The organism is bacterium (assembly GCA_026708055.1).
Lineage (GTDB): Bacteria > Actinomycetota > Acidimicrobiia > Acidimicrobiales > CATQHL01 > VXNF01.
The window spans coordinates 1-57,671 of record JAPOVS010000055.1 but is presented as its reverse complement, the minus strand read 5'-3'; the positions used below and the strand labels follow the sequence as shown (position 1 = coordinate 57,671).

Here is a 57,671-nt window from a genome sequence, read left to right as displayed (position 1 = left end):
GAGTCTAGTGAGGCGCCCCGGGAGGTCCCGTGCCCGGAGTCCCTCTCCGGCGACGGGATCAGCTGGATGTGACCGCATTCTCCCAGGAGTGCGCCGAGCGATCAGCGGGAAACGCGGACTAGGCCGCTGAACAGTGGGTTCCGGCCTCCGCCGGAACGACGAATCAAGCCTGCCGCAGCATCATTCGGGGTTCTCGTAGGCTCGAATGTCCACGGAAGGATCGACGCAATGCTCGGAGAATCCCCCTCCCGCAGCGGCCAGGCCTCGGCCGGCCCTTGGCGATCATCCGAGCGGGGGCGGCCGTCTCCCAACGCCCCGCCGCTGGCGGGCGTGCGAGTCCTCGACCTGGCGACGGCACTGGCCGCGCCGCTGGCGGCGGGCATCCTCGCCGAGCAGGGGGCGGACGTCATCAAGATCGAGCCGCCCGGCGGCGGGGACATCCTCCGTCACGTCGGGCCGGCCGTCGGGGGGATCTCCGGCATCTACCAGATGACCAACCGCGCCAAGCGGGCCGCCACGGTGGACATCACCACCGCCGAAGGCCGGGTCATCGCGCTCGAACTCGCCGCCGGTGCCGACATCGTCTTCTGCAACTTCCGGCCCGGCGTCGCCGAGCGCCTCGGCGTGTCCTACGAGCACCTGCGCGCGGTCAACTCCGACGTGATCGTGGTGGCGGTGACCGGTTTCGGGCCGACCGGGCCGTATGCCGACCGTCCCGCCTACGACGGGATCATCCAGGCGGCATCGGGAATCGCAGCCCTCGAGGCGGACGTCGAGACGGGCGAGCCGCACAGCCTGCGGCACACCGTCTCGGACAAGCTCACCGCCCTGCACGCGGTGCAGGCGGCGACCGCGGCGCTGCTGGCGCGGGACCGGGGCGCCGGTGGCCAGCTGGTGGAGGTCGCCATGCTGGAGGTGTCGGCCGCCTTCCTGTGGATCGACGCCGCGGGCCGGGAGACCTTGCTCGACTACGACGGCCCGCAGCGCTCCGACCCGGCCGCGCACGTCAAGCCGCTGGCCTGCGCCGACGGGTGGATGTACATCGTGGCGCTGAGCGACGACCAGTACGCCGGACTCTGCGGGGCGCTCGACGTGGCGGTGGACCAGCGGTTGGCGACGATGGCCGGGCGCCATCAGAACCGGGGCCTGGCACGTGACGTCTGGCGGGAGATCCGCGCCCGCCTGGCGGCCCTGCCCACCGCGGAGGCGTGTGCCCGCCTGGAGGCCCACGACGTGCCGCACAGTCCCGCCGTCGAGGTCCGCGACCTGCCCGAGCACCCGCAGCTGTCCCACCGGGAGTTCTTCTGCGACAGCGTCCACCCGGCGGCGGGGCGGCTGCGCCAGACGAGGCCGCCGGTGCGATTCTCCGGTACGCCGCCCGAGTGGGAGCCCCACGGCCCCGAACCCGGTCGTGACACCGACGAGATCATCGCCGGGCTGCGCGGCCCGGACGCCGTTGCGGCGCTGCGCGCCGCCGGTGTGATCTCCTGAGGCTCGCCGCCCCGGCGGTTTCGCCGCGGGCAGGCGCGGACGGTACTGTCACGCCGGTGCAGCGCGTGACGGTGGTGGGTGCCGGCTCGTGGGGAACCACGATGGCCTCACTCGTCTCGGCCAATGCACCGGTTCGGCTCTGGTGCAGGCGCCGCGAGCTGGCCACCGAGATCAACGCCCGGCACACCAACGAGCAGTACCTGCCGGGCTTCGCTCTGGAGCCGTCGCTGGAGGCCGACTGTGATCTGGGCGCAGCGCTGGCCGGCGCCGCGATGGTGGCGATGGCCGTGCCCTCGCACGTGTTCCGCAGTGTGCTGGCGGAGGTCGTGCCGCACCTGGGGCCCGGCGTGCCGGTCATCAGCCTGAGCAAGGGGCTGGAGCAGGGCTCGCACCGCCGCATGTCGGAGATCGTCGAGGAACTGGCGCCGGGGCACCCGGTGGGTGTCCTGACCGGTCCCAATCTGGCTCGGGAGGTTCTGGCCGGCTCGCCGGCTGCCGCCGTGCTGGCGATGGGTGACGTGGCCGCCGCGGAGCGGCTCGTCCCGAGCTTCGCCCGCGAGCACTTCCGGGTGTACGTGGGCCACGACGTGGTGGGCTGCGAACTGGGGGGTGCGTTGAAGAACGTGGTGGCGCTGGCCGTGGGCATGGCCGAGGGGCTTGGACTGGCGGACAACAGCCGGGCTGCTCTCATCACCCGCGGTCTCGCCGAACTCACCCGCCTGGGTGTCGCCATGGGTGGCGAACCGGCCACGTTCGCCGGCCTCGCCGGGCTGGGGGACCTGCTGGCGACGTGCCTCAGCCCCCAGAGCCGCAATCACTACGTGGGCGTGGAACTGGGGCGGGGAAGGACGTTGCGCGAGATAACCGACGCCATGCAGCAGGTGGCGGAGGGCCCGAAGACGGCTCGGGTGGTCCTGGAGCTGGCCGCCGAGCACCGCCTGGAGATGCCGATCACCGCCGAGTTGTGCGCGGTGCTCGACGGCGGCCGGGACCCTCAGGTGGCCTACCGGAACCTGCTGGGACGGAGTCTGCGTCCCGAGCCCGAACGCGCCGGGTAGGAGCCGGGGTGCGCCGCCGGAGCGGCGAGCTCGGGAGCGCCTGGACGGTGCTGGCTGCCGCCGGGTCTCCGGGGGCTCTGGCGGTCGATGGCGCCGGCCGGCTCGCCACCGGCCGGGTCGGCTGGTCGCTCGACTGGGAGGTACACGCCGGCGAGCAACGCTGCACCCCTCGTGGCGCCGCGAGCTGCCGCCAGCGCGCCGCCGGCGCCGAGGGCGCCGCGCCGGTGGCTCTGGAGACCGTGGTGCGAGCGGGCGACGGCGATGTCTCCCAGTTGGCCTACGTGGCGGTGGCGGCGGATGCGACCGCCGGCGCGCTCGGCGTGCTGGAGGTGCGCAACCGCACCTCCGCCCCGGTGGCTGTGACGCTCGTTTTGCGGCCCGGTGATCACTGGCGCCCCGACGGGCTCTGGTGCGTGGAGATCGACGCTGCCGGTGTGCTCGCGAACGGCGCGAGGGCCCTGTGGTGGGAGCGTCCGCCGGCCGCGGCGCGGCTGCTCGAGGACGTGACGGCCCCCACCGGGCCGCGGGGCTCACCGCCGGTGGTCGGCGGAAGCAACGGCCTCCTCCAGCGGGTGCGCAGCCGTCGCGGGCAAGCCGCCGCCGAACTCACCTGGTCGGTCACGCACGGCGGCACGCTGCGGGTCGTGCTGCCGCTGCAAGCCGCCGACACCGTGGCGCCCGAGCCGGCGGTGGTGCCGACACTCGCCCAGGTGGGGCGGGGCTGGGACCTGCACACCGCGGGGGGATTGCGGGTCGCCGGGCTGCGGGACGGGCGCATCGAGACGCTGGTGACGACCGCCATCCGCCGGCTGCTCGCCATCGATGTCGGGGCGGATGCCGGTGACGGCCCCGACGGGCGGCTCTCGCCGGCGGAGCGTGCGCTGGTGGGCACCGCGCTGGCGGTGGCAGGATTCCCGCAGCGCGCCGCGGAGGTCGTCCCGGTGCGGGCGGGCCGGAACCCCTCCGGGGTCTCCCGGATGGCCCGCCGGGAAGCGGCGCGGGTCACCGCTCCGTTCGGCGCCATGCCCGAAGCCGCCGAGGCGATGGCGGCCGACGCCGGTCCCGGCGGCGGTTGGGTCGGCGACCGGGGTGGGGACGACCCCGCGTTGCGGGCCGCCTTCCTGCTCGCCGTGCGGGACACGCTCGTCTCCGAGCAGGGCGGCCGCCTTGACCTCTTGGCAGGCGCCGGTGCCGACCTCGCCGGCTCGCGGCCGCCTATCGAGGTGCATCGGCTCGCGACCGGCTGCGGGGTCCTGTCGTTCGCGGTGCGCTGGCACGACGAGTCGCCTGCGCTGCTCTGGGAGTTGGTGCCGCCGGACAGCCGGCTCGAGTCCTGGGCGGCCGTCCTCGCCGGCGACGGCGAGACGGGACTGGCCGCGCCGGTGCCGTTGCGGATCACCGCGTCCGCTCTGGCGGCTGGTTGGTGCACGCGCGAGCTTGCCGGCGAGGCGCTGCTGCGCCGCTGAGCCGGCCCGCCTGCGAGGCATCGGACGCCGCCTCCCGCCGCGGCACAGCGCGGGCGATGATGTGCCGCCCTTCGGTCCGGCGCGGTCATCACCTCGGAGCGGGAATGCCGAGCGACTCGCTGGAGTTCCGCTGGATGGCGGGTTCCGGCCCCGGATCGAGTCCGGGGCAGGCTCTGCGCCGGAACGACGAGCCGGGTGAGCCGCGGCAATGGCCGGCCGTCTCCCCGGCACGCGGGGTGACCGAATCGAGTCCCGCACGCGCCTACAGTCGCCCCGTGAGTGGAACCCTGCCGGTCGTTTCCGGTCGGCCCGTCCTCGCGGGAGCCGGCTGAGACCGATGCGCCCGCAGGCGCCCGCCGGCGCCGCCTCCTCGGAGACCGCACACGCCGTGCCGCGGCGGCCCGATCTCGCACGCGAGCGGGAGCTGTGGGAGGCCGGTGCAGAGGTCGTGGCGGGGCTCGACGAGGTCGGCCGGGGCGCTTGGGCGGGTCCGCTCGTTGTCGCCGCGGCGGCGCTGCGTGCCGACGATGGGCACGGGGGCGCTCTCGGGGAGGTCCGGGACTCCAAGCAGTTGAGTCCGGCGCGTCGCCGGGAACTGTTCGAATCGGTGGCGGCGGCGTGTGTCGGCTGGGCGGTGGGATCCGCCAGCGCCGCCGAATGCGACGAGCTGGGAATGTCGGCGGCCCAGCGGCTGGCAGCAAGGCGCGCCCTGGCCGGACTGGAGATCCATCCGGACGCCCTGCTGCTGGACGGGCGGTGGGACTTCGTCTCAGAACCAACCGGCGCCCCGAACGGCGACGGAGGATTCGAGGGACCGGTGCGCACCGTCGTGGGTGGCGACGCCCGCTGCGTCTCGCTGGCGGCGGCATCGATCCTCGCCAAGGTCTGGCGCGACGGCCTGATGGTGCAGCAGGCGGCGCGCTACCCGGCCTACGACTTCGATCGGAACAAGGGCTATCCGTGCCCGCGGCACCGCGCCGCGCTGGCCGCCTGGGGGCCCTCGGCCATCCATCGACGATCGTGGGCGTTCATGGAACACCTCCCTTGCGGTGCGCCGGCGGGCGAGGGTGCGGCGACCCAACCCCGTCTGTTGGAGCACCGCTAGCATCCTTTGCCGTGGGACAGCCCGTCACCGTCGTCGAGCGACCGTCGTCGCGCCCCGGCGTGGTGCGCTTCGAGATCAACCGCTCACTCACGGGAATGGGTCACGAGTACTACGACGGGCCCCCGCCGGCGACGCGCACCCGGCCCCCCGACGAGTTGGCCCGGCGCCTGTTCGCCAGCGGACGCATCGACGGCATCCACATCAACTCCAACGTCATCACCCTCGACATGAGCAAGGGTGCCGACACCGCAGGGTTGCGACAGGTCATCGAGGATCTCTTCATCCACTACCGCCCCGGCGTGGCGGTGCCCACCGCCGCGGACCTGACAGGCGCCTAGCCGACCTTCGGGCCCCCGGGCCCTCGCCACGACCCGACGACTCCCTCGGCAGTTCGTGCCGCGACAGTCCGTCCAGTTAGGCGAGCGCCGAACTCTTAGAGCATTTCGGCCACTTATCTTGCGATATGGCCGGAATAGTCCCAACCGCGGCCACATCGTGCCGACGCGTCGCCGAGGACCGTGCCCCGCCCCACGACACCTCGCCCCTTCGAACGCCCCGACTGGTGGGGGAGCGGCTCGTCGTTTGAGGTGACGTTCGGTGGCGTGGCGGACAACCTGGCAATACTGATGTTATGATGTAGCGTCATGCGTACACAGATTGCGCTCGACGCAGAACAGCACGCGCTCGTCAGGCACAAGGCCGCCGAGTTGGGCATCAGCATGGCCGAGTACATCCGCCGTCTCGTCGAGCGCGACCTGAAACAGGCAGGCCCTCGGGCCGAGATCTCAGACATCTTCGGCATCGGGGACTCTGGGGGCAGCGACATCGCCGTCGACCGCAAGGGGGCGACGGCCGAGGCGATCGCCGCCCGAGCTGCGAGGCCGTGAGCGTCTTCGTCGACACGTCAGCTTGGTACGCGGCAGCCGACGTGAGCGACGTCCATCACCGTCGGGCCGTCGAGCGGCTCAGCGAGTTCTCCGGCGACCTGCTGACGAGCGACCATGTGCTCGTCGAGACGTGGTTCCTGGCCACCAACCGGCTCGGTGCCGGGGTCGCCGAGACGCTGCTCAACGCGATCCGCGCCGGGCGGGCCCGCGTCGAAGTCGCCGGGGTCGCCGACTTGGAGGTGGCCGCGCAGATTCACGATGCGTTCGCGGACCAGGAGTTCTCGATCGTGGATCGTACGAGTTGGTCGATCATGCAGCGCCTCGGCGTGCACGAGGCGATCTCGTTCGACCGGGACTACCTGATCTACCGGTTCGGCCGCGACCGCCGCCAAGCCTTCACCGTTCACACATAGCGCATCGAATCGCCGCTGATGTCGCCGATCGCTGGCCGGGAGTGAGCCGCTGTGGCCCAACGGCTCCGCTGGGTCGATCTCTTCAGGCGGCGTGATCGGCGCGCTGATGACGTTGCCCTCGTGTCGCTGGCTATGATTGCACTGCAATCATCCCCACGCTCTCAGGCTGGGCCGGGAAGACAGGACGCGGCGATGGCGAGCATCACGATCCGCAATCTCGATGACGACGTGAAGGCTCGCCTGCGGGTGCGTGCCGCCGGTCGTGGACACTCGATGGAGGAGGAGGCGCGCCGGATCCTGCGTGAGGCCGTCGAGTCCGATGGCGGCCCCACGAATCTCGTGACCGCGGTTCGCGATCGCTTCGCGCCCCTCGGCGGAGTCGAGTTGGAGATTCCGGCGAGGCAGCCGATGAGAGACCCGCCTCGCCTCGACTGAGCCGGCCGGTGATCCTTCTCGATACGAACGTCGTCTCCGAGTTGATGCGCCCGGCACCGTCGCCGGCTGTGGTGTCCTGGGTCACTCGGCGCGACGCTACGACCCTCTTCTTCTCGGCGGTGGCCGAGGCCGAGTTGCGTCTCGGTGTGGCGATCATGCACCCCGGCAGGAGACGGGACGAGATCGAAGCGGCCACCGAGGCAATGCTGCGCGAGGACTTCGCCGGCCGCATCCTGCCGTTCGACAGCGCCGCGGCCCACGCCTACGCGGCGATCGCCGCCGCTCGCCGCGCCGCGGGCCGACCCGTCGCAACAGCGGACATGCAGATCGCCGCGATCGCCCGCTCGCAGGACATGGCGGTGGCGACGCGGAACACCAGGGACTTCACCGGTACAGGTGTAGATCTCACCAACCCGTGGACTGACGACTGAGCCAACCGAGGCAACACCGAGACCGCTCCCTCGCGGCTCAGATCCGAAGAACCCACTTGCGGAGGGATGCCGCATGATGCGGTGGTTCCTCCGACTCCGCGTCGGATGACGCTCGGCGGCCGTCGCTCAAGTCGGCGAACTCGGTGGAGCGGACGCCAGTCTGCCTCCTCCGCTGCCGCCGCTCCCGATACCGCTCCAACCGGTGCTGCCTTGGACGGCGCGCAACATTGCGTCACCCCGAAACGGCTCATCCAGCGACTCGTTGACATGGCCGCGGACGGTCACGAGCGTTACACGCCGCGGCGGCAGGGTCGCCCGATCGGTGTGTTGTACTTCGATCCCCCGGAGGCCGCCGCCCAATGCCCGGATTTGCTCGGACACATCGTGTTGGCAGGCAACGTGCGCTCGGGGTGGAGCAGGCCGAAGGCGAAACGATCGCGCATCGGCTCGAAGTGGCGCAGATTGTTGGTGACAACGGGCAACTGGTGCACGAGCGCAGTCGCGGCGATCCACATGTCGCACTCATCGACCTGCTCCCTGAAGGCGGCCTTGATGTCGCCGTAGGCGCGGGCGACGGCGTAGGTTCCCGGGATCACGGTGTAGCGCTTCAGGATGGTCTCCAAGCTTCGGATCTTCTGGTCGCCCCAGCCCGCCTTCACCGCACCGAAGTACAACTCCCCGACGGTCGCGAACGAGACTGCCAGCAGCCTGTCTCGGAGGATGGGGATGAAGGCCGTCCCCTTCGGCCGTTGCCACGCGACGTAGGAGGACACATCGGTGTCCACGAGCAGTCCCTCGGAGTTCACAGTTCACAGGCCCAGCGCCCTGATGAACGCCGCGGCCTCCTCGTCGCTGATTGATTCGTCTTGGAGCGCCGCAACGTCGTGGACGACGTCGACGCCTTGTTCTTCAGCCAACTCGGCAAGCGACCGTGTGGTCCAGAAGTCGCTGATCTCCGGGCCGAGCGCGAGCCGCTGAGGCTGAATGACTTCGATCGACTCGACCGAGACGAGAGCCGCCGTCTCGTCGGTACAGGAGATCTGGCCTCCGAGGCGCGAGTTCTCCCGAAGCGCCTCCTTGATCTCTGCTGCCTGCTCGTGATCGAAGCGCAGGCGCACGGCGTCGCCGACCGCTGTTCGCAGATGACCTGTGCACTTCTCGAAGTCGGCCTCGTATAGGACTCCGGTCAGGTCGCCGGCCCTGTCGCCTGTTGAGCGCTGCTGCGCCGCGGCCGCGAGCCGCGTTCGCGCGGGCGCGTCGAGAACAGCCGCCGCTGTTGGGTCTGATGGGAGCGCGCACGCGAGCTCGTCGTAACGTTCGCCGATGCTCAGTTCCTCGGCCAATCGACTCCACGCAGCGGTTGTCTCGGGAAACTTGGCCTCCGAGCCCGCAAGAACGGCGAGGGCCGTGCGGACCGCGGACTCCCCGAGCGGCGCATCGGCCAACTCAAGCTGGGGCTCGTCGGCCGGCGCGTCGGGGACTTCGACCTCGACGACCAGACTTCCCTCAGAAACGGAACTCAGTCTCAGCTTCGTCGCCTCAGCGATTGACCGCGGGAGCGGCCCCGCCTTGCCGGGTGCCCGACCGGCTAGCTGAGACGCGGTACGGCCTACGACTCGATCCACGCCGTTGAGCAGGCGCGCGACGTCCGAGACATACACGTTGCCCCACTGTGCATTGTCTCCGCAGAGCCGAAGAACGAGTCGAGTACCCATGGCGGCGTCCTCTCGCGTGACAGCGGACCTGTCGTCAGTCGGGCATTCCAGGCGGCCTAAGCGTATTGCGCCAGTTCACCCCCAGGGCGCGACACTCAGGCCGGGGGTTTGCGCTGGTCCGGAGTCGGTTGGGGGAGGTCGGCGGCGGAGATCAGGGGGTTGGCGAGGATCTCGTCGAGGAGGGCGGCGGCCCCGGCGGTGACCTCGACGGTGTGTTCGAGGATGGCGAGGAGGCGGAGGAGCTCGTCGGTCTCCCTCCAGCGGGTGGGGCGGATTTCGTCGAGGGGGCTGGACTTTCGGCCCTTGCGGGTCTTCATGCGGTAGCCGAGCCAAGAGCTGACGACCTTCAGGCCGGAGACCTCGAAGTTCCAGATCTCGGGGCTGACGGGTCCGAAGGTGCCGGTGCCGACCGTGAGGGTCTCGGTGTCGGGGTCGTAGCCGAACTTCTCCGGCATGCCTCCGACGGGGGTGGTCTGCTGGGCTCGCCCGGGCGGGAGACGGGTCTGGCCGGGTGGGGCGAAGCGCTCACCCCAGGTGTGCCACCAGAGAAGGTCGCGGCCCAGTTCCACCGCGCGCTGGAACAGGTTCGGTTCGGCGGTGATCGGCAGGTGGATCGGGCCGGCCGCCTCGGACAACTCGTCCTCGAATCGCTCGGTGAAGGCGGCAGTGCCGGCGAGGGCGTACACGTAGGCGAGAAGATCCTCAGGTGAGACCTCGGCGCCCAGGCGGTCACCGACGGCGGCGAGCAGGCCCTCGGCGATGTTCGGTGCCCGCCCGCTGCGGTCGCGGTAGAGCGGCATGATGTCCTTCGCTCCGTAGGAGCCCCGGAAGCAGTGGAGGTCGGGAACGTAGGGCGTGACGGTCAGCGCCGGGCCTCGCCCGATCTTGGTGGACGTCAGGCTCGTGAGGAAGACCTGCCTCGGACCCCGTGCCGCCCAAAGGCCAGGACCTGGACGATCAGCCACCCGGTGATCGGCAATGATCCAGTGGCGATCGAAGCTTCTGTATCCGTACCGGTCGAATCCTTCGGGAGCATCACCGATATCGAGTTCCTGGATCGGTCGGAGACTGTCCTCGGATGGCAGCAGAGGCTTGGGGGCGTCGTGCATCTTCTTGCCGGTGTTGGTCTCGACGAACAGCTCACACCGACTGCGCGGCACCGCCCTGACGAGGCGTTCCCAACGGCTCGCAAGGAGGGCACGACTCTCTGCAATCGGCCAAGTACGACCCAGCTTGCAGCCCGAGCGGATCCAAGGGAACAGGTCGGTGACCTGGGGCCAGTCGTAGTACGCAGTGTCGCTTCGGGGCGTGAGCCCGTCGAGGCCCGTGCCTGGGACCTCCTCGGACAGGTCGTCGAGTCCGATTCCGCCCAGCCTCGCGAGTTTGTCGGCTCGGGAGCCCGTGATCCGCAGGTAGCGGACGGTGCAATCGCCAACCGTTCCCTCGTCGCGAGCGTTGTCGTTGGCCGCCGGGCTGGCGTCCGCGTTCGACGTTCCCCCTCGACCGCCGGTAGCCGCGCCGGCGGTCTGAGCACGGGCCGCGGAGCCAGCGGCCGGGGCGGGCGAGTCCGGTGGGCCGCCGGAGGTGCTGCGGTCGGACTCGCGGGTCGCTGCTTCGTCCCTGCCGATGCGGGCGTCATGAAGCTCATCGGTAGGGCCGGTGCCGTTGCGTACGCCGATGGCGACGGCCACTGGCGTGCGGATGTCGAAGACGTTCTCCTCGGTCTGCGCGCCGCGGCCCTCGCCTCCGAGGTCGACGATCCACAGTTCGTCGAAAGCGACCCGCAGCAGGGCGCGCACACCTCCCATAGAGACGCCGTCGAGGTACGACGAGGCGGTGATGAAGGCGACCACGCCGGGGGCCGGGGGCAGTTCGGTGGCCTGCCAGACGGCCCATCGCCAGAAGTAGACGTAGTCGTTGTAGACGTTCTTCAGGTGGTGGCCCACGCCGGCGGCGCGCATCGGCTCAGTGATGTCGTCGAGCAGTGCTGGCAGCGGGGCGCCACGCCGGGGAGCACGGGTCGTCGAGACGCCGGGTGAGCGGCCGAGGCCACGCGGCGCGACGCCCGGAGCCCCGTAGCGGACCACGCCGCCCTTGCGCCTCCCGGTGTCGCCGACGTCGCGCTGCTCGCGGTCATAGGGCGGGTTGCCGATTACGACGGTGAAGCGCTCGGACTCCTTCAGTTCGGCGGCTCGTTCGCCCTCGGCGGCTATCGGGTCGGCCATGGCGGCGAACTGCTGCTGGGTGGCGCGGTGGTCGAGGGTGTCGGTCAGGAGTATCTGCGCGGGCGCGTCGCTGGCGTCTGCGCTGTGGAACTCGAGAGCCACCTTCAGATGGGCGATGGCGTAAGGGGCCAGCATGTTCTCGAAGGCATGCATCGACGGCAGCACATGGTCGCGCAGATGGTTCGGCCAGTCGCTGCCCAGCGAAGCCTCGGCAGAACCGGCACGCCTCGAACCAGGAGCGAGCGCAGGCGGGGCGGTGCTGGTCGCCGGCGCCGTCGCTGGTGAGTCCTCAGCGCGTGCCGAAATGGGACTGGTCGCAGGGCTGCCTTGCGCGCCGGTGGCGTCAGCGCCGTCGCCGAAGCTTGCTTGGGCGCGGTGCAGCCATTCGACGAGGAAGGTGCCGGTGCCGGTGGCGGGGTCGATCATCGAGACGAACGGCTTGTCGGGGTCGACGCCTTCGGGCACCGCGAAGCCGTTGCGGCCGGCCACCTCCGCCCAGGTGGCGGCGTCCGCGATGCCCAGCGGCAGGCCGAAACGTGTGCGCAGGACCTCGTCGACCAGGCGGACCATGAACTCCACGACCGGCTGGGGGGTGTAGAAGGCGCCGGCGTCGGCGCGCATCTTGGCGTCGTAGCGTTTCAGGAACTCCTCGTAGAAGTGGATGACGGGGTCGCCGCCCTTGGCGGTGGCGCCGAACTGGTCCAAGATGGCCTCCACGTTCGTCTCCCGCAGGTCGGCCACGAGTTGCGGGAGGCCGCTGCCGGGTATGTCGAGCGCGACGGCCTGGTCGTGGATCTGCTCGAAGAACGCCTCCAGGAACGGGTTCGCCAGCGGCACCGACGAGAAGACCGGCGACGAACCGAAGCCCTCCGGGTCGGTCACCCGGCTGCTGAGCACGCCGTAGGTGAGCGTCTGGGCGCACATGTCGGCGAAACGAGCGCTGTCGACGTCGCTGACGAGTTGGGTGCGGACCTCACCCAGCAACGTCGAGAACGGCCCCTCGCCCGCCTCGGCGTCGAGTGCCTCGGCGATCTGGCTCCGCAGGTCACTGGCAGTGGACGCCATGCGTTCGGCCAGCCGGGCTGCGTCGCGGATCGCCTGGCCTGCCGGCAGCTTGAACGCTTGGCGCCAGCCAGCGCGCCACGACTCCACGTCGCGGTCGTCGTCGGGCCAGTCAAGCCACGGCAGCAGATCCTCCGCGAGGCGGCGTAGATGGCCGGGTGGCGAGTCGGGCCGCCACGTCAGCGGCCGGAATTCCGCGGTGGCCGGGCTGTCGCCTTCGAAGGCGATGAAGTGGAGCTCCACCGTGCCCGCCGGGCCCGTCATGACGATGAACAGCAGGTCGGCCAGATCCCACGATGGCCGGCCCCTGCCGTCGGCGGATCGCTTCTTGGTGACCAGCGCGCGCAGGATGTGTCGCACCTGGGTTATCGGCAGCCTCGTCCCCGTGAATTCCAGGAAGAACACGCCCCACGGCTGGTCCGCGGTGACGGGCCGCATCTGGCGCAGCTGCCTGAGGTTGCCGAGCGCCTCGACCGGAATGCCCAACTCTTGCGGATCCCAGTCGTAGGTCAGTGACTCGAGGTCCTCCACTTCGAGGGCGTCGGCCCCCAGTGGCCAACCCCGCTCGTCCATCAAGTACCAGAGCACCTGTTTGAACATGCGGATCCGGCGAAGCGTCTCGACCCTGTCGGGGCGTTCTGTGCTCACTGGTTAAGCTCCATCCAGCACAGCAGTTTGGGCTCTGGCGCGTCCATGGGCGCGTTGACCATTTTCAGGTAGGTGTTGCGAATGTGGCCGAGGACCATGTCGCGAACCTCCTTGAGGGTCGCGGCGCTCATCGTGCACCGCCGCGGCGTGTTCGGCTTGGAGCGGATGCCGGCGACGATGCCGGCGGCGTCTGCGGGCGACTCCATGACGGTGTCGTTGTCGAGGTCGTAGAGGTACCAGCGGGTCGGTCCGGCCTCGAGGGTGAAGGCGCCGCGGTCGGCGTCGAGGGCGGGCAGGGAGTAGCAGAAGAACACGCCGCGGGCACCGGCGGCGGGGCGGCGGCGGCCGGAGAACACCGCCCCGGGCAAGCCGTCGAGGCGCGCCGCCAGCTCCGGGTCGGCTCTCAGCAGCGCCTGATACTCCAGGTGCATCTCCTCGATCGAGGTCTTCGCGCCCTCGTAGGTGGCGTTGAACTCCCGCAGCGGGTCGTAGTCGTCGTCGGGGCGCAGCAGCTTGCGGCCCTCGATGCCGAGCGTGCGGGAGATCAGAAGCGTCTTGCCGGCGACTCGCTCGTAGAGCTTCAGGATGTCCTCGAGGTCGTCGGGGGGGAGGAAGTTCCAGTAGCGGGTCGTGCCGCGGTCGCCGGCGACTTCGGGATGGTCGGCGGTGAGGCGCTGCTCGACGGCAGCGTTGAGGCGGCGGTCGACGCGTCCGATGCGCTGCATCAACCGCACCGGGTTCCAGTGCAGGTCGTAGTTGATGAGCCGGGTGGCGTCCTGCAGGTTGAGGCCCTCCGAGAGAACGTCGGTCGAGATCAGCACCCGGATCTCGGTGTCGCCGCGCGCCGCCAGGTCAGCCGAACTGCTGCCGTTGTAGTAGGGAGAGAACCGCCGGATCACCTCGGCCCGGTTCACGGTCGAACCGCCGTCGATGCGGGCGACGCCGTCGATGCCGGCGTCGCGCAGATGCGATTCGACGTAGCGGGCGGTGTCGGCGAACTCGGTGAAGACCAGCACCTTGCGGGCGGCCAGATCCTTGGTGCGCAGGAGGCGAACCAGCTTGCGGAGCTTGTCGTCCCGGGCGGGCTCGAGCCGGCGGACCACGTCGATGAACCGCACGATTCCGTCGAGGTCGGCGAAGGTCTTCTCGAGGATCGCCGGCACGTCGTAGTCGCCGCGGGGGAGGTGTGCGACCGCCTCCAGCAGCTCGGGGGGCACGACGTCCTCCTCGGCGTCCTCGTCGGCGTCGCCCTGGGCGGGCTCGTCGAGGATCTCCCCCAGCGGCAGCTGCTGCTCGGGCCGGTAGCCGACCAACTCGGCGTTGGCCCGCAGCCAAGCCTCGAAGCGGCCCCGCTCGGCGTCGGTCTCGCTGTGGGCCTTCGCGAACGCCAGCAGCTTGCGCAGCAGCAGGTCGAGCGACGCCTGGAAGGCGTAGGCGGAACTCTCGAACCGCTTCAGGAACAGGGTTCGGATGAGGCCCACCACTTGGCGCTGGCGGTTCTCCTCGATTGGATTGATGCTGCCGTCGGGGCCGGTGTAGTGCGCCAGCGGGTAGTAGACGGCGAGGGAGAACAGCGGGTCCTTCTTCTCGAAAGCCTCCCTGAACATGTCCAGCAGCTCACCGTAGGAGGCCCGGATGGAGTACTCGGCCACCTGCGGCGGCCTACGCTCGGGGAACGCCGTGTCCGCGCCCCCCTCGGCGGTCTGGCTGGCGCGGGCGTAGGCGCGGCTGCGCTGCACCACGAGCGACGAGAACACCTCGTCTGCGGCCAGCGCCTCGGCCGCCTCGGTGGTGAGCCCCTCGTCCAGCGACTCCGACAGGCGGCGCTCCATGTTGTTGAAGTGCGCCGTCAGGTTGTTGACGCCCAGGCGGCGGGCGAAATAGGCCTCGTCGCCGCGGGTGAACAGCTCGGCCATGTGCCGGAAGTCGGCCAAGCGATTGTTCACGGGCGTGGCCGTCAGCAGGAAGACCAACTTGGGGCGCGTCTCGCTGGCGAGCAGGTCGAACAGGCGCCAGTAGCGCGAGCGTCGGTCCCGCTCGTCGTCGCCGCGGCCGCCGGGGCCTTCGCCGCTTGCAGCGAGACCGGCCGGGCCTCCGGGGCCGGGGGCGTCACCGCGGCTGCCGCGGTTGCGGAAGTGATGCGCCTCGTCGACGATGACGGCGTCGGCCAACTCGGCGATCCGCGCGAACCGCTCGGGGAAGGCGCCGCCGCGGTGCAGGTCGGTGTGACTGAGGACGGTGAGGTTGGAGAAGTCGGCGCTGCCGCCCACACCGCCGATGTGACCCAGCCAGTCCCGCAGGTGCGGCTCCCAGACGCCCTCCCGCGCCGCCTTCGGGGCGAACAGCACCACCCGGCGGTTCTCGTGCAGCACCAGACGCTCGATCAGCATCAGCCCCACGAACGTCTTCCCGAGCCCCACGCCGTCGCACAGGAACGCCCCGCCGTGGCTCTGGGCGATCTTCATCAACGACCAGTACGCCTCCTTCTGGTACCGGTCGAGCTGGCCGAACATCCGCGACCGCGACTCGTCCCACTCCCCGGCGGTGAGTTCCCGGCCACCGAAGTACTCGTGCAGAGCCTTGGCGTACACGTCGAACGGCGAGTACGCCGCGGTGTGGCGGGCGATGGTGCGCAACACGTCGTCGCTGACGTCGGTGGCCTCCGCCCAATGCGCATCGAACCAGTCCTGAAGCTGTGACACCTCCCGGCCGCTGCGGATCTGGATGTTCAACTCCACGTTCCGGGTCAGTCCCGCCGGGGTGAGGTTGCTGGAACCGACCAACGCCTGCGCCCCGATCACGTCGAAGCGCGCATGCGTGATGTAGGCCTTGGCGTGGAACTTGTCCCGGCGGTAGACCCGGCACTCGATCCGCCCCTCGGCGATCGCCTCGATGATCGCCTCGACACCCTCCAGCAGCGGGTTCGGACCCTTCTCGTCCTCCAGGCTGTCGTCCAGCCGGCCGACCCGGCGCCGCAGCGCATCCTTGAACGCGTCACGCGTGCGCAGCGACACCTCGTCGCCCATCAGGATCCGCACCTTGTCGAGCTGCTGCCACTTCCCGTCCAACGCCAGCAGCGCCCCGATCTCGAAGAACCCAGTGGCGATGTCGAACGACCGCGCCACGTCGGTCCATTGGCGCAGATACTCCAGCGCCGTCCAGCCGGAGATGCTGTTGTCGACGATGAACAGATCGCCGCCGCCCGGACCGCTCACACCACGAACCGTACTGTCGCGCTGAGACACCGCAGGTGAGGCCGTAGGCTGTGGGGGAGCGCCGGGACGATCGAGGAGGCCTCACGATGCCCGAACGCCTCACCGAGCCGCTGATCCGCGACCGCGGCGGTGACCTGCGGCCCGCGAGCTGGTCGGAGGCTCTCGCCTGTGCCGCCGAGGGCCTGCAGCGGTCGGTCGGCCGCCACGGTGCGCAGAGCTTCGGCGCGTTCAGCTGCTCCAAGGCCACGAACGAGCTGAACTACGCCCTGCAGCGCTTCGCCCGGACGGTCATCGGCTCGAACAACATCGACAGCTGCAACCGCACTTGACATGCCCCCAGCGTCGTCGGTCTGACGACGGTCTTCGGAGTCGGGGGAGGGACGAGCTCGTATGAGGAACTCGAGCACACCGACCTGATCCTGCTCTGGGGCTCCAATGCCCGCGCTGCCCACCCGATCATGTTCCACCGCATGCTGGCCGGCCGGAACAACGGCGCCAAGCTGGTGGTCGTAGACCCGCGGCGCAGCGCCTCGGCGAGCTTCGCCGACCTGTGGCTGGGCGTGAACGTGGGGTCCGACATCGCCCTGGCGAACGCCATGGCCGCCGAGATCATCGCCGCCGGGCTGCACAACGAGTACTTCATCGGCCATGCCACGACCGGCTTCGAGGACTACGCCGCCACCGTGGCCCCCTACACCCCCGAGCGGGCCGCGTCGATCACGGGCCTGCCCGCCGAGGCGATCGTCGAGCTGGCCCACCTCTACGCCACGGCCGAGCGCGCCCAGCTCTGCTGGACACTCGGCATCACCGAGCACCACAACGCCGCCGACAACGTGTTCGCGCTCATTGATCTGGCGCTGCTGTGCGGCCACGTGGGGCGCTACGGCTCCGGCCTGGCGCCGCTGCGGGGCCAGAACAACGTCCAGGGCGGCGGCGACATGGGTGCGCTGCCGAACCGCCTGCCCGGCTTCTGTGACCTCAGCGACGAGGCCGGGCGGCGCCGCTTCGAGGAGGCCTGGGGCGCCCCGGTGCCGCCGCAGCCCGGCTGGCACCTCTCGGAGATGTTCGAGGCCATGGCGGACCGGCGATTGCGCTCGCTGTACGTGGTCGGCGAGAACCCCGCCGACTCCGAGGCCGACGTGGCGCACGCCCGGCGCGTGCTCGCCGACCTGGAGTTCCTCGTGGTGCAGGACATCTTCCTGACCGCCACGGCGCAGCTGGCCGACGTGGTGCTGCCCGCCGCGGCCAGCTTCGCCGAGACCACCGGCACCGTGACCTCCAGCGAGCGGCGCGTGCAGCTCGTGCGGGCCGCCGTGGCGCCCCCCGGCGAGGCGCGCGACGACCTGGCGATCACCTTCGCCCTGGCCCGCGAGCTGGGCCACGACTGGGGCGAGCCCGACGCGGAGGCGGTCTGGGACGAGCTGCGCTCGCTCTCGAGCTACCACGCCGGGATGACCTACCGGCGGCTCGAGGCGCTGGGCGGCATTCGCTGGCCGTGCCCCGACGAGGAGCACCCGGGGTCGCAGTTCCTGCACGGGCGGCTCTGGGCCGATCCCCTCGAAGGGCCGCGGGTGCCGTTCGTGCCGGTGCAGTGGGAGGCGCCGCTGGACACCCTCGACGAGGCGTTCCCCATCCGGCTGACGACGGGGCGGCGCCTGGACTCGTTCAACACGGGGGTCCAGTCGGGATCGTTCGCCTCGCCGCTGCGCCGCCGGGAGGAGCTGGACCTCTGCGCCGCCGACGCCCGCCGCCTGGGGATCGCCGAGGGCGAGGTGGTGCGGGTGGTGTCCCGGCGCGGCGCCGTGGAGGCCCCGGTGCGCTTCGACCCCGATCTGGTCGAGGGCCTGGCGTTCCTGACCTTCCACTTCCCCGACCAAGTAGACACGAACCTGCTCGTGCCCGACGACTGGGATCCTCTCTCGGGGACCGCGGGCTTCAAGGCCACGGCGGTGCGCGTCGAGCCTCTCGCCGGCTGACGGCCCGTCCCCGGGCGGCCGTCACTCCTCGGCGGGGGCGGCCTCCGCCGGATCCTCCGCTGCGGCCTCCGTCCGTTGCGCGGGCAGCGAGATGGTCATCTCGGTGTACTCGCCGGGGGCGGTGTCCACGCCGATGCTGCCCCCGTGCTCGCGGACGATGTCGTTGGTGATCGCCAGGCCCAGGCCCGTCCCCTGATCGGTGGGCTTCGTGGTGAAGAACGGGTTGAAGATCTTGTCCACCACGTCGGCGGGGATGCCGTCGCCGTTGTCGCGGATCCTGATCTCGACGCCGTCGGGGGTCCGGCGGCTGCTGGTGCGGACCGTGGGCATGTAGGAGGAACCCTCGCCCGCCTCCACCAGCCTCTTGCGCTTCTGGTCGGTGGCGTGGCAGCTGTTGCCCACCATGTTGATGAACACCCTGCCGAGGTCCTGGGGCAGCACCTCGAGCTCGCCCACCTCGGGATCCAGGTCGAACTCCAGGTTCAGCTGGAAGTCCGGATCGACGGCGCGGGCGCTGTGGAAGGCCAGCCTGGCGTGCTCCTCGATGAGCCCGTTGATGTCGGCGCGCCGCCACTCGCCGGTCTCACGGCTCATCATCAGCATGTCGTGCACGATGGTGTTGGCGCGGGCGCCGTGCGAGCCGATGCGCTCGAGGTTCTCGGTGATGTCGGCGGCGATGTCAGCGATGAGTTCCCGCTGCTCGTCGGTGAGGGTGTCCCCGGCCTCCTCCAGCACCTCCTGGAGCTCCTCGACCAGTTCGGCGGAGACCTCGGAGAAGTTCTTCACGAAGTTGAGGGGATTGCGGATCTCATGGGCCACCCCGGCGGTCACCTCGCCCAGCGCGGCCAGCTTCTCCCGCATGACGATCTGATCCTGGGCCCTGTGCAGCTCCTCCAGGACCTGCTCCAGCTCGCTGTTCTTCTCGCCGAGCTCCTCGGCCAGCTTCTCGACCAGGTTGAGGCGCTGGACCTCCAGGGCGTGGCGGCGGAAGATCTCCAAGGCGTGGGCCATCTCCGACACCTCGTCGCGGCCGCTGATGACGACCTCGTCCTCGAGGTCCCCGTCGGCCATGCGGCGCATGCGGTTCGAGAGCTGGTTGAGCCGTCGCAGCAGCAGGCGGCTGACGAATCCCAGGATGATCGCGAGCCCCACGACCACGCTGACGCCGGCGATCACCAGCAGCAGGACGCGCGAGGTCCCGATGGCGTCGGCGGAGGCCGTGGTGGCGTCGTCGGCGTCGCTGCGGGCGTTGCTGATCAACTCCTGCACCCCGGTCGCCAACTCGGCGGCCTGGACGCGGTTCTGGGCCAGCAGCTCGCGCTGGCGCTCGCCGAGCTCCAGCTGCGCCGTGATCAGGGCGAAGCCGCTGTCGGCGCCGACGCCCAACGCGAACAGGTCGGTCAGGACCGACACCAGGTAGCCGCGCTGGGCGATCAGACCGATGGCGGTTGCGCTGATCTCGATGCGGTCGGTCACCGACTCGAAGCTCTCCTGCAGGGGCTCGATGAGGGCCGCGTTGGAGACGCTGAAAGCGCTGGAGAGCAGCTGGGTGGCGATGGCCGTGTCGGTCTGCAGGGCCAGCAGGTGGCGGTAGCGGATGACCTCCGCCTCGGTGAAGTGCCGCTCGCGCGGCGCGGGGGGCTCGCCGATCTGCCGGTAGCCGGTCATCTGGTAGAAGAGCTGCTCGTCGAGTGCCGGCAGCAGGATGTCGTCCAGCTTCCGGCTGATCTCGGCCAATTGCACGCGCAGGGCCTCGATCTCGACGGCGAGCGCGAACGACGTCGGCATCTCGGCCTCGATCTGGGCGATGTTGGACTCGAGCTGCCGGGCGCGCGAGCGAATCGCCACGAACAGCGCCGCATCGATGTCCTGCTGCTCGAGGAGCTCCAACTCCCTGCGGAACTCCTCCTGGGTCTCCACGATCTCCGCCGAGACCGCGCCGAGCTCCTCGGGTGTGGCCGCCACGGTCAGGCGCGGGGCTGCGGCGACCAGCCGGCCGCTCAGCTCGGTGACCCGGAAGGCGGTGACGATCCGCGGCAGGCTCTCGGTGTTGACGCGGTCCTGGGTGCCCTCGATGCTGTTGAACGACAGCCAACTCACGGCGATGGCGGCGACGGTCAGGGAGACGAGGACGCCGATCGCCACGTACATCTGCGTCGAGATCCGCAGGGCGAAGTCCACCAGGACGCGCAGCCGGTCTCTCAGCATGCGTGGACCTCCCCGGAGGCCGGGACCGCCCGCTGCTCGGGGGCGCTCACGTCACCGACCGTCCTCACATCGAGCCGGTGGCGACGTAGCGGCCGTCGCGGATCATGGTGAGGAACACGGCGTCGGAGCCCTGGTTGTCGTTGCCGCCGAAAACGAGCTCGAAACCGTCGATGTCCACCGGCTCGCCCCGCAGGATCTCCTTGAGGAAGCAGGTCCGGCTCAGGTCGCGCCCGCAGCGCTCGAGTCCGACGATCGCCATGCGGCCCGCCAAGTAGCCCTCCAGCGAGACGAACCCCGGCGCGGCGTCGGGATCGTGCGCCTCCAGGGCGGCGCGGTAGGCGGCCACGACCGGCAGCGAGTCGTCATCGGGGAAGGGCACGACCTGGGTCACGAACACGCCGTCGCCGAAGGGGCCCAGCTCCTCGGCCAGGGCGTTGGCGCCCACGAAGGAGATCGTGACGAACGTCCAGTCCTCGCCGAGGTAGCGCGCCCAGGCGATCAGCGCGGCGACTGGCTCGTAGGCGCCCACTAGGACGACAGCGTCGGGATCGCCCAACTGGAGGTCCAACAGGGCGGTGCGCACCGCCGTCGTGTTGCGGGGGTACAGACCGATGGCGACCGGTTCCATGTCCCGCCGGTCGAGGGCCTGCAGCACGCCGCGGTAGCCGGCGCGGCCGAAGGAGTCGTCCTGGAACATGACCGCGATGCGGTCGACGCCTTGGTCGGCGATCAGCCTGGCGACGATCTCCTCGGTCTCCTGGTAGTAGGAGGCGCGCAGGTTGATGATGTTGCGCCAGTCGTCGTCGCGCAGGAACTCCGCCCCCGTGAACGGGGCGATGAACGGGACCTGCGCGGCGGCGGCGACCGGGGTGGCCGAACGTGACGTGGGTGTGCCGACCTCGCCGATCAGCGCGAACACGCCGTCGGACTCGATGAGCTGCTGCGTGTTGGTGACCGCCGCCTCCGGCTCGTAGGCGTCGTCCAGGGAGGCGAGATCCAGGCGCCTGCCATGGACCCCGCCGTTCCGGTTGGCCTCGGCGAAGGCGGCCTCGATGCCGAGGCGCATGTTCAGACCGAGCTCCTGGGCGGGACCGCTGAAAGCGGCCGACTGGCCGAAGAGGACCGAGTCCTCAAAGATGCCCTGGGAAGCCGCCGTCGCGGCCGGGCCGGCCGGGGGCCCGTCGAGCGGCGCAGGCTGCGTCGAGCCGGTGGTGGGCTGATCCGGTTCGCTGCCGGTGGTGCAGGCTGCGGCCACCAGCGCCGACAGCGCGAGAACCCCCAGAGCCGAGGGGAACCTCCGCCGCAGCGGTTCGATCATTCCGTCTGCCGCGTGACCAGGGTCAGGTGGTTCCGCTCCCCGTCCCGGCGGTAGCTCAGGTCGTCGGTCAGCGTGCGAACCAGATGGATCCCCAGCCCGCCGACGGCACGGTCCTCGAGGGCCGCGTTCACGTCGGGTTGGGGGGCGTCGTTCAGCGGGTCGAAGGCGACGCCGTCGTCGGAGATCTCCACGGTGACCGCCTCGGCCTCGGTGGTGATGGTGATCTGCACGCTCTCGGCGCCGCCGTAGGTCATGGCGTTCAGGGCCAGTTCCTCGATGATGAGATGCAGCTTGAAGGCCAGATCGTCACCGCAGCGCTCGAGGCGGCCGAACTCATCCAGTGACGCCTCGATGTGCCGGAGGGCGTCATCGACGGACTCGTGCTGCGCGGCGCCGACCTCCAGCCGGAATTGCGCGCTCAACTCCCCGGCTCGCTTCGGTGCAGCGTCAGGCAGGTGATGTCGTCGGACTGCGGAGTCTCGCCGGCGAAGCCGTGGACCGCCTTGAAGACGGTCATCGTCGTCTCCTCCGCGTCGTTCGGCGGGGTCTCGGCGAAAATCGCCGCCAGCCGCTCCATCCCGAACTCCTCCGCCTCGACGTTCATGGCCTCGCTGACACCGTCGGTGTACAGGAACAGGGTGTCGCCCGGCCCGACGTTGACGGTGTTGTGGGCGAACTCCACGCCGGCCATCACCCCGAGGATGATCCCGCCGGTGCGCGGGAGCAACGACGAGCTTCCATCGGGTCGGATCAGGAGCGGCTCGTTGTGCCCGCCGTTGGCGTAGGTGAAGTCCCCGGTGGCGGGGTTGTAGATCCCGTAGAGCAGCGTGACGAACATCTCGGTGTCGTTCGTCTCGCGCAGCAGTTCGTTGACCTCCTGCAGTACGTCGCCGGGGTTGTCACAGCCGATGGAGGCGCCCTTCAGCAGGGTGCGGCTGGACATCATGAACAGGGCCGCGGGCACCCCCTTGTCGGAGACGTCGGCGATGCAGAGCCCGATGCGGCCCCCCTCGAGGTTGATGACGTCGTAGAAATCGCCTCCGACATTGCGCGCCGGCTCCATGTGGGCGAAGACTTCGTAGTCACCCTCGCGCGGGAATCGCGTCGGGAGGATCGACTTCTGCATCCTGTTGGCGACGTCGAGTTCCTTCTGCAGCGACACGAGCTGGTCGCGGGAGGCCAGGGCGGCGCGCCATTCGGTGAGGTGGGCGAGGGTCCGCTCAATGGTGATGCGCAGGTCGGCGAAGTCCAGGGGTTTGGTGACGAAGTCGAAGGCGCCGCGGTTCATGGCCGTGCGGATGTTCTTCATGTCCCCGTAGGCCGAGATGATGACCGACTTGATGTTGGGGTCGACGCTGGGGATCTGTTCCAGGAGCGTGAGCCCGTCCATCTGGGGCATGTTGATGTCGGAGAGCACCATGTCGATGTCGTCGTCGGTGTTCAGCTTCTCGAGGGCCTCGATGCCGTTGTGGGCGAAGACGAAGCTGTAGCGACCGGAGCGGATGTCGCGCCGCATCCGCTGGAGCATGAGCGGTTCCAAGTCGACCTCGTCGTCCACGACGAGGATCTTGTATGTCGCTTTGGCCATCGCTTCCGGTCCCTCCGGCGCGCTCGCTCGGGGTCGCTCCGTGGTTCGTCCGCGCAGAGTCGCTGGGGCGCTGCTCCGTCAGCCCTCCTGCGCGGCGAGGGCGGTCTCGGGAGAGCTGTGGATAGCGATGATCTGGTCGAAACCGCTGATGATGAAGAGTTCGTGCACCGAGGAGGACAGCGAGCAGATGGAGAAGCCGACTTTACGCTGGCGGAGGTTCTTGGCGGTGAGCAGGATGATGCGCAGTCCGGCGCTGCTGATGTAGTCCAACTCGGCGAGGTTCAGGATGACGGCGCTGTCCTCCGCGCCGATGTTGGCCTCCAAGGCGTCCTGGAAATCGCTGGCGTTCGATCCGTCGACCCGGCCGGCGGTGTTGATGATCACCGTCGAACCCCGCCGCTCGGAAGTCACTTCCATCATCTCTGCTCCTTACCTGCCATCTGGTGATTCCCCGCTGCGCCGCACCCGTCCCGGGCGCTCCGACAATCTAGCCGTGCCGGGAGACCATGGGGGCGCCCCCGCGGGCCCGCAGCAGAACGATAGTCCCGTTCGCCGCGGTCCCGGCAATCCGGCCCGTCCTCCCGACACTAGCGGCGCCGCAATCCTGTGGGCCTCACGATCGCCGTTGCTCCTGCCGGCCGCCGGTCGCGACGGGTCATAGCCCCGCTCGCCGGCGCGGTCGCAGCAACGGCGGAGCGTCGGCGGTGGCGCCACCCCGATTGTGCGGCGCTCCGGTGACGACCATAATTCCCGTTGTGTCCGCGTCACCGATGCCAGGGTCGCAGTGCCGGAAGGGAGGCGCCGCATGACCGTCCTGACGAGGGAACTGCGCGACTCGTTCGCCGCGTCGGTCGGGGCGGTCGACGAGGCATGCCTGCTCCCCCCCGTCATCTACACGTCCCCGGAGTTCTACGAGTTCGAGCGGCGGGCGGTGTTCCAGCGAGAGTGGCTCTGTGTCGGGCGGGCCGACCAGGTTCCCGAGCCGGGCGACTTCCGTTGCATCACACTCGCGGGGGAGCCGCTGATCATGCTGCGCGACGGCGACGGCGAGATCGGGGTCGTCTCCGCCGTCTGCCAGCACCGCGGCATGGTGCTGGCGGAAGGGTCCGGCAACACACGCCGCTTCACCTGCCCCTACCACCACTGGTCCTACGGTCTGGACGGGGCACTGCTGGGCGCGCCGGCGATGGAGCGCGCCGTCGGGTTCGACAAGGCCGACCATGGCCTGCCGCGCCTTCGCACCGAACTTTGGCAGGGGTTCGTGTTCTGCAATTTCGACGCCGACGCTCAGCCACTGGGGCCCACCCTGGGGAAGATCGACGACATCCTGGAGAACTTCGGTCTGTCGGACACGGTGACCCGCGAGGGCAAGACGCTGCCGAACCTGCCGTGGAACTGGAAGGTCATGATGGAGAACTTCAATGACCCCTACCACGCCAGCCGGCTGCACGGCCCGCTCCAGACGTTCGCCCCGAGCCACCTCAACGACTACCTGCGGTGGGACGACGACGACGGGGCCATCGGCCGCGTCCAGCACTTCACCGACATCGACGGGTCGTTCAACCCCACGAAGAAGTGCATCCTGCCCACCTTCGCCAACCTCACCGAGGCGCAGCGGCGGCGCGGGTCGTTCGTGCTCATCCCGCCCACCCTGTCCCTGGCGATCGTGCCCGACGAGGTCGCCTACTTCATCATCAGCCCCGACGGCCCGGGGGAGATCACGATCCACATCGGCTATTGCTTCGAGCCCTCGGCGCTCGCCGATCCCATGTTCGAGTACCTCTTCGAGCAGGCCGAGCAGGGGGTTGATAACTTCAACGTGCAGGATGTCTACGCCGACCGCATGGTGCAGAAGGGCTTGAACTCGGTGTTCGCGCCCCGCGGTCGCTATTCCTGGCAGGAGGAGACCCTGGCGCAGTTCAACCGCTGGCTGGTGAGACGCTACGAGCGGTGCTGGCCGTCGAGTTCCGGACAGCGGATCGGTCGGCGGGAGCCTGCGGCAGGGGGGATAGGAGCGACAAGGTGAAACCCGCAAGATTCGACTACGTCGCCGTGACGTCGGTCGCCGAGGCCGCTGAGGCGCTCGCCGGCGCCGACGACGCCCGGATACTGGCGGGGGGGCAGAGCCTCGTACCGCTGATGAACCTCCGCCTGGCGCGTCCGAGCCTGCTCGTGGACGTGAACGGCGTGGCGTCGCTGGCCGGCTTCGAGGCCGGCAACGGCACGTTGCGCTTCGGCGCCATGTGCCGCCATCGCTTCCTGGAGACGGATCCGCTGGTGCGCGAGAAGGCTCCGATCTTCGCCGAGACGGCGGGTCTCATCGGCCACGTCGGGATCCGCAACCGGGGGACGCTCGGCGGCAGCCTCGCCCACGCCGATCCCGTGGCGGAGCTGCCGGCACTGCTCGTCGCGCTGGGTGGGCAGGTGATCGCCAGCAGCGCCGCGGGTGAGCGGACCATTCCCGCCGCCGAGCTCTTCGAGGGGCCCTTCACGACCAGCCTCGAGCCCGCCGAACTGCTGAGTGCAGTGGAGGTCCCCGCTCACCGCGAGGGCGACGGCGGCGCGTTCTCGGAGTTCGTCCTCCGCCACGGCGACTTCGCCACGGCGGGTGTGGTCGTGATCCTGCACCGTGACGAGGATGGTGCGTGTGACGGGCTGCGGGTCGCCGGCTGCGGTCTCGGCCCCGCCCCGGTGGACCTGAGCGCGGCGGGGGAGTTCCTGCTGGGCGAGTCCGCCCTGACCGGCGGCGGAGCGGACGAACTGGGCAGACGGGTGGCGGCGGCGTCGGATCCGTCCGGCGACGTGCACGGCTCGGCGGAATACCGCCGTGAGCTCGCCGCCGTGCTGGCCACCGATGCCGTGCGAAGAGCCTGGGGACGGGCGGGATCGCCCGGCCGCGGCTGAGCGCGAGCCGATCACGACAAGGAGGAACCCATGAGGAGTCGAACGTCATGACGGATGTCAGGTTCTCGCTCAACGGTGAGGCCGCGGAGGTCGACGTCGAGCCGCGCGAGTTGCTGCTCGACACGCTTCGGGACCGCCTCTCCATGACGGGGGCTCACGCAGCATGCGAGCAGGGTGCCTGCGGTGCCTGCACGATCCTCGTCGACGGCGCCAGCGTGCGCTCCTGCTTGATGTTCACCGTCCAGGCCACCGGTGCTGAGGTACGGACCATCGAGGGCGTCGGATCGCCGGGAGCGCTGCACCCGATCCAGCAGGCGCTGTCGACCCACCACGGCCTGCAGTGCGGCTACTGCACGCCGGGCATGGTCCTCACGGCGCTGGAGATGTTCGAGACCGACCCGCACCCCAGCCGGGACGAGATCGTGGAATGGATGGCGGGCAATCTCTGCCGCTGCACCGGCTACATCAACATCGTCAGCGCGCTGGAGGCGCTCGCCGGTACCGCCGAGGCGCAGTCATGACCGCCGTCGCGCCCCCGGTGGCGCCGCCGGAGACCACCACGGGAACCTTCCGGCGCGAGGACACCCGGCTGCTCTGTGGCCAGGGTGAGTATCTGGGTGACGTGCAGCGCCCCGACCTGAAGCACATCGCCATCCTGCGCAGCCCGCTGGCCCATGGGTGGATCCGCGGCATCGACGTCTCGGGCGCCCTCACGCTGCCCGGAGTGATCGGGGCGTTCACCGGGCCCGAGCTGGCCGCCGACACCGGCACGTTCAACCACCACCTGGAGGCGATCCCGACGCTGCGCCAACTCAATTGGTCGGTGCTCGCGGTCGACAAGGTGCGTTTCGTGGGCGAGCCGGTCGCCGCGGTGGTCGCCGACAGCCGCTACATCGCTGAGGACGCCCTCGAGCTCATCGAGGTCGACTACGAGGAGTTGCCCGCGGTCAGCGACGTGGAGGCGGGGCTGGAGGCCGACGCACCGCAGCTGTACGAGGATTGGGGCGACAACGTCTTCCTGTACATCCCGGGCCCCCACGGCGACACCGAGACGGCGTTCGCTGACGCCGACGGCGTCCTGCAGGAGAAGTTCACGCACCACCGCATCATCGGCCTGCCGCTGGACGGCCACGGTGCGCTCGGCGAGTTCGACCCCGCCACGGGGCGTCTGGTGCTGCACGCCTCGACCCAGATCCCGCACTTCCTGCGCACCGTGCTCGCCGAGATCACCGGACTGAGCGAGGCCAAGATCCGGGTCGTGGCGCCCGACATGGGGGGCGGCTTCGGCAACAAGGTCCACATGGTTCGCGAGGAGGCGCTGGTGGCGGTGCTGGCGATGCGGGTCCGCCACCCGGTCGTCTGGAAGCAGGACCGCACCGAGAGCCTCACCGCCAGCGTGCACTCGCGCCAGCAGGTCCACAACGTGGAGGCGGCGTACCGCAACGACGGGCGGATCCTGGGGCTGCGCGCCGAGATCATCGCGGACGTCGGATCGCCGGAGCTCTACATCCTGGGCGCCGGTCCGGCGATCGTCACCACGGCGATCGTGCCGAACTGCTACGACCTGCAGGACTACGCCTTCGAACTGCGCTGCGTGGCGACCAACAAGGCGCCGATGGGCGCCTACCGCGGCTACGGCCAGGGACAGGCCGTGTTCCTGATCGAGCGGGTCATGGACCTGGTGGGGGAGAAGCTCGGCATCGATCCCGTGGAGATGCGCCGGGTCAACATGATCCCCGACGAGCAACGGCCCTACGTGACGGCCACGGGTGCCGTGCTGGACTGCGGCAGCTTCCATGATCAACTCTCGGACCTGCTGGAGGCGGCGGACTACGACGGTGCCTGCCGGGAGCGCGACGCGGCGCGGGCGGAGGACCGTCTGGTCGGCGTGGGGATCGGGCAGATGGTGGAGGCCACCGCACCCAACATCCACGGTCTGGCCGGTCAGTTCGGCGTCTACGAGATGGCGATGCTGGCCGTGCAGCCCGACGGCAAGGTGAACGTCGTGGTCGGCACCAAGTCGCAGGGCCAGGGCCACGAGACCATATTCGCCAAGGCGGCGGCGGACGAACTGGGCATCAGCCCCGACGACGTCACCGTCAGCGACGGCGACACCGGGGTGCTGCCCTACGGCAGCGGGACCTGGGGAAGCCGTTCGGTGGTCATGGGTGGCGGAGCGGTGATCAAGGCCGCGCGGCAGGTTCGCGACAAGATGGTCGCCATCGCCGCCGGACTGCTGGACGCGCCCGCCGATCGGATCGAGGTTTCCGAGGGCTTCTTCCGCCTGGGCGAGGCGGCCATCCCGTTCGCCCAGATCGCTTCGGCTGCGTACCTCCACACCTTCCTGCTGCCACCGGGCATGGACCCGGGCCTGTCGGTCATCGTGGGTTACGACTCGTTCAACACGAGCCCCTTCCCCGACGAGCGCGGCAAGATGAACGTGGCCGCCACCTATGCCACGGCCGCTGCGGCCGCGGTCGTGGAGGTCGATCCCGCCACCGGGGTGGTGAGCGTGGGTGACCTCACGATCGTGCACGACTGCGGGACCGTGATGAACCAGGTGATACTCGACGGGCAGATCCACGGCGCGGTCATGCAGGCGGTCGGGCAGACGTTCCTCGAGGAACTCCACTACGACGAGAACGGGCAGCCGCTCACGACGACGCTGCTGGACTACGCGATCCCGACGTTCGCGGACGTCGTAGAGCCGAAGATCGTCCACCGCGAGACCCCCTCGGATCTGATCGGCGGCTATCGCGGTGCCGGCGAGGGGGCGCTCATCGTGACGCCGGTGGCGCTCGCCGCGGCGGTGCATGATGCGCTGAGGCCGCTGGGCGTGCCGATCACGCAGGCCAACCTGAGCCCGCCGCGCCTACGCGAGTTGCTGCGAGGGCATTCGGCCGGCTGAGGAGCGTTCCCGCCGGGCGCCCTCGGGTGACCCTGCGGCTCCGGCACGCGCTCGTAGGCTGAGACGATGGAGTCGAGACGGTCGGCCGCCGCGCCGACCGCGGCAGAGACGCGTGTGCTCGACGAGGCCGTCGGGCGTCGCCACGACCCTGTCGACAGCCGGGTGATCCGGCGCGGCCCCGATCGCCGGCACCTGCTATTGCCGTCGTTGCACGCCCTGCAGGACGGCGTCGGCTGGATCAGCCCGGAAGCGCTGGCCGAACTCTGCGCGCGGATCGAGGTGCCCCGCGCCGAGGCTTTCGGAGTCGCCACGTTCTACGCCCTGCTGCGCACCGAGACGGGTCCCCGCACGGTCGTCCACGTCTGTGACGACGTCGCCTGCCGCGTCCACCCCGCGTACCGCGATCCCGCGGCGTACACCGGTCACGACGGTGACGAGCCGGTCGGCGTGCACCCCAGCCCGTGCCTCGGCCGGTGTGACCGGGCCCCTGCCCTGTTCGTGCAGCGCGCCGGGGACGACGCGGCCCGCTGGACGGCCACGGGATCAGTGGCCGAGGCGCTCGCCGGCGAGGGTGCGCCGGAGGCGCCGCCTCGGGTGGTCGCCGCCGGAGAGGCCTGGCTGACGGGCCGCGTCGGCGTCGTGGATCCGACCAGCCTGGAGGAGTACCGGGCGCACGGCGGGTACCGGGCGCTGCGGACCGCGCTGACCATGGGCCCGGAGGCGGTGCTGCGTGAGATCGCCGACTCGGGGCTGCGCGGCAGGGGAGGAGCCGCTTTCCCGACCGGCGTGAAGTGGCGGGCCGTGGCGGCCTCGGCGCAGCGGGAGCGCTACGTGGTGTGCAACGCGGACGAGTCCGAGCCGGGCACCTTCAAGGATCGCGTGCTGATGGAGGGAGATCCCTTCGCCCTGGTCGAATCCATGACGATCGCCGGGGTGACCGTCGGCGCCGGACGGGGCTACGTCTACATCAGGGGCGAGTATCCGACCGCCGAGGAGCGGATCGTCGGCGCGATCGACCAGGCGCGCCGGCGCGGCCTGCTGGGGCGCGACGTGGCCGGCAGCGGCCTGAGCTTCGACCTCGAGGTCCGCCGCGGCGCCGGCGCCTACATCTGCGGTGAGGAGACGGCGCTCTTCAACTCGCTGGAGGGGTACCGGGGCGAGCCCCGGTCGAAGCCGCCGTTCCCCACCGAGGTCGGTCTGTTCGGCCGGCCCACCGTCGTCAACAACGTCGAGACGCTCCACAATGTGCCGGTGATCCTCAGCTCCGGCGCGGCGGGGTTCCGCGCCGTGGGCACCGCCGAGAGTCCCGGCACGAAACTGTTCTCGGTGGCCGGCGACGTGGGCGGTCCGGGTGTCTACGAGGTGCCGTTCGGCACGCTTCTCGGCGAGCTTCTGGCACTCGCCGGCGCCCCGGCCTCGCCCGGGGCCGTGCTGCTGGGCGGGGCCGCCGGAGTCTTCGTGCCCCCCGGGGCGAGCGACGTGCCCTTGACCTTCGAGGACGTTCGAGCGGCCGACCTCACGCTGGGTTCGGGGGCGGTCACCGTCTTCGGCGCCGCCGCGGACATCGGGGACGTCGTGGAGCGGATCACCTCCTTCTTCCGTGACGAGTCCTGCGGGCAGTGCGTGCCGTGCCGGGTGGGCACCGTCCGCCAGAACGAGGCGATCGTGCGCCTGCGCTCCGGCGCGGCGCAACCGGGCGACGCCGGCCTTCTCGACGACCTGGACACGGTGATGAGCGACGCCTCGATCTGCGGGCTGGGACACACGGCGGCCTCGGCGGTGGGCTCCGCCCGGCGTCTGGGACTGCTCGAAGGCGCCGGAGCGGGGCGATGAGCACTCCGGTGCCGATCCCGCGCCGCAAGGTCACGGTACACATCGACGGCGCCGAGCGGTCCGCCGCCGAGGGCAGCACGATCCTGGACGTCTGCCGCGACGCCGGGGTGGAGGTGCCGACGATCTGCTGGGCCCCGACGATCACACCCGTCAACGCATGCCGGGTCTGCGTCGTGGAGTTGGAGGGCTCGCGCACGCTGGTCCCGGCCTGCTCACGCCGCGTGACCGAAGGCATGGAGATCCGCACCGGCGGCGACCGCGTGCGGGCCTCGCGCCGCATGGTTCTGGAGTTGCTCGCCTCCTCGGTGGATCTCTCCCGCGCCGAGGTGGACATCCTGCGCTGGCTCAAGGAGTACGGAACCGACCCCGAACGCCATGGACCCGACCGGGCACGGGTCAGCGAGCCGGTGCGGCGCCACGACGAGCTGTACGTCCGGGACTACGACCGTTGCGTGCTCTGCTACAAGTGCGTGGACGCCTGCGGCACCGAGGCCCAGTACACGTTCGCGATCGCCGTGGCGGGTCGGGGGTTCGATGCCCGCATATCCACCGAGTACGACGTGGAACTGCCCGAGTCGGCGTGCGTGTACTGCGGAAACTGCATCGGGGTGTGCCCGACGGGAGCGCTCATCTTCACCCGGGAATTCGACCTCCGCGAATCGGGCCGGTTCGACCCCGAGATCCAGACGATGACCACGACGGTCTGCCCCTACTGCGGCGTCGGCTGCAACCTGGAACTGCACACCCAGGACGACGAGATCTTCCGGGTCACGTCGCCGGACGATCACGAGGTCACCTCCGGGCACCTCTGCATCAAGGGTCGCTTCGGCTTCGAGTACGCGGGCGGCGGGCGGCGTGAGCGGCCGGGGGTGGACCCCGCAGCCGGTCGGGACACGAGTCCGCCCGCGTGAAGGGGGCCGGCGGCCAGGCAGATCGCCCACCTTGGGTTCTGGCCGTCGTGGGCCTGTTCGCCGGCTTCATCGCGGGGCTGTTCGGCGTCGGCGGGGGAATCTTCATCGCTCCCGGGCTGATGCTGCTGGGGGGTTTCCCGCACCGGGTGGCGCACGGCACCTCGCTCGCCACGTCCGCACTCTTCGCCGCCGCCGGGGTCGTGGCGTACGCGCTCAACTCGGCGGTGGACGTCGTCGCCGCGATGCTGATATTCGGCGGCTCCAGCCTCGGGGTCCTGGTGGGTGCCGACCTGCTCGACCGGGTGCGCATCCGCACGTTGCAGGTGGCCTTCGTGGTGTTGCTGGCCGTCACCGCGGGGCGCCTGCTGGCGGGGACCAGCGAGAGTGACAGCGACCTCTCGTTGACCGTGGCCGTGGCGTTCGCCCTGGTGGGGTTGGGTCTGGCCGTCGGCCTGGTGGCCGGTCTGATGGGTGTCGGAGGGGGCGTGATCGTGGTTCCCGCGCTCGTCCTGCTCTTCGAGGTGGGCAACGTGACCGCCAAGGGCACGTCGCTGCTGGTGGTGCTCCCGACCGCGCTCATCGGCACCCTGCGCAACCTGCGCAACGGCAACGTGGATCTACGGGGCGCGCTCGTGGCCGGAGCGGGGGGAGTGCTCTCGGCCTTCGGCGGCGGGCTCCTGGCGGGCGTGATCGCACCGGACGTCGCGACCGGACTCTTCGCCGGCCTGCTGATCGCCATCGCCCTGGGGATGGCCCGCGACGCGCTGCGGGGGCCCGATCGTCCAGCCGGCCGATCCGGCGGGCCCGAGAGTCCCGACGACGGGCCGCCGCCCGCCGGCGACGGCAGCGGTAGGCTCGCCCAGGTGCGCGCTGTCGTTCTGGCCGGTTACGGCGGACCCGAGGTCCTGCGGCCGGTGGAGATCCCCTCGCCGGTCCCCGGGCCCGACGAGGTACTCGTGGACGTCGTCTCGACGGCCCTCAACCGGGCCGATCTGCTGCAGCGCATGGGCCGGTATCCGGGGCCGGAGACCACCGTCGAGATCCTGGGGCTCGAGTACGCGGGCCGAGTCGCCGCGGTCGGCGCGCGGGTGGCGGGTCTCTCCGTCGGGGATCCCGTCATGGGACTCGTCAACGGCGGTGCCTACGCCGAGCAGCTCGTCACCCACGAGCGCATGGCCCTGCGGCCGCCCGCCGGTCTGCCGCTGGCCGACGCGGCGGCGATTCCCGAGGTCTGGATCACGGCCTGGGATGCACTCGTCTGCCAGGGCGGGCTCACATCGGGGCGCGTCGCGCTGGTGCACGGCGGTGGCTCGGGCGTGGGGACCGCCGCAATCCAGCTTGCCAAGGCGCTGGGAGCCACTGTCGTAACCACCGCCTCGGCGGCAAAGCTGGCTGGATGCCGCGAACTCGGCGCGGACCTGGCGGTCGACTACCGCAGCGAGGACTTCGTCGAGGCGACCCGCGAACACACAGGCGGGCGCGGCGCCGATGTGGTGGTCGACATCGTCGGCGGTGACAACCTGGCTCGCAACCTGTCGGCGTTGGCGACGTGCGGCTCGATCGTGCAGGTGGGGCTGCTCGGAGCCGGCGAGGCGACCGTCCCGCTACGGCGCCTCATGTCCAAACGGGCCCGTCTCGCGGGTACCGTGCTGCGGGCACGTCCGCTGGAGGAGAAGATCGCTCTCAGCAGGCGTTTCGCCACCGAAATCCTGCCGCTGTTCGAGTCGGGACGGCTCCGGACCGTGATCGACCGGCGCTATGGCCTCAACGAGGCCGTCGACGCGCACATCTACATGCAATCCAATGAAAATTTCGGTAAGATCCTGCTCGACGTTGTGACGCCGGAAGAGGTCGACGCCGCCCCCTGAGCCGGCCCGAAGCGATTGCCGCCCTCGGTTCCAGGACATCAACTAACATCATGTCGTTGGTTTCGTTTCCGGGGCGGCGGGCAGCTTGTCACAAGGTGCTACGACCGTTTGTCTCCGTTGTGCAGCACCAATGCACTAGGGGGATGGGAACGATACGAGGTTGCGAGGATCACGGACATGGTAGAGGACATGGTAGAGTCGGATATCGATTGGCTCAGCACTGAGGACACGGCAAGGCGTCTCGGCCTAACGACCCGGACGATTTACAGGTTTGTGGATATCGGGCAGCTTCCGGCGTATCGCTTCGGGCGGGTCTTCCGGTTCAAGGCGAGCGATGTCGACGCGTTCATCGAGCAGTCACGCGTCGAGCCCGGCACCCTGAAGCATCTGTATCCGGATCCGATTCCCGCGCAGGCCTCCGGCGCAGGCGAGGAAGAGTCGTCACCGGAGAGCTAGTCGCTTGCCGGACCTCCTCACGGGCGGCGCGCTGACCGGCGCCCACTCCGAACTGCAAGCGGGAATCCGGCCGCACCGACCAGGTTGCTTTGTCCTCGGTGACTGAGCAACCCGTGAGCCACTGCCGGGTCACGATCCCCGGCAATCACCTGCTGCCTGCCCTGCTCGGGCCGGCTGATCGCCATCTGCGGCTGCTGGAGGCGGCGTTCCCGCAGACCGGTATCCACGTGCGCGGCAACGAGGTGACCGTCAGCGGTCCGGACGCGCCGAGCGTGGCGCGGGTCCTCGAGGAGTTGATCACCCTCGTGCGCCAGGGACAGCCGGTCGACTCCCGGTCCGTGGTGCACGTCATCGACCTGGTGGCTGCCGACGAGAGCCCCAGCGAGGTCCTGAACGACGAGGTGCTCCGTCATGCCCGCGGGTCGGCGGTGCGGCCCCGCTCGCGGGGTCAGAAGATGTACGTCGATGCCATTCGCTCTGCCACCGTGACCTTCGCCATCGGTCCCGCCGGGACGGGCAAGAGCTGGCTGGCGGTCGCCGCAGGGATCGCCGCGCTGCAGGCGCGCGAGGTGGAGCGGATCATCCTCACCAGGCCCGCAGTCGAGGCCGGCGAGCGGCTCGGGTTCCTGCCCGGTGACGTCGCCGCCAAGGTGGATCCGTACCTGCGACCGCTCTACGACGCGCTGTACGACATGCTGGACCTGCAGGGGGTCCAGCGGCTCCTGGAACAGGAGGTTGTGGAGGTGGCGCCGCTGGCGTTCATGCGCGGGCGCACGCTGAACAGGAGTTTCATCATCCTCGACGAGGCCCAGAACACGACGCCCGAACAGATGAAGATGTTCCTCACCCGCATCGGGTTCGGCTCGCGGGCCGTGGTCACCGGTGACGTGACCCAGGTGGACGTCGCCGGGGGCCGCAGCGGCCTCGACAACCTGGAGGCGCTGCTGGCCGGCATCGAGGGCGTTCGTTTCGTGCATCTGAGCAGCCGGGACGTCGTCCGGCACCCCATCGTGACCGACATCGTGAACGCCTACGACAAGGCCAGCAGCGAGGCGGGCAATGGGCCCGTGCGGGGCCGGTCGGGGTGAGTGAGGACGGGCCTGCGGACTCTCCGGGTGACCGGAGCCGACCTCCCGCCGGGCACCGGGACGAGAACCCACAGCGCCGCCGGCGGGTCGTGCACGGACCCGTGGCCGTCGAGGTGGAGGACCGGCGCGGCCCCGACTCCGCTCCCGGCGGACCCGGGTGGGAGGACCTGGACCTCGACCGGTGGGGTCTGCTGGCGGCGTCCGCCGCCCACGGCGAAGGGGTCCGGCGCCCTGCCGAACTGGGCCTGGCGTTCGTGGACGAGGACGAGATCACCGGGTTGGCAGCCGACTGGCTTCGGAGCGACCATCCGACCGACGTCCTGGCGTTCCCGGTGGAGGTGAGCGCACGGCGCGCCCGCCGCGCCGCGCCCGCCGGAGACCCCCCGCTACTCATCGGCGATGTCGTTGTCTGCCCGCCGGTGGCGGCCCGCCAGGCGGGCGAGGCGGGCCACGCGCTGGCCGACGAGTTGGCGCTGCTCATCGTGCACGGCGTGCTGCACCTGCTGGGACACGACCACGCCGGCCCGCTGGAATTCCTCAGGATGAAGCGGCGAACCCGGACCCTGCTCGCCCGGCTCTACCGGCCCGTTTCGCCCGGTTCTACCGGCCCGTTTCGGCCGGCGCCTCTGCCGTGACCGGCGAGGGCCGGCGGGCGGTCTGAACGGTGGCCGAGGCGCTGGCGATCGCGGCCGTGGCGGTTCTGAGCCTGTGCGCGGTCGTGCTGTCGGCCGCCGAGACGAGCCTCACCCGGCTGCGCCAGAGCCAAGCCAGGGTGCTGATCGAGGAGGAGCCCACCGGGACCAGCCCGCTGGGCTGGCTGCTGGAACGCCGCCGGCAGGTTCTCGGCCTGGTCCTGGGGCTGGTCCTGGCCAGCCACCTGGGCGTTGCCACCCTCGTCGCCTTCCTGGCGCAGCGACGCTGGGGAGCCGGCGCGCTGGGTGTGGCATTCGCCGTCGAGCTGGTCGTGCTCTACCTCGCCATCGGCGTCGGGGCGAAGTCCCCGGCCATGCGCCGGCCCGAGCGAGTGGCGCGCCTCGTCGCCCCGTTCCTGCGGACCCTGGTGGTCTTCACGCCGCTGCGCTGGCTCGTGGACCTGCCGCGACGAGCGGGGGGATTCGGTCAGAGCGAACGGGACGAGCCCGAGGCGGTCTCGGAGGAGGAGTTGCTGGCCGTCGCCGAGCTGGCGGCCGCGGATGAGAGCATCGAAGCCCAGGAGCACCGTCTCATCGAGTCGGTGATCTCGTTCGGGGACACGATCGCCAGGGAGGTCATGGTGCCGCGCCCCGACATGGTGGCGATCGAGCGCACCTTCAGCGTCTCCGAGGCGCTCGATGTGGCCCTGTTCAACGGCCTCACCCGCATCCCCGTCTACGGCGAGGGAATCGACGACATCGTGGGCTTCGCGCACGTGCGCGACCTCATCGCGGCGGTACGGGACGAGGGTGACGACAGGCCCGTCGGCGAGGTGATGCGCGAGATCGGATTCGTCCCCGACACCAAGCGGACCGCCGAATTGCTGGCGGAGATGCAGGGCGGGCGTTCCCATCTGGCGATCGTCATCGACGAGTTCGGCGGGACCGCCGGCCTCGTCACCCTCGAGGATCTGCTCGAGGAGATGGTGGGTGAGATCACCGACGAGTTCGATGTGGAGCAGGCACTGGTGGAGAAGCTGGAGGAGGGCAGGTACCGGGTGAGCGGCCGGGTGCCACTCAGCGAGCTGTCCGAAGCGCTCGAAGCGGAACTGCCCTCGGGACGCTGGAGCACGGTGGGAGGGCTGATCTTCACCCTGCTGGGGCGGGTCCCACAGGAGGGTGAGAGCCTCGACGTGAACGGCCATCGCTTCCTCGTCGAGCGGGTGCAGCGGCGTCGCATCGCCCGTGTCCTCGTGACCGAGATCGAGGCCGGGTCACCTGCGTGAGCCCGGGCGGGGCCGTGTGTGTCCGGTCGGGGGCCGGGGTGCCGTTTGCTCCTTCGCGCGGGCGCGAGGCGTCGCAAATCGGCCCCCGGCCCCTTCCTCGGTTGTCGTGAGTCCGGGCAGCGCGCTCGGAGGGCAGCGTGAGTTCTGAGGGCGATCTCCGGTCTGGCTTCGTGACGCTGGTCGGGCGGCCGAATGTCGGCAAGTCGACTCTGCTGAACCGGCTGTGCGGCACGAAGGTCTCGATCGTCAGCGACAAGCCGCAGACCACCCGGCGCGCCATCCACGGGGTGCTGCATCGCGCCGGCGTGCAGGTCGTCTTCGTGGACACGCCCGGCATCGGCAAGCCGCGCACGGCCCTGGGTTCTCGTCTGAATGCCACCGCCACCGAGGCGCTCGACGACGTGGACGTGGCCTGCCTGGTCGTCGAGGCGACCGCCCCGTTCGGTCCCGGCGATCGCTTCGTGGCCAGCAAGCTCCCCGCCACCGGCGTGGTGGTGGTGAACAAGATCGACGCCGCCTCGCCGGCCCGACTTCTGGAGCAGTTGGCGCGGGTCTCGGAGGTGCCCGCGGCGGCGTACTTCCCGCTCTCGGCGCGCACCGGCGAGGGTGTCGAGGCGTTCGTGGAGCATCTGCTGGCGCGGATGCCGCCGGGTCCGCCCTATTACCCCGAGGGCATGGTGAGTGCGATACCCGACGAGGTGGCGGTGGCGGAGTTGGTGCGGGAGCAGCTCCTGGCGGTGGTGCGCGACGAGCTGCCGTACGCCATCGCCACACAGGTCACCGAGTGGGACTGGCCGCGCATCCGCTGCGAGATCCTCGTGGAGCGGGCTTCGCAGCGCCGCATCGTCATCGGGCACCGCGGCGACGTGCTGAAGCGGGTGGGAACCGAGGTGCGCCAGCAGCTGCCGCCGGGGGCCTACCTCGAGCTGCACGTCTCGGTGGATCCCAACTGGCAGGATCGCCCGGGCGCCGTGGAGCGCTACTGCGGTTGAGGGAGCGACATCCCGCTGGGGGGCCGGGGTGCTCAGAGCGATGCCAGGAAGTCCAGCACATCGGCACGTTCGGTGGTGCGGCGCAGCGGCGGCACCTCCTCCAGCAGCTCCGTCCGGTAGCGGGCGGTCGCCAGGCGGGGATCCAGCACGGCGACCACTCCCCGGTCGGCCTCGGAAGGGATCAGCCGGCCGGCTCCCTGCGCCAGGAGGATGCCGGCACGCCGGAGATCCACCAGCCGGAAGGCGTCGTCGCCGATGTGCTCCCGCCGCGCCGCCAGCAGCGGATCGTCAGGACGGGGGAAAGGCAGGCGGTCCAGGGTGACGAGCGTCAGCGCCGGGCCGGGCACGTCCACTCCCTGCCAGAAGCCGATGGTGGCGAACAAGCAGGTGGCGTCGTCGGCGGCGAAGCGCTCGAGCAGCTGCGCCGGCGGGAGGTCGCCCTGACGCAGCAGCGGCCAGCGCAGGCGAGTCCGGAGCGCGCCGGCGGCCCCCTCGAGCATGCGGTGGCTGGTGAACAGCGCCAGGGTGCGACCCCCGGCGGCGTTGATCAGCGTTTCCAGCTCGTCGATCGCCCGGGGCGCGAACTCCGGGGAGTTGCGCGGCGGGAGGTCGGTGGCGCAGTAGAGGAGTCCGGCCGACCGGTAGTCGAACGGGCTGCCCACGTCCAGATGCCGGTAGTCGTCACCTTCCAGGCCCAGTGCGGTGGGAGTGGCGGACCCCAGCGTCGCTGAGGTCATGACGACGGTCCGCTCCTCGAAGAGGGGTTCACGCAGGAGCCCGCCGACCTCCAGATGGGCGAGGCGCAACTCGGGTGCGCCGGGCGCCCCCTCCACGAACGCCACCGTCCCGCCGGGCCGCTGCAGCAGCGCGGCCACGCTCTCGCTCAGCGACGACACCTCTCCGAGCGCCCGCAGTCGCTGTGCCTCGGCATCGCCGCCGCTGGGCTGCGCGGCGCGGAGTTCGGCACTGACCGCCTCCAGACGACCGCTCGCCAGCGTGAGGGCCTCGACGAGTTCGGGCGGGCCGTCGGTCGGCAGGCGCCTGCCGTGGTGTTCCCGGAGGATCTCTGCGATGCGCCGGCCGGAGTTCGCCAGAGGAGCCCCCGACTGGGCGATCACGGCATTGACCTCCTGGCCGGCGTTGCGCAGGCTGCGCTCAGCAAGGCTGACGCCGGCGATGGCGGTGACGGTCTCCTCGAACTGGTGCGCCTCGTCGATCACCACGAGATCGTGGGGGGGCAGCAGGGGAGTGCCGAGCAGGTGCAGCACGAGCAGGTGGGCGTTGACGACGACGATGTCGGCGCGGTCGGCGCGCTCCCGGGCGGCTTCGGCGAAGCAGGCTCCGCCCTCCGGGCAGCGGGTGCGGCCGGGACACTGCGCGGCGCTCACGCTCAGGCGTTCCCACAGCCCCGGCGGGAGTTCCCAGTCCACGTCGGCCCGGTCTCCGGTGGTGGCCCGGTCAGACCAGGCGAGCAGCCGGGCGACGTCCCCGGCGCCGGACGCGGGTGCGCCACCGGCCCCGGTCGGCCCGTCGGCGCCGTCCCGGGGGCGGTTCGCCTCGCCCGTGTCGCCCAGCTCGAGTTGGAGTCCGGCCCGGGTCGCCTCGGCCACGAGTTGACGGCAGATGTAGTTGGAGCGCCCCTTCAGCACGGCCCAGCGGAACGGCCGCCCGCCGGGACGAAGTCGCCGCGTCTCAGCCAGCCCGGCCAGGAACGGCAACTCCTTGGTCGCAAGCTGGTCCTGCAGCGCCTTCGTCGCCGTGGCCACGACCACCCGCCGGTCGATCAGGACGGCGGGAATGAGGTAGGCCAGCGACTTTCCCGTTCCCGTGCCGGCCGCGACCGCCAGGTGCCGTCCGCGCTCGAACGCCTCGGCGGTGGCCGCGCACATCTGCTCCTGGCCGGCGCGTCGCTCGCCTGCGGAGCCGAGCGCCTCGGTGGCCGCTGCCAGCAGGGCGAGGCTCCGCTCGGCGAGACTCACCCCCGCAGGGTACCAATCCCCCGGCAGCCCGCCGGACGGTTGCGGGCTGCCGCCACAGCGGCGACACCTGGCGGGGCCGCTTCATCGCGTACCAATCCCCTGCCCGCAGCCCGCCGGATGGTTGCCGAGGTCGCCGTCGTGCGCGGCCCGGCGCCGTATCTCGGTTGTTCCGGCACCCCCACGAGCGGCGTCGAGCCGCAACTCGCCGGCGCGGGAGACCACTCATCCCGCGCCGCTACTGCTACAAATGACGTTGACGAACGGCGCTGTGCCGAGTTGCCCGACAGGTGCCCCATGAGCGATTCCGCTGTTGATCTCTCCACCGTCCCGGCGCATGTGGCGTGCGTCATGGACGGCAACGGGCGCTGGGCGGCGCGGCGCGGGCTGCCGCGCACCGCCGGACACGAAGCCGGGCTGGACGCCCTGTTCGACGCTGTCGACGGGGCGTTGGAGATCGGTGTGCCGTGGTTGACCGTCTACGCCTTCTCGACGGAGAACTGGACCCGCCCGCAGGACGAGGTGCGTTTCCTGCTGGACTTCAACCGGTCGATCCTGGCGGCGCGGCGCGACGAGATGCACGGGCGCGGCGTGCGGCTGCGGTTCATCGGCGGGCGCGACCGCCGCCTCGCCCGGAGCCTGCTGGCCGAGATGGACGCGGCGGCCGAACTCACCGCCGCCAACAAGCGGCTCACCCTGACGGTGGCGTTCAACTACGGGGGTCGGGCGGAGTTGACCGAGGCGGTGCGCAGGATCGTCGCCGCCGGGACGCGGCCCGACGAGATCACCGAGCAGACCATCCGCGCCAATCTCGCCACCGCCGACATGCCCGACCCGGACGTGGTGATCCGGACCTCCGGCGAGCATCGCCTCTCCAACTTCCTGCTCTGGCAGGTGGCCTACAGCGAGATGGTGTTCCTGGACGTGCTGTGGCCCGACTTCGGCCGGGCCCACCTGTTCGAGGCGATCGCCGAGTACCAGCGACGCGAGCGCCGTTTCGGAGGGCTGGACCGGTGAACGGCTGCCGGGTCCGGGCGTCGCGGGCGTACCCGTGAGCGCGCCCGACTGGACGGGGCCGTACCGGGATCGGGCGGTGGTGCTGCGGACCTACCGCCTCGCTGAAGCGGACCGCATCATCGTCCTGCTGGGGCGGGAACACGGAAAGATCCGCGGTGTGGCGAAGGGCGTTCGCCGCACCCGCAGCCGATTCGGGGCGCGCCTGGAGCCGGCGAGCCTCGTCGACATCTCGCTGTGGCGGGGGCGGGGAGAGCTCGACACCATCACCGGTGCGGACAGTGCCGGCGACGTGGAGCAGCTCACCGCTCTCCGGGAGGACTTGGCGCTCCTCGGCCGGGCGATGGCGATGCTGGAAGCCGTGGATCGCCTGACCCTCGAACGAACGCCGGCCCCCGACCTCTACGACAGGTTGCTGCGTGGGCTGCAATCGCTCGTGACCCGTCCGTCGGCGCTCAGCGTCGGCGCATTCCTGTGGCGCCTGGCGCAACTCGAAGGAGTGGCGCCGGACGTCGCGGGCTGCGTTCACTGCGGCTCGGTTGCCGGGCTCGTCGCCCTCGACATCGCCCACGGCGGCCTGACCTGCCGGGAGTGCCGGCCGCCGGCGGCGCTGGCAGTGGACGCCGAGACCGTCACGGCTCTGCAGGAGATCCTCGGGGGGCATCTCGCGGAGGCGCTGGCGCGGCCGCCGGGCGCGGCCGCCGACGCCGTGGAGCGACTCGGCGTGGCGGTGCTGGAGCAGCACACGGAGCGACGTCTGCGCGTGCCGCCCCTGCTCGGATCCGTCGGCGCCGCGGGGGGCGGCAGCGGGGAGGCGAGGGGGCGACGCACCCACCGGTAGCCTGCGGGCGTGGTCGAGACAGCCCCGTCCGCATCCACCGCAGGCACCCCGGTGGGCGACGTCGCCGCCGAGCAGAACGGCGAGCGGCTCGACGCGGTCGTGAACCTGTGCAAGCGGCGCGGCTTCGTCTTCCGGTCGGCGGAGATCTACGGAGGCTTCCGGTCCACCTACGACTACGGGCCGGTCGGCGCCCTCATGCTGCGCAACGTGAAGGAGGCCTGGTGGCGTGCCATGGTGCAGCTGCGCCCGGACGTGGTGGGCATCGACGCGGCGATCCTCTCGCCGCCGGCGGTCTGGGAGGCGTCGGGTCATCTGGAGAGCTTCACCGATCCGCTGGTCGAGTGCCGCGAGTGCGGGCGCCGTCACCGGGAGGACCAGCTCGAGGATCCCCGGCAATGTCCCGACTGCGACTCGCGGGGGACCCTCAGCGAGCCCCGCCAGTTCAACCTCATGTTCCGCACGCACGCCGGACCGGTGGTCGAGACCGGCGCCGAGGTCTACCTGCGGCCCGAGACCGCCCAGGGCATGTTCGTGAACTTCGCCAACGTGCAGCGGGCGTGCCGGCTGCGGCCCCCCTTCGGCATCGCCCAGATCGGCAAGTCGTTCCGCAACGAGATAACCCCCGGCAACTTCATCTTCCGGACGCGGGAGTTCGAGCAGATGGAGTTGGAGTTCTTCGTGCCTCCCGCCGAGGCCTCCCGCTGGTTCGAGTACTGGTGCGCCGAGCGGCTGCGCTGGTACGTGGATCTGGGCATCCGCGGCGAGCTGTTGCGGCTGCGCCCCCACGGCCCCGACGAGCGCAGCCACTACTCCGAGGCCACCTCCGACGTGGAGTTCCGCTATCCCTGGGGCTGGGGCGAACTGGAGGGCGTGGCGAACCGGACCGACTACGACCTGCGGCGCCACGCCGAGCACTCCGGCGAGAAGTTGGAGTACTTCGACCCCGCCACCGACGAGCGCTACGTGCCCCACGTGATCGAGCCGGCGGCCGGGGCGACGAGGGCCATGATGGCCTTCCTGCTGGCCGCGTACGACACCGAGGAGGTGCGCGGCGAGACCCGGACCGTGCTCCGCCTGCACCACCGCCTCGCCCCGTACCAGGTGGCGGTGCTGCCGCTGTCGCGCAAGGAGCATCTCATCGAACGGGCGAGGGATGTGCTGGAGAGGCTGGTGCCGCACTGGATGGTGGATTTCGACGTGACCCAGTCCATCGGCCGCCGCTACCGCCGCCAGGACGAGTTGGGCACGCCGTACTGCGTGACGGTGGACTTCGAGACACTCCAGGACGGCGCCGTGACCGTGCGCGAGCGGGACTCGATGGCCCAGGACCGCCCGGCGATCGCCGACCTGGTGGGATACCTGCACGAACGGCTTGCCCGCTGAGTCCGGGACCCCGACGGCGGCGCCGCAGGCCGGCGACCTTGCCCCGGGGGAAAATGACGGCTGGTAACTTGCCGCCATGACCCGCTCCCGCCTGCCGCAGGCCACTATTGCCGCAGGTCCGGGCGCCGCGGGAGGCTGAACGTGGGGATCCTCGCCGAGGACGTGGCCCGGGTCCGCGAGGCCACCGACATCGTCGGCCTCATCAGCAACACCGTGGCGCTGCGCAAGTCGGGGCGGCGCTGGCAGGGCCTCTGCCCCTTCCACTCCGAGAAGACGCCGTCCTTCTCGGTGAACGCCGAGGAGGGGCTCTACTACTGCTTCGGCTGCCGTGCCTCGGGTGACGCCATCACCTTCGTGCGCCAGACCGAAGGGCTCGACTTCGCCGCCGGCGTGGAGATGCTGGCCGCCCGGGCCGGCATCACCCTTCGCTATGACAGCAAGGGGGAAGCCGCCCAGAGCGGGCGCCGCAAGAAGCTGATCGAAGCGGTGGCGGCGGCGGTGGAGTGGTATCACGAGCGCCTGCTGCAGCACGCAGACGCCGGGGCGGCGCGGGGCTACCTGCGCTCGCGGGGTATGAGCGGGGATGAGGTGCGGGCCTTCAAGTTGGGCTGGGCTCCCGAGGGCTGGGACAAGTTGAGCCGCGCCCTGCGCTCGAAGGTCTCCGCCGAAGTGCTGATCGACGCGGGCTTGGCGCGCCAGAACGAACGGGGCCGCCTCACGGACCACTTCCATAGCCGGGTGCTGTTCCCGATCTTCGATGTGCGGGGTGACCCGGTTGGCTTTGGCGGGCGCATCCTGCCCGATGATGACGGCCCGGCGGGACCGAAGTACAAGAACACGCCGGATTCGACCTTGTATGTCAAGAGCCGACTGCTCTACGGGCTGAACTGGGCCAAGGACGCCATCGTGCGTGCAGGCGAGGTGATCGTGTGCGAGGGCTACACCGATGTGATCGGTCTCCACGCCGCCGGTCTCCCCCGGGCGGTCGCCACATGCGGCACGGCACTCACCGAGGATCACGTGAAGACGCTGAGCCGGTTCACCAAGCGGATCCTGCTGGCGTTCGACGCAGACGCCGCGGGCTCGGCGGCGGCCGCCAGCATCTACCGCTGGGAGAGCAGCTACGGACTCGACGTGTTCGTGGCCGAGCTTCCCGAGGGCGCCGATCCCGACGACTTGGCGCGCCGGGCGCCGGAGGTTCTGAGGCAGAAGCTGGACGAGCCCCGACAGTTCCTCGATTACCGCATCGACAGGGCACTCGAAGGAGTCGAGGGGGCGACGGCCCAAGGCCGCGTGCGCTTCGCCGACGCGGCCCTCGCAGCGCTGGACGAGCATCCCAGCGAACTCGTGCGCGACCGGTACCTGGTGCCTGTGGCCGACAGGTGCAAACTGGATCCGGATCTCCTGCGGTCGACCGTCGAGCGCTTCCGCGCCGCCCGGCAGGCCGCCCGCGGGGGCCGCGCAGCCCGGAGCGATGGATTCGCCGGAATCGAGACCGACGAGTCCGCCGGTCCCAGCATCGCCGAGCAGGTCCTGCTGCTGCGCCTGCACGCCCCACCGGACCTTCCCGACTGGGTGACTGCCCGGCTCTTCGAATCGGATGTCGAACGGCGGATTTTCGTCGCGCTGGCCGGCGGGGCCTCGCTGCGGGATCTGCAGGACGTCGCTGGCGACGAGGTTGCTCCCACGGTGGCTCGTCTGGCGGTCTGTGAGCCCCCGGAGAAAGCGGACGCGGTGATCGGTCGGTTCGTGTACAACGCTGCGATGCGCCGGATAGCCGACCTCGTCAGGGAGGCTCGCCGCAGTGGTGATGCCGAATTGGGCCGCCGCTGGGCCGAGACGCAGCTCGCACGCGACGAGCTGCTCGCGAGCGGCTGGTCACTGGCGGTGGCTGAGCGGCTGGTCGGCCTGCTGGATGATCTCGCGGACGATCTCGCGGGCGCAACCGAACCCTTCGGGGAGCCGGTACGAGCGGACGGGGCGCCGGGCGAGGAGGAGCGCTTCTACGAGGAGTCGCCCGACTCCGAATTCGAAGGACCCCCTGTCACCGACGTGGCGGGCGCCGGGGACCCCCGCCCATGACCGAGGGGTTCACCACCTACCTCAGCGGCATCGGCCGCCTGGCGCAGTTGAGCGCCGAGGAGGAGTGTGCGCTGGGCCGCAAGGTGCAGGACGGGCTGGCGGCGGAGGCGATCCTGGACGGCGATGGGGCCGATGAGCCGGAGGCGGCGTCTCGCAGGGATCTCCAGCGGCGGGTGCGGGAAGGCGAGGCGGCACGGCGCCGGCTGACCGAGGCGAATCTGCGTCTCGTCGTCTACCTCGCCAGGGGCTACCAGGGGCGAGGGGTTCCGTTCGCCGACCTGGTCCAGGAGGGCAACGTGGGCCTCATGGCGGCGGCGGCCAGATTCCGTCCGGACAAGGGCTGGCGGTTCTCGACCTACGCGGGATCCTGGATCCGCAGCGCCATGCTCAGTGCCATCAAGAACCAGGCGGCGGTGGTGCGCATGCCGTCCCACCTGGCGGCAGCGGCAACGCAGATCTACCGCGCCGAGCAGGCGTTCGAGCAGGAGAATCATCGGGCGCCCACGCTGGCAGAACTGGCGCGCTATTGCGACATCTCCGAGGATCAGGTGGCGCAGGTGCGCGAGTTGCGTGCCTTGCCTGTCTCCCTCGAGTCGCCGGTCGGCGAGGACAGGTCGCTGGGGGAGATGCTCTCGGACGGCCCGGACTCGGGCCCCGACGACGTGGTGATCGAGCGACTGCACAACGCGGCGGTGCGCGAGGCGGCCGAGGAGGCGCTCGCCGCGGTGGACGATGAACGTGTGCGGCGGCTCTTGCGCCTGCGGTTCGGGCTCGTCGACGGTCGCATCAGGACCCTGGCCGAACTGAGCGGCCAGTTCGGTGTCACGAAGGAGCGCCTCCGCCTGATCGAGGCGCGCACTCTTTCCCGGCTGCGCCGTAGCGGTCTGGGGGAGGAACTCCGAGAACTCATGCGAGAATCCTGAGTTGCCCCGCTGGTATCGTGGGGCCCCGATCCGGGGTAGCTCAGTTGGCAGAGCGCCGGCCTGTTAAGCCGTTTGTCGTGGGTTCGAGCCCCACCCCCGGAGCACTGGAGATTGCCGCGACAGCCTGCCGTGCCGGCGCGCCGCGACCGGAGGGCTAGGTTTTCGCCGGGCTCGTAGCTCAGTGGTCAGAGCAGACGACTCATAATCGTTCGGTCGTGGGTTCGATCCCCACCGAGCCCACGGCCCGAGGTGCGGATCCGGGCCTCGGCAACCGCGCCGCGGCGGGTCACTCGCCCAGCCAGGCGGGCGCCCGATCGTGCAGGTAGCGGGTGACGGTGCCGATCAGACCGAACGTCTCGTCGAGGAAGTCGTGCTCACCGACCAGATGTGCCAGCGGCACCGACCGCTCCGATTCCACGTGCACGGACCTGGCGACGTCGTCGGTGACCGTGGCGATGGTGTCCGCCGCCCAGACGTGCACGGGAAGCGCCGTTCCGCCGATGGCGGAGAGTTCGGTGGCCAACTCCAGCAGGTTGGGGCTGTTGGGCAGCGGCGGCATCCGCCAGTGGAAGCGCAGGATCAGGTCGAACCCCTCCTCTGGCCACTCCGCGTCCTCGGGCCGCTTGTTCACCTCGTCCTCGAAGGCGATCTGAACCCTCGGGTCCAGGTCGGCGAGGATGTGCAACTCCAAGGGCCCATCGCAGTCGTAATCCGGATGGAGGTGGATCTCCCACCACTGACGTCCCGTGGTGATGTCGATGCAGTGGTGATCCTCGTGGTAGTGGAACCCCCCTTCGGCCGCATGGAATTTGAGGTCGGTGACGAATCCGGGAAAGTCGACGATGGACAATGGACGGCTCCTCGGCGTGTGGGATCGCTGGCGTTGGGGCGGGACCACCCTACCTGTCAGTACTGGGTACCCGAGTGCCCGGAGTCGGCCTAGCGTGGCAGCCATCGCGCCGGAGGACCTGCTGTCGCTGTTCGCGGAGACCGCCCGCGCTGTGAGCGATGCCTTGGCGTCGCTGACGAACTGGGGACCGGCAGGAACCCGGCCCGGCCAGCACCGCTCGGACATCGTCGCCGACGAGGTGGCGACCGGAGCGCTGCTGGAGGCCGGACTGGGGGTCTGCAGCGAGGAGTCCGGGCTACAGGGCGAGGACCGTCCCGTGATCGTGGTACTCGACCCCCTGGACGGATCCACCAACGCGGCGCAGGGCATCCCCTGGTATGCCACGAGTTTCTGCGCGGTGGACGACCGGGGGGCGCTCGCGGCGCTGGTGGTGAACCTGGCCTCCGGTGAGCGCTACAGCGCGACCCGCGGCGGCGGGGCCCGCCGGGACGGCCGGCCGGTCCGGCCCTCGTCGGTCGGCAGCCTGTCCGAGGCACTCATCGGTCTCTCCGGTTACCCGCCCCGGCACCTGCGCTGGCGCCAGTACCGGGCGCTCGGCGCAGCCGCGCTGGATCTGTGCGCCGTGGCCGACGGTCGCCTCGACGGTTTCGTGGACTGCCATTCGCACGGACCGTGGGACTACCTCGGGGCGATGCTGGTGTGCCGGGAGGCCGGTGCACGGGTCGTGGACGCCGCGGGCAGAGAACTCACGACGACCGACGCGGGCGCCCGCCGGCGCTTGCTGGCGGCGGCCACCGGGAGCCTGCTGGCCGACTTGCGCGAGGCGTGCGGTGGGTAGCCTGCGGTTCCGGGCGCTTAGCTCAGTTGGTCCAGAGCGCTTCCCTTACAAGGAAGAGGTCGGCGGTTCGAGTCCGCCAGCGCCCACCGGATCTCCTGCGAGCGGGCTTGCGGTGGAGGAGGCGGGCCTGGGACTGTTGGAGCAGCCGGGATCAGCGAGATTCTCTCCAGACCCGCCATCCCCTCCGAAGGACGACATGGTCGCGACGCCTAGTGTACACCCTTCGCGGTCCATCCGGCCAATCGGGACCCCACGTGGTTCCGGCCGCGCCGCGGCGGATCACCTGCTGTGGCCGATGTCACACCTCCGGCGGCGAGGGCGCGGCGCGGGCTCGTTAGCCTGCCCGTCACAATTTGCCGTACCAGCGGCACAGGAATTCACCCCCGGCACAGCCTGCCGTGATGGTGAATGGACGCCCCGTCGAAGTCCCCCCCTCGGCGGGGCGTCGTCTATTCGGGACCGGGGTTCGGCCGGGTGTTGTTGAGCCCCCCCGCCGGTCTCGTTTAGGGTCGCGGACGGCAATGACAAGGCACAGGCGAGAACCGAGCGGCGAGACGTGAACCCTCTGGAACGCCTCCTGGAACTCCAAGCACACGACACCCGGATCGCGCAGCTCGAGCATCGCCACGCGCAATTGCCCGAACGGGCCGAGTTGCAGGCGCTCGAGAGCCAGAGCCAGGAACTCGCCGAGCGCATCGAGGCGGCCCGGCAGCAGCACGCGGAGTTGGAGCGGCACCAACGACGCTACGACGACGATCTGGCGATGGTTCTGGCGAAACGGGACCGCGAGAGGAACCTGCTCTACTCCGGCGAGGTCACCGCAATCCGCGAGTTGCAGGGTCTCGAGGAGGAGGTGGCCGCGCTCGGGAGGCGTCAGCGCGTCGTCGAGGACAAATTGCTGGAGGTCATGGAGGACCTGGAGGTCGCCGCCACCGAACTGGCGACGCTGCGCCAGGGCCACCAGGAGCTGGGGTCGAGGATGGATTCGGTCAACGTGCGACTCGAGGCCGCGGCCGCCGAGATCGACGCCGAACTCGAGCAGGTTCGCCTCGCCCGCGCCGATGTCGGCAAGGACGTGGATTCCGTCCTGCTCGAACGCTACGAGCGCCTCCGGTCCCAGATCGGCGGCGTGGCCGTCGCACGTCTCGAGGCGACGAGCTGCATGGGCTGCTATCTGACGCTGCCTCTGATGGAGGTGGATCGGCTGCGAAGGCTTCCCGAGGTGGGCGAGGCTTCCCCGGGAGAGGACGACAAGGGGACGGCCACCTGCCCCTCCTGCGGGCGCATCCTGGTCATCTGAGCCTGTGCTGCTCTGGTTCGCCGGGCTGGGCGTCCCCGCTGTTGCGGCGGTGTTCTCAAGCCGCGGGCTGGACTACCGCTTCGTGCTGGCCGGCACCGTGGCGCCCTCCCTGGCGCTCGCCGTGGCGGCGTTGTGGATCATGGACTCGCTGCTGCTGCCGATCGCGGTGATGGCCGCGGTCATGGTTGGAGGGTGGGGCAGGCGTCTGGTGCAGCGCCGCTGGCTGGGTGTGCCGATCGGCCTCTTCTGCCATCTCGTGTTGGACGGCGCCTGGCTGCGCACCGGAACGTTCTGGTGGCCGCTGGGCTCCGGCGAGGTGGCCGGGAGGGGCCTGCGGCCGATCTGGCTGCCGGTCATCATGGAACTGATCGGTGCGGCGGCGTTGTGGTGGTCGTGGCGGCGTTTCGGGCTGGCCGATCCGGCGCGCCGGCGGGATTTCCGGCGCGCCGGGAGGCTGACGGTCGCGCCCCGCCCCCCCCGGCGTCGGTGACGGCGAGCCGGCCTGTAGGCGGGGTTCTGTCCAGGCCCGAGGGCCCTGGGTGACCATCCATCTCAGCGGCCTACCCGGGGGCTGCGCTGCGATGAGCGCCGGCGGGCCACCGCCCCCTGCTTGACCTTGCTCCCGGTGGGGTTTGCCGAGCTGCCCCGGTCGCCCGGGGCACTGGTGCGCTCTTACCGCACCGTTTCACCCTTGCCCGGCCCGGAATCCGGGCCGTCGGCGGTCTGTTCTCTGTGGCACTTTCCTGCGAGTCGCCTCGACTGGCCGTTAGCCAGCACCGTTGCCCTGCGGAGCCCCGACCTTCCTCGACACCGCCGCCGTCGCCGGCGTGGCGCCGCGGTCACCCAGCCGGCTCGCCGCCGCTGACAGTCTGCCAGAGTCGCCGGGCCCCGGCACTGTGCGCTCCGGCGGTCGCCGGCGCGGCTCGGGCGTTCAGAAGGAGACGGCGCTGAGGTCGGGGTGCCAGCCGGCGGCTCGCTGCTTGGCCTCCTGCCAGGCGGCCCGGTCAGCTTGCCGGCGCGGCTCGATGGTCCGCCGCGGCGACCGAAGCGAAGCCACCTCGTCCCAGTCGCTCCAGAATCCGATTCCCAGGCCCGCCAGGAAGCCGGCGCCGAGTGCCGTGCATTCGATCTCCGGTGCCACCCGGACGGCACATCCGGCGGCGTCCGCGAATGCCTGGATGAAGGTGGCATTGGCGCTCATGCCCCCGTCCACGACCGGCGCCGCCAGCTCCAGTCCACTGTCGGATCGGGCCGCTTCGAGCAGGTCGGTGCCGCGGTGCGCCACGCCCTCCAGCACGGCACGAACCATCTGCGGGTGGCCGGTGGCGGTCGTCATGCCGGCGAAGGCGCTGCGGGCGCCGAAGTCCCAGTCCGGGGTGCCGAGGCCCATCTGGGCGGGGACGAAGCTCACGCTCCCGCTGTCGGCGCAGGCGGCGGCGACGGCATCGGAATCGCCCGGGTTCTCGATCAGGCCGAGTTCACAGAGCCATCTCACGCAGCTGCCGGCGCTGAGCATCATGGCCTCGATGCCCCAGACCACCTGTCCCTGCCGCTGCCAGGCCACGATCGGGAAGGTGCCGCTGGGGCCCCGGATCTCCGCCGGCGGGTCGCCGGGCCCCAGACAGGCGTCGAGGGTGCCGCCGGTGCCGAAGGTGATCTTCACGTCGCCGCGTCCGACACAGCCGGCGCCGACGAGCGCCGCCTGCTGATCGCCCGCGAGGCCGGTGATCAGAGGGCCCCCTGGCAACGCGGTGGCCTCGGCCAGCGGACCGCTGCTGTCGACGATGCGGGGCAGGCCCGCGGCGGGGATGCCGAGCCTCTCGGCGACGGCGAGATCCCACTCCACGCGATCCCCATGGGTCAGTCCGGTGATCGCCGCGTTGGTGGCGTCGGTGAGGTGCTGCGTCCCGCCGGTGAGGTTCCAGACCAGCCAGGAGTCGAGTGTGCCGATGCAGAGTTCGTCCGGCGGCCGGTCCGCGGCCGCGACGAGGTGGGCGGCCTTGGTGGCGGGCTGGTTGGGGGCCAGGCGGAGTCCCTCGCTCTGCAGGCTCAGGCAGTCGGCGGCGGTCCGGAGGTCCTGCCACCCGAGGCCCACGCCCGCCGGTTCGCCGCCGGCGCGATGCCACACCACGGTGGAGGCTCGCTGGTTGGCGATGCCCACCGCGTCGGGTCCCGGGGCCGCGGCCAGGGTCGCCGCGACGGCCCGGCGGGTGGCATCCCAGAGAGCGACCGGATCGAACTCCACCAACCCCGGCGCCGGCGTCGACCGGGGCGCCGCGACGCGGTGCTCGTGATGGAGGTGACCGCCCTCGTCGAGGACCGCGGCCCTGACGCTCGTGCTGCCCACGTCGATGACGAGGATCCTCATTCCGCGGAGGCTCCTGGGGGCGCGAACGCCGGGCGACGCTCTACCGCCCCGCCGGCGGGGCACCGAGGGCGGATGCGTCACTGCCGGAGCGGGTTGGCATGCTAGAGGTAACTCTGCCGGCAGGCGCTGGACGGTCCTGCCGGCGTGAGTTCCGCCGCGGCTCGGTTGCGGCGGCCGCTGGACGACCGAGGACGCACAATGGGCAAGGATACCGATGCGGGCGGAGCCGCCGGCGACCGGGGCGCGGGGCCCGTGGACTTCGCCGCGCTGCTGAAGGCGCTCGTGGCCGGGGAGCATCTGAGCCGCGCGCAGGCGCGGGAGGCGGCGGACGCCATGCTGGCGGGGAACGCCACCGAGGCGCAGATGGCCGGGCTGCTGATCGGCCTGCGGACCAAGGGGGAGACCGCCGTCGAGCTGGCCGGGTTGCTGGAAGGGCTGCGTGCCGCGGCGCTCGACGTGGGCGTCGACGCCGAGGAGATGAGGCTCATCGACACCGCCGGCACCGGCGGCGACGGCAGCGGTTCGCTGAACATCTCCACGATGGCCGCGCTGGTCGCGGCGGGCGCCGGGGCGCGCGTGTGCAAGCACGGCAACCGCGCGGTGTCCTCCTCGTGCGGTTCGGCCGACCTGCTGGAAGCCCTCGGCGTGGTGGTCGATCTGGGGCCCGCAGGAGTCGCCGGATGCCTCGAGCAGGCCGGCATCGCCTTCTGCCTGGCGCCCCTGTTCCATCCGGCGCTGCGCCACGCCGGCCCGACCCGGCGCAGCCTCGGGTTGCCGACCGCCTTCAACTACCTGGGTCCGATGGCGAATCCCGCCGGCGTGCGCCGCCAGGTGATCGGCGTGAACGACGCGGCCATGGCCGAGCGCATGGCGGAGGTCCTAGCGGTCACCGGGACGCAGCGGGCCATGGTCGTGCACGGCTACCCCGGTCTGGACGAGCTGTCCACGATCGGGCCGACGAGGGTGATCGAGTTGCGCGGCGGCCGGATCGAGCGCTACACCGTGACGCCGGGGGAACTGGGCCTGGCCACCGTCGGGCTGGCGGATCTTGCCGGCGCCGACTTGGCCGCCGGGGTGGCGGCGACTGAGGCGCTGCTGGCGGGCGAAGCCGTGCCATGGCGGGGCATCGTCTGCCTGAACGCCGCCGCAGGGCTCGTCGTGGGCGATCTGGCGGAGGATCTGGCAGGGGGTTTGAGGCTTGCAGCCGGCGCTCTCGACAGCGGCGCCGCAGCCGCCACGCTGGCCCGGTGGGTGGACGTCTCCCAGACGCAGGGGGCCTGAAGAGCCGAGAGGGCAGGGACCCCCCGATCCCGCCCACCCAGGGACAACCTCTCAGGATGTCACATGTAGCACCTACGCTCGCGGGCGGTTCGGCGGAAGGACAGGTCAGAGAGCGCGGCGACAGCATGAAGTTCACCGAGGGGCAGCGGATCCGGCTGCCGGGTGAGGGCGACTACCGGGAGGTAGCTGGGGCGATCCCGGCGGGGGACGGGTCGTGGACCCTCTTCGTGAACGGTCCGGCGGGCCTGCAACAGGTTGGCCTCGCCGCTTCGAAGGCGGCTGGCGTCGAGGTTCTGAACACCGACGGCGGGCTGGTTCGGCGATGGTGCTGGCGGGGCTGTGGGCCGAGTGGATGCGCCAGGCCGCGGCGACCTCCCGTGGCTCCGCGTTGGCGACTGTGCCGCTGCAGCCGTATCCGCATCAGGTGGCCGCTGTGTACGAGGCGATGCTTCCGCAGGTGGGTCTGCGGTTCCTGCTGGCCGACGAGCCGGGCACCGGCAAGACGATCATGGCCGGCCTGTGGCTGCGAGAGGCTCAGCGCCTCGGATTCGTCAATCGGGCGATCATCGTGTCCCCCGCTCACCTCGTCACGAAGTGGCAGGCCGACTTCGAGCGGTTCTTCGGTGGCGGCCTTCGCCGCATCACCGCCGGGACAGTCCGCGAGGAAGCGCTCGCCACCACCCACAACACGTGGATCGTGTCGCTCGAACTGACAGCGGTGAATCAGGCGGTCTACGAGGCCATCCATCCCGACCGGGCCGGATTCGACACGGTGGTCTTCGACGAGGCCCACCGTCTGACACCCACCGCGGTCCGGTACTACCGGGTCGGCAGGATGCTCGCCCACAACGCGAAGCGAGCGCTGTTGATGACGGCCACGCCTCACCGGGGCAGTGAGCGGCTCTTCCGGTCGCTCATGCATCTCACCGATCCCGACGTGTTCCCCGAGCCCAGCGAGACCGACAGCGACGCTTCGCACCGGTTGCGGCCGGGGCCGCTGCACTTCCTCCGGCGCATGAAGGAAGAGATCACCGACCTCGACGGCGCCACGAAGCTGTTCAAACCCCGGGAGGCCCGGAACGTGCCCGTGCCCCTGAACGCCTCCGGCAGATCCACGAGGAACAGCGCCGGGCGGAGTCCCATCTCAAGACCCCGATCGACAGCGAGACCGCGCTGGCAGCACTGAACGATCAGCGGCTCGATCGAATCAACCCGCATGTCGTGGATCGGTTCCTTCGCCGCATCGACTCGGCCGGCCTGGTCGGCGCCGAACAGACCGCCCTGGCCGATGAGGGTTTCTGGTACGTCACCAGCCGAAGCCTCGCTGTGCCGCCCGCCCTCGAACCCGACGAGGATGGCCGAGCGCTGGTGGTCACCAGCGGTGAGGCTCGGCGCAAGGCGCTGGACGCAGGGCACGGGCGAGCCGGGGCCGCCGTCGCCCTGGGCCCCAGCGAGTCGGCGTTCCGGGCGTTGGCCGACGCTGTCTCGGAGCGCTGCCGTCCGGCGCTGTACCAGGGCGGGCTGTTGCGCGACACGACCTCGATCACCGACTACGACCTGCACGTGTATGCCTCTGAGACCGAGACCGGCGGGCGTCTCACCGATTGGGCCTGCCTCGTCCGGCGCGACGAGGCAGGAGCGCGCCCGGTCTCCTGGGAGGTGCTCTCCTGCCTGGAACGAGCAGAGGGGACCGCGAACAGGCAGCACCCGGCATCGGTGGCGGACTCCGGCGTGGCGGCCGAACGGATACTCGAGAAGGATCTCGATCAGCTGAACAGCGCGCTCGCCGGTTGGGGTGCCCGAGCGCGCCACCACTTGGAGCGCCTCCCCGACAGCCTCACCCGCGACATCTCCGACGCCGACGAGCGCCGGGCCCGCCGCACACATCTGCAAGAGGCCGTCAACCTACGAATGCGCGAGCTCGCAACCACGACGAGCGCAACGTCCGGTCCGCTGCGCCACGTCGGCTGGTGCCGCGTCACCGGAGCGGGCGTGCCACCTGAGCCCACGGAGAAGGACAGCGAGGCCACCTCCATGGCTTTCGTGCGCGATCTGCTCAACGGCGACGCCTGGGGTGTGACCGACGTGCACACCGCCGGCGAGGGGTTCGACCTGCTCGCCCGACGCGGCCACGAGCAACGCTGCGTCGAAGTCAAGGGTGTCTGGGACAGCGCATCGGCCCGAGGCATCACACTGACCGGCAACGAGATCGTCAAGGCCGGACTCCTCGGCGACGAGTACTGGCTCTACGTGGTGGACGACTGTGCCAACGGCGGGCGTCTCTACGCCGCCTACCGGAACCCCGCCGCAGTATTCGCCGACGCCGCCGAGGACCAGACGGTCGTGCGGATCAAGGGTTCCGACCTGGCCGCGGCCCGACGAGCCAAGTCCGAGATGTTGGAATAGTTATTAGATAACATGACAATACAGGAAGAACATTGGATACTGCTACGCAGGGTGCTAGACTGAATTCATGAGCCTCGTCGAGGCCGTGCAGCTGAACGAGAACACAGGTCGACCAGGGGAGTTGATATGGGCGAGACCAGAGTGGACGTGACGATCCGCAACCCGGCGGACCCCGACCGGTCCTGGGAGGGCGAGTTCGTCGTCGACACCGGCGCGACGAACTCGGTCGTGCCGCGCCGGCACCTCGAGTCCATCGGTCTGAAACCAATCGGCCACAGGACCTACGGGCTGGCGGACGGCAGCGAGCATCAGGCCGAGATCGGTGCCGCCCTGGTCGAGTTCCTCGGTGAGTGGTCGGCCAGCACCGTCGTGTTCGGCCCGGATGACGCCGAGCCGCTCCTGGGACTTACGGCGCTGGAATCGACCGGCTTCAAGGTCGACCCTGTGAACGAGTGCTTGCAGCGAGCGAAGCTCCGACTCTGAGGGCCGCCAGGCGGCACCGAGCTCGCCCTACGCTGCCTGCAGGGACCTCGCCGCGGGGTCGATGGATGCCGCGCCGGGCATCACGGCGCGGCACGGATGAACGGATCGACCTGGCACACGCCGGCCCCGCCGAGCGACGGAGGATGGCTGGTTCGGAGGTTGCGCGGGTTTCTTGACCCGCTCGGCCGGTGGTGCGAACGCGCACCGGGGGACGATTGGGCCGATGCCTCGGCCGGCTCCTACGCTGCGGCCGTGATCGGGGCACGGTTCGCTGTTGGCGCAACGGGCGGATGGGGTAGTGGTGATGGGCATTTCCTGAGGGAGCGGCGTGCGGCGACCCTTGTGGAATCGGTTCGCCGGTACGGTGCCGTCCCGGCGAGGCATCGTCCTGGTCGGGGTGACAGGCGATGACCCGCATGATCGAGCGCTGGTTCCCGTGCGCGGACGTGACGGCGCGCTCGAAGTCGGGCTGGGGATCGGGGCGGTCGGAGAAGACGCTGTTCACCTGGTTCGCCACTCGGCCCCTGGCGCAGGCCCGCGCCGCGGTGATCTGCTCGCTGCTGGAATGGCCCGAGGCGCCCGCCGAGCAGGAACGCCTCTGCGACCTGGTACGCCGCGCCATGGAGGGCCGGGACGCCTGCCATAGCGAGCTCACCGAGGAGTTGGCGCGCCACCACCCCGACGGCGCCTCGCTGGCGGACTCCTTCTCGGGCCGCGCCGTGATCCCGCTGGAGGCCGCCCGCCTCGCCGGGGCCACCCAACAAGGTAACGGGGGTCGGACGCCTACCCGCGGAAGCAGGAGGAGAGCCCGGCTACCTCGATGCCAGAAGCGCGGCGCAACGCGAGGGGGCGTCGGCTGACTACGTAGCGGCGCTCTGCGGCTATGTCGGTGCAAACCTGGTACGGCGGATCAAGTACAGCACTCGAGGTGCTCGAATCGGTATACCAAAGCAGGATCTTTGGCACATATTCCAAGACGGTCCACCCGTCCCATTCGGAACCGACTTCTTCGAGACCGGCTGCGGCGATGGCCCCGGCACATGGCCATCGCTGGGTGCTCACACAATCCGGGAGCTCCGCAACCAACTTGACAGGCGTCCGGGCCGTTCCGCCAATATCCAGCGGGGCAATGCCCTGGGGCTTCCGCTGCCGGATCGGTCGCTCAGTGCGGTGGTCACTGATCCGCCGTACGACTCGATGGTGGAGTACAGCGACGGCTCGGACATTCTCTACGTCTGGCTGAAGCGGGCGCTGGCGACTTCGCATCCCGGCTTCGGGGCGACCGCGCACCCCCACGGTCTCCAGGAGAAGACCGACGAGGCCGTCGTGAAGATGACGTGGCGCAACAGCGGCGACCACCGCACCCCCGAGCACTACGACCGCTGCATCACCGCGGCGTTCGGCGAGGCGCGGCGGGTGGTGGCGCCGGGCGGTGTGGTGACGATCATGTTCGGCCACGACGACCCCGACGTGTGGCAGCGCCTGCTGGGCGCCATCGGCGAGGCCGGGCTGGTGCTCACCGGGTCGTGGCCCGCCCGCACCGAGTCGGGCAGCCAGATGGGCAAGGTCAACATCGAGACCACGCTCACCCTGGCGTGCCGCCCCGCCGCGGCCGACCGCCCGGTGGGCCGGCAGGTCGAGGTGGACGCCGAGGTGCGGCGCGAGATCGAGGCTCGGGCGCCGCTGTGGGAGGAGGCCGGGCTGGCGCTGGCGGATCAGCGGATGGCCGCGTACGGGCCGGCGATGGAGGTGGTGGGCCGCTACAGCCGGGTGCTGGACAAGACGGGCCAACCGGTGGATCCCGCCC

Annotated in this window: 48 protein-coding genes, 3 tRNA genes and 1 other RNA gene; 39 read left to right on the top strand and 13 right to left on the bottom strand. The window is 70.6% G+C overall.

Going from position 1 to position 57,671, the window contains the following annotated elements; translation table 11 throughout:
• Positions 1–228 precede the first annotated feature (228 nt).
• The 9 genes from OXG55_12375 to OXG55_12335 all read left to right on the top strand — a co-directional run bounded on the left by OXG55_12375 (position 229) and on the right by OXG55_12335 (position 7,286).
• A complete protein-coding gene (locus OXG55_12375) occupies positions 229–1,491 on the top strand; it encodes a CaiB/BaiF CoA-transferase family protein (GenBank protein MCY4104032.1) in 1,263 nt (420 codons plus the stop codon).
• A gap of 56 nt (positions 1,492–1,547) precedes the next feature.
• Positions 1,548–2,549: an NAD(P)-dependent glycerol-3-phosphate dehydrogenase gene (locus OXG55_12370; GenBank protein ID MCY4104031.1), complete on the top strand. Its 1,002-nt coding sequence runs from the start codon at positions 1,548–1,550 to the stop codon at positions 2,547–2,549.
• An 8-nt stretch (positions 2,550–2,557) separates the two neighbouring features.
• On the top strand, positions 2,558–4,015 hold the full coding sequence (locus tag OXG55_12365; GenBank protein MCY4104030.1) for a hypothetical protein: 1,458 nt from the start codon (positions 2,558–2,560) through the stop codon (positions 4,013–4,015).
• 337 nt (positions 4,016–4,352) lie between these two features.
• The gene (locus OXG55_12360; protein MCY4104029.1) at positions 4,353–5,120 is read left to right on the top strand and encodes a ribonuclease HII; all 768 of its coding nucleotides are present in this window, start codon (positions 4,353–4,355) and stop codon (positions 5,118–5,120) included.
• A gap of 11 nt (positions 5,121–5,131) precedes the next feature.
• Positions 5,132–5,458: a hypothetical protein gene (locus tag OXG55_12355; GenBank protein MCY4104028.1), complete on the top strand. Its 327-nt coding sequence runs from the start codon at positions 5,132–5,134 to the stop codon at positions 5,456–5,458.
• A 306-nt stretch (positions 5,459–5,764) separates the two neighbouring features.
• Complete coding sequence (locus OXG55_12350) at positions 5,765–6,007, top strand: ribbon-helix-helix domain-containing protein (GenBank protein ID MCY4104027.1); 243 nt, start codon at positions 5,765–5,767, stop codon at positions 6,005–6,007.
• Complete coding sequence (locus OXG55_12345; protein MCY4104026.1) at positions 6,004–6,420, top strand: PIN domain-containing protein; 417 nt, start codon at positions 6,004–6,006, stop codon at positions 6,418–6,420. Before OXG55_12350 ends, OXG55_12345 begins: the two co-directional genes overlap by 4 nt.
• A 192-nt stretch (positions 6,421–6,612) precedes the next feature.
• On the top strand, positions 6,613–6,855 hold the full coding sequence (locus tag OXG55_12340) for a plasmid stabilization protein (protein ID MCY4104025.1): 243 nt from the start codon (positions 6,613–6,615) through the stop codon (positions 6,853–6,855).
• An 8-nt stretch (positions 6,856–6,863) separates the two neighbouring features.
• On the top strand, positions 6,864–7,286 hold the full coding sequence (locus OXG55_12335) for a type II toxin-antitoxin system VapC family toxin (GenBank protein MCY4104024.1): 423 nt from the start codon (positions 6,864–6,866) through the stop codon (positions 7,284–7,286).
• 290 nt (positions 7,287–7,576) lie between these two features.
• Here OXG55_12335 and OXG55_12330 read toward each other — a convergent pair whose 3' ends face one another.
• From OXG55_12330 to OXG55_12315, 4 genes are all read right to left on the bottom strand, one after another.
• Positions 7,577–8,092, bottom strand: coding sequence for a PIN domain-containing protein (locus OXG55_12330; GenBank protein ID MCY4104023.1), 516 nt, complete (start codon positions 8,090–8,092; stop codon positions 7,577–7,579).
• A 3-nt stretch (positions 8,093–8,095) separates the two neighbouring features.
• The gene (locus OXG55_12325; protein MCY4104022.1) at positions 8,096–8,629 is read right to left on the bottom strand and encodes a hypothetical protein; all 534 of its coding nucleotides are present in this window, start codon (positions 8,627–8,629) and stop codon (positions 8,096–8,098) included.
• A 467-nt stretch (positions 8,630–9,096) separates the two neighbouring features.
• Complete coding sequence (locus tag OXG55_12320) at positions 9,097–12,936, bottom strand: N-6 DNA methylase (GenBank protein ID MCY4104021.1); 3,840 nt, start codon at positions 12,934–12,936, stop codon at positions 9,097–9,099.
• Positions 12,933–16,151: a helicase-related protein gene (locus OXG55_12315; protein MCY4104020.1), complete on the bottom strand. Its 3,219-nt coding sequence runs from the start codon at positions 16,149–16,151 to the stop codon at positions 12,933–12,935. Before OXG55_12315 ends, OXG55_12320 begins: the two co-directional genes overlap by 4 nt.
• Positions 16,152–16,237: 86 nt before the next feature.
• Between OXG55_12315 and OXG55_12310 the strand changes: the two genes are divergently transcribed.
• Positions 16,238–18,127 (top strand): molybdopterin-dependent oxidoreductase, encoded by a 1,890-nt coding sequence (locus tag OXG55_12310; protein ID MCY4104019.1) that lies wholly within the window; start codon positions 16,238–16,240, stop codon positions 18,125–18,127.
• Between the two features lie 21 nt (positions 18,128–18,148).
• Here OXG55_12310 and OXG55_12305 read toward each other — a convergent pair whose 3' ends face one another.
• The 5 genes from OXG55_12305 to OXG55_12285 all read right to left on the bottom strand — a co-directional run bounded on the left by OXG55_12305 (position 18,149) and on the right by OXG55_12285 (position 23,661).
• Positions 18,149–20,335 carry an ATP-binding protein gene (locus OXG55_12305; protein ID MCY4104018.1) on the bottom strand — a complete coding sequence of 729 codons (2,187 nt, stop codon included), beginning with the start codon at positions 20,333–20,335 and terminating at the stop codon, positions 18,149–18,151.
• Between the two features lie 64 nt (positions 20,336–20,399).
• Complete coding sequence (locus OXG55_12300; protein ID MCY4104017.1) at positions 20,400–21,653, bottom strand: ABC transporter substrate-binding protein; 1,254 nt, start codon at positions 21,651–21,653, stop codon at positions 20,400–20,402.
• On the bottom strand, positions 21,650–22,075 hold the full coding sequence (locus OXG55_12295) for an ATP-binding protein (GenBank protein ID MCY4104016.1): 426 nt from the start codon (positions 22,073–22,075) through the stop codon (positions 21,650–21,652). Before OXG55_12295 ends, OXG55_12300 begins: the two co-directional genes overlap by 4 nt.
• Positions 22,072–23,241 (bottom strand): SpoIIE family protein phosphatase, encoded by a 1,170-nt coding sequence (locus OXG55_12290; GenBank protein ID MCY4104015.1) that lies wholly within the window; start codon positions 23,239–23,241, stop codon positions 22,072–22,074. Before OXG55_12290 ends, OXG55_12295 begins: the two co-directional genes overlap by 4 nt.
• Before the next feature lie 78 nt (positions 23,242–23,319).
• Positions 23,320–23,661, bottom strand: coding sequence for an STAS domain-containing protein (locus OXG55_12285; GenBank protein MCY4104014.1), 342 nt, complete (start codon positions 23,659–23,661; stop codon positions 23,320–23,322).
• 385 nt (positions 23,662–24,046) lie between these two features.
• Here OXG55_12285 and OXG55_12280 point away from each other — a divergent pair, with 385 nt between their 5' ends.
• The 12 genes from OXG55_12280 to era all read left to right on the top strand — a co-directional run bounded on the left by OXG55_12280 (position 24,047) and on the right by era (position 38,119).
• The gene (locus OXG55_12280; protein ID MCY4104013.1) at positions 24,047–25,267 is read left to right on the top strand and encodes an aromatic ring-hydroxylating dioxygenase subunit alpha; all 1,221 of its coding nucleotides are present in this window, start codon (positions 24,047–24,049) and stop codon (positions 25,265–25,267) included.
• Positions 25,264–26,145, top strand: a complete 882-nt coding sequence (locus OXG55_12275; GenBank protein ID MCY4104012.1) for a xanthine dehydrogenase family protein subunit M — start codon at positions 25,264–25,266, stop codon at positions 26,143–26,145. Before OXG55_12280 ends, OXG55_12275 begins: the two co-directional genes overlap by 4 nt.
• A gap of 47 nt (positions 26,146–26,192) precedes the next feature.
• A complete protein-coding gene (locus tag OXG55_12270) occupies positions 26,193–26,666 on the top strand; it encodes a (2Fe-2S)-binding protein (protein MCY4104011.1) in 474 nt (157 codons plus the stop codon).
• Positions 26,663–29,053, top strand: a complete 2,391-nt coding sequence (locus tag OXG55_12265; protein MCY4104010.1) for a xanthine dehydrogenase family protein molybdopterin-binding subunit — start codon at positions 26,663–26,665, stop codon at positions 29,051–29,053. Before OXG55_12270 ends, OXG55_12265 begins: the two co-directional genes overlap by 4 nt.
• A gap of 66 nt (positions 29,054–29,119) precedes the next feature.
• Positions 29,120–30,886 carry an NAD(P)H-dependent oxidoreductase subunit E gene (locus OXG55_12260; GenBank protein ID MCY4104009.1) on the top strand — a complete coding sequence of 589 codons (1,767 nt, stop codon included), beginning with the start codon at positions 29,120–29,122 and terminating at the stop codon, positions 30,884–30,886.
• Positions 30,883–31,797, top strand: a complete 915-nt coding sequence (locus tag OXG55_12255) for a 2Fe-2S iron-sulfur cluster-binding protein (protein MCY4104008.1) — start codon at positions 30,883–30,885, stop codon at positions 31,795–31,797. Before OXG55_12260 ends, OXG55_12255 begins: the two co-directional genes overlap by 4 nt.
• Positions 31,794–33,665, top strand: a complete 1,872-nt coding sequence (locus tag OXG55_12250) for a TSUP family transporter (GenBank protein MCY4104007.1) — start codon at positions 31,794–31,796, stop codon at positions 33,663–33,665. The genes OXG55_12255 and OXG55_12250 overlap by 4 nt, the downstream gene beginning before the upstream one ends.
• A 177-nt stretch (positions 33,666–33,842) precedes the next feature.
• Positions 33,843–34,121, top strand: a complete 279-nt coding sequence (locus OXG55_12245; GenBank protein ID MCY4104006.1) for a helix-turn-helix domain-containing protein — start codon at positions 33,843–33,845, stop codon at positions 34,119–34,121.
• 98 nt (positions 34,122–34,219) lie between these two features.
• Positions 34,220–35,209, top strand: a complete 990-nt coding sequence (locus OXG55_12240; GenBank protein MCY4104005.1) for a PhoH family protein — start codon at positions 34,220–34,222, stop codon at positions 35,207–35,209.
• An 89-nt stretch (positions 35,210–35,298) separates the two neighbouring features.
• Complete coding sequence (ybeY, locus tag OXG55_12235; protein ID MCY4104004.1) at positions 35,299–35,844, top strand: rRNA maturation RNase YbeY; 546 nt, start codon at positions 35,299–35,301, stop codon at positions 35,842–35,844.
• 29 nt (positions 35,845–35,873) lie between these two features.
• Positions 35,874–37,127, top strand: coding sequence for a hemolysin family protein (locus tag OXG55_12230; protein MCY4104003.1), 1,254 nt, complete (start codon positions 35,874–35,876; stop codon positions 37,125–37,127).
• Positions 37,128–37,264: 137 nt separating this feature from the next.
• Positions 37,265–38,119: a GTPase Era gene (gene era, locus OXG55_12225; protein ID MCY4104002.1), complete on the top strand. Its 855-nt coding sequence runs from the start codon at positions 37,265–37,267 to the stop codon at positions 38,117–38,119.
• A gap of 32 nt (positions 38,120–38,151) precedes the next feature.
• Here era and OXG55_12220 read toward each other — a convergent pair whose 3' ends face one another.
• Positions 38,152–40,098 (bottom strand): ATP-dependent DNA helicase, encoded by a 1,947-nt coding sequence (locus OXG55_12220; protein MCY4104001.1) that lies wholly within the window; start codon positions 40,096–40,098, stop codon positions 38,152–38,154.
• Positions 40,099–40,392: 294 nt separating this feature from the next.
• Between OXG55_12220 and uppS the strand changes: the two genes are divergently transcribed.
• The 7 genes from uppS to OXG55_12185 all read left to right on the top strand — a co-directional run bounded on the left by uppS (position 40,393) and on the right by OXG55_12185 (position 46,578).
• Entirely contained in the window at positions 40,393–41,112 is a 720-nt protein-coding gene (uppS, locus tag OXG55_12215; GenBank protein ID MCY4104000.1) for a polyprenyl diphosphate synthase, read from the top strand.
• A 34-nt stretch (positions 41,113–41,146) separates the two neighbouring features.
• On the top strand, positions 41,147–41,950 hold the full coding sequence (recO, locus tag OXG55_12210; protein MCY4103999.1) for a DNA repair protein RecO: 804 nt from the start codon (positions 41,147–41,149) through the stop codon (positions 41,948–41,950).
• Between the two features lie 51 nt (positions 41,951–42,001).
• Positions 42,002–43,333, top strand: coding sequence for a glycine--tRNA ligase (locus tag OXG55_12205; GenBank protein MCY4103998.1), 1,332 nt, complete (start codon positions 42,002–42,004; stop codon positions 43,331–43,333).
• Between the two features lie 141 nt (positions 43,334–43,474).
• On the top strand, positions 43,475–45,415 hold the full coding sequence (dnaG, locus tag OXG55_12200) for a DNA primase (GenBank protein MCY4103997.1): 1,941 nt from the start codon (positions 43,475–43,477) through the stop codon (positions 45,413–45,415).
• The gene (locus OXG55_12195; protein ID MCY4103996.1) at positions 45,412–46,338 is read left to right on the top strand and encodes a sigma-70 family RNA polymerase sigma factor; all 927 of its coding nucleotides are present in this window, start codon (positions 45,412–45,414) and stop codon (positions 46,336–46,338) included. The genes dnaG and OXG55_12195 overlap by 4 nt, the downstream gene beginning before the upstream one ends.
• Positions 46,339–46,367: 29 nt before the next feature.
• A tRNA-Asn gene (locus OXG55_12190) sits at positions 46,368–46,440 on the top strand.
• Positions 46,441–46,505: 65 nt separating this feature from the next.
• Positions 46,506–46,578 (top strand) — tRNA-Ile (locus tag OXG55_12185).
• 46 nt (positions 46,579–46,624) lie between these two features.
• Here OXG55_12185 and OXG55_12180 read toward each other — a convergent pair.
• A complete protein-coding gene (locus OXG55_12180; GenBank protein MCY4103995.1) occupies positions 46,625–47,188 on the bottom strand; it encodes a hypothetical protein in 564 nt (187 codons plus the stop codon).
• Between the two features lie 94 nt (positions 47,189–47,282).
• Between OXG55_12180 and OXG55_12175 the strand changes: the two genes are divergently transcribed.
• The 4 genes from OXG55_12175 to OXG55_12160 all read left to right on the top strand — a co-directional run bounded on the left by OXG55_12175 (position 47,283) and on the right by OXG55_12160 (position 49,816).
• Positions 47,283–48,026 carry a hypothetical protein gene (locus tag OXG55_12175; protein ID MCY4103994.1) on the top strand — a complete coding sequence of 248 codons (744 nt, stop codon included), beginning with the start codon at positions 47,283–47,285 and terminating at the stop codon, positions 48,024–48,026.
• A gap of 11 nt (positions 48,027–48,037) precedes the next feature.
• Positions 48,038–48,112 (top strand) — tRNA-Val (locus OXG55_12170).
• A 470-nt stretch (positions 48,113–48,582) separates the two neighbouring features.
• On the top strand, positions 48,583–49,326 hold the full coding sequence (locus OXG55_12165; GenBank protein ID MCY4103993.1) for a C4-type zinc ribbon domain-containing protein: 744 nt from the start codon (positions 48,583–48,585) through the stop codon (positions 49,324–49,326).
• A gap of 4 nt (positions 49,327–49,330) precedes the next feature.
• Positions 49,331–49,816, top strand: a complete 486-nt coding sequence (locus OXG55_12160; protein ID MCY4103992.1) for a hypothetical protein — start codon at positions 49,331–49,333, stop codon at positions 49,814–49,816.
• On the opposite strand, the gene rnpB is transcribed toward OXG55_12160, so the two are convergent.
• Positions 49,816–50,181, bottom strand: an RNA gene (gene rnpB / locus OXG55_12155) — RNase P RNA component class A. The genes OXG55_12160 and rnpB overlap by 1 nt on opposite strands.
• Positions 50,182–50,257: 76 nt before the next feature.
• Positions 50,258–51,694 carry an FGGY family carbohydrate kinase gene (locus tag OXG55_12150; GenBank protein ID MCY4103991.1) on the bottom strand — a complete coding sequence of 479 codons (1,437 nt, stop codon included), beginning with the start codon at positions 51,692–51,694 and terminating at the stop codon, positions 50,258–50,260.
• A gap of 198 nt (positions 51,695–51,892) precedes the next feature.
• Here OXG55_12150 and trpD point away from each other — a divergent pair, with 198 nt between their 5' ends.
• The 6 genes from trpD to OXG55_12120 all read left to right on the top strand — a co-directional run.
• Positions 51,893–52,975 carry an anthranilate phosphoribosyltransferase gene (gene trpD / locus OXG55_12145; protein MCY4103990.1) on the top strand — a complete coding sequence of 361 codons (1,083 nt, stop codon included), beginning with the start codon at positions 51,893–51,895 and terminating at the stop codon, positions 52,973–52,975.
• Positions 52,976–53,297: 322 nt separating this feature from the next.
• Positions 53,298–54,161, top strand: a complete 864-nt coding sequence (locus OXG55_12140) for an SNF2-related protein (protein MCY4103989.1) — start codon at positions 53,298–53,300, stop codon at positions 54,159–54,161.
• 35 nt (positions 54,162–54,196) lie between these two features.
• Positions 54,197–55,381, top strand: a complete 1,185-nt coding sequence (locus OXG55_12135; protein ID MCY4103988.1) for a DUF3883 domain-containing protein — start codon at positions 54,197–54,199, stop codon at positions 55,379–55,381.
• Between the two features lie 126 nt (positions 55,382–55,507).
• On the top strand, positions 55,508–55,864 hold the full coding sequence (locus OXG55_12130) for a clan AA aspartic protease (GenBank protein MCY4103987.1): 357 nt from the start codon (positions 55,508–55,510) through the stop codon (positions 55,862–55,864).
• A gap of 407 nt (positions 55,865–56,271) precedes the next feature.
• Complete coding sequence (locus tag OXG55_12125; GenBank protein ID MCY4103986.1) at positions 56,272–56,724, top strand: DUF1156 domain-containing protein; 453 nt, start codon at positions 56,272–56,274, stop codon at positions 56,722–56,724.
• A 310-nt stretch (positions 56,725–57,034) separates the two neighbouring features.
• The coding region (locus tag OXG55_12120) for a DUF1156 domain-containing protein (GenBank protein MCY4103985.1) at positions 57,035–57,671 on the top strand (637 nt) is incomplete at its 3' end.

What these genes read in the sequence shown, in the direction of transcription:
- OXG55_12375 (MCY4104032.1), top strand. Translation starts at nt 229, where the DNA reads ATGCTCGGAGAATCCCCCTCCCGCAGCGGCCAGGCCTCGGCCGGCCCT.
- OXG55_12360 (MCY4104029.1), top strand. Translation starts at nt 4,353, where the DNA reads ATGCGCCCGCAGGCGCCCGCCGGCGCCGCCTCCTCGGAGACCGCACAC.
- OXG55_12350 (MCY4104027.1), top strand. Translation starts at nt 5,765, where the DNA reads ATGCGTACACAGATTGCGCTCGACGCAGAACAGCACGCGCTCGTCAGG.
- OXG55_12340 (MCY4104025.1), top strand. Translation starts at nt 6,613, where the DNA reads ATGGCGAGCATCACGATCCGCAATCTCGATGACGACGTGAAGGCTCGC.
- OXG55_12305 (MCY4104018.1), bottom strand. Translation starts at nt 20,335, where the DNA reads ATGCTGAGAGACCGGCTGCGCGTCCTGGTGGACTTCGCCCTGCGGATC.
- OXG55_12300 (MCY4104017.1), bottom strand. Translation starts at nt 21,653, where the DNA reads ATGATCGAACCGCTGCGGCGGAGGTTCCCCTCGGCTCTGGGGGTTCTC.
- OXG55_12290 (MCY4104015.1), bottom strand. Translation starts at nt 23,241, where the DNA reads ATGGCCAAAGCGACATACAAGATCCTCGTCGTGGACGACGAGGTCGAC.
- OXG55_12285 (MCY4104014.1), bottom strand. Translation starts at nt 23,661, where the DNA reads ATGATGGAAGTGACTTCCGAGCGGCGGGGTTCGACGGTGATCATCAAC.
- OXG55_12280 (MCY4104013.1), top strand. Translation starts at nt 24,047, where the DNA reads ATGACCGTCCTGACGAGGGAACTGCGCGACTCGTTCGCCGCGTCGGTC.
- OXG55_12270 (MCY4104011.1), top strand. Translation starts at nt 26,193, where the DNA reads ATGACGGATGTCAGGTTCTCGCTCAACGGTGAGGCCGCGGAGGTCGAC.
- OXG55_12265 (MCY4104010.1), top strand. Translation starts at nt 26,663, where the DNA reads ATGACCGCCGTCGCGCCCCCGGTGGCGCCGCCGGAGACCACCACGGGA.
- OXG55_12260 (MCY4104009.1), top strand. Translation starts at nt 29,120, where the DNA reads ATGGAGTCGAGACGGTCGGCCGCCGCGCCGACCGCGGCAGAGACGCGT.
- OXG55_12255 (MCY4104008.1), top strand. Translation starts at nt 30,883, where the DNA reads ATGAGCACTCCGGTGCCGATCCCGCGCCGCAAGGTCACGGTACACATC.
- OXG55_12245 (MCY4104006.1), top strand. Translation starts at nt 33,843, where the DNA reads ATGGTAGAGGACATGGTAGAGTCGGATATCGATTGGCTCAGCACTGAG.
- uppS (MCY4104000.1), top strand. Translation starts at nt 40,393, where the DNA reads ATGAGCGATTCCGCTGTTGATCTCTCCACCGTCCCGGCGCATGTGGCG.
- OXG55_12195 (MCY4103996.1), top strand. Translation starts at nt 45,412, where the DNA reads ATGACCGAGGGGTTCACCACCTACCTCAGCGGCATCGGCCGCCTGGCG.
- OXG55_12150 (MCY4103991.1), bottom strand. Translation starts at nt 51,694, where the DNA reads ATGAGGATCCTCGTCATCGACGTGGGCAGCACGAGCGTCAGGGCCGCG.
- trpD (MCY4103990.1), top strand. Translation starts at nt 51,893, where the DNA reads ATGGGCAAGGATACCGATGCGGGCGGAGCCGCCGGCGACCGGGGCGCG.
- OXG55_12140 (MCY4103989.1), top strand. Translation starts at nt 53,298, where the DNA reads ATGGTGCTGGCGGGGCTGTGGGCCGAGTGGATGCGCCAGGCCGCGGCG.
- OXG55_12130 (MCY4103987.1), top strand. Translation starts at nt 55,508, where the DNA reads ATGGGCGAGACCAGAGTGGACGTGACGATCCGCAACCCGGCGGACCCC.
- OXG55_12125 (MCY4103986.1), top strand. Translation starts at nt 56,272, where the DNA reads ATGACCCGCATGATCGAGCGCTGGTTCCCGTGCGCGGACGTGACGGCG.